Origin of the sequence: Colwellia sp. MB3u-41 (assembly GCF_014076845.1) — a bacterium.
GTDB lineage: Bacteria > Pseudomonadota > Gammaproteobacteria > Enterobacterales > Alteromonadaceae > Colwellia_A.
Genome location: NZ_JACGUT010000054.1, coordinates 1 through 57,671 on the forward strand (window position 1 = coordinate 1; position 57,671 = coordinate 57,671).

General features: G+C 35.4%; 55 protein-coding genes and 1 pseudogene (1 of these 56 running past the window's edge). 31 read left to right on the forward strand and 25 right to left on the reverse strand.

Going from position 1 to position 57,671, the window contains the following annotated elements; all coding sequences use genetic code 11:
• From rimK to H4J73_RS05105, 4 genes are all read right to left on the reverse strand, one after another.
• On the reverse strand, positions 1 to 665 hold a 665-nt coding region (gene rimK / locus H4J73_RS05090; protein ID WP_182188791.1), incomplete at its 3' end, for a 30S ribosomal protein S6--L-glutamate ligase.
• Positions 666 to 1,232: 567 nt separating this feature from the next.
• Positions 1,233 to 1,487 (reverse strand): hypothetical protein, encoded by a 255-nt coding sequence (locus H4J73_RS05095; RefSeq protein WP_182178256.1) that lies wholly within the window; start codon positions 1,485 to 1,487, stop codon positions 1,233 to 1,235.
• A 26-nt stretch (positions 1,488 to 1,513) separates the two neighbouring features.
• Entirely contained in the window at positions 1,514 to 1,732 is a 219-nt protein-coding gene (locus tag H4J73_RS05100) for a hypothetical protein (RefSeq protein ID WP_182178258.1), read from the reverse strand.
• 388 nt (positions 1,733 to 2,120) lie between these two features.
• Positions 2,121 to 3,467 (reverse strand): magnesium transporter, encoded by a 1,347-nt coding sequence (locus H4J73_RS05105; RefSeq protein WP_182223162.1) that lies wholly within the window; start codon positions 3,465 to 3,467, stop codon positions 2,121 to 2,123.
• Between the two features lie 124 nt (positions 3,468 to 3,591).
• Between H4J73_RS05105 and H4J73_RS05110 the strand changes: the two genes are divergently transcribed.
• Positions 3,592 to 4,080, forward strand: coding sequence for a DUF1353 domain-containing protein (locus H4J73_RS05110; protein WP_182178262.1), 489 nt, complete (start codon positions 3,592 to 3,594; stop codon positions 4,078 to 4,080).
• A 171-nt stretch (positions 4,081 to 4,251) separates the two neighbouring features.
• Here H4J73_RS05110 and maoP read toward each other — a convergent pair whose 3' ends face one another.
• Entirely contained in the window at positions 4,252 to 4,572 is a 321-nt protein-coding gene (maoP, locus tag H4J73_RS05115) for a DUF413 domain-containing protein (RefSeq protein WP_182178264.1), read from the reverse strand.
• 101 nt (positions 4,573 to 4,673) lie between these two features.
• On the opposite strand from maoP, the gene H4J73_RS05120 reads away from it, so the two are divergent.
• Together H4J73_RS05120 and H4J73_RS05125 are read left to right on the forward strand one after the other, a co-directional pair.
• Positions 4,674 to 5,555, forward strand: coding sequence for a LysR family transcriptional regulator (locus tag H4J73_RS05120; RefSeq protein ID WP_182178266.1), 882 nt, complete (start codon positions 4,674 to 4,676; stop codon positions 5,553 to 5,555).
• 154 nt (positions 5,556 to 5,709) lie between these two features.
• Entirely contained in the window at positions 5,710 to 5,952 is a 243-nt protein-coding gene (locus H4J73_RS05125; protein WP_182178268.1) for a PA3496 family putative envelope integrity protein, read from the forward strand.
• 105 nt (positions 5,953 to 6,057) lie between these two features.
• Here H4J73_RS05125 and H4J73_RS20395 read toward each other — a convergent pair.
• Positions 6,058 to 6,277, reverse strand: a pseudogene (locus H4J73_RS20395) (IS30 family transposase); the annotation flags it as partial.
• 168 nt (positions 6,278 to 6,445) lie between these two features.
• Here H4J73_RS20395 and H4J73_RS05130 point away from each other — a divergent pair.
• A complete protein-coding gene (locus tag H4J73_RS05130) occupies positions 6,446 to 6,961 on the forward strand; it encodes a thioesterase family protein (RefSeq protein WP_182178270.1) in 516 nt (171 codons plus the stop codon).
• 604 nt (positions 6,962 to 7,565) lie between these two features.
• Here the strand turns inward: H4J73_RS05130 and H4J73_RS05135 are convergent.
• Positions 7,566 to 8,399, reverse strand: coding sequence for a transporter substrate-binding domain-containing protein (locus H4J73_RS05135; protein WP_182223164.1), 834 nt, complete (start codon positions 8,397 to 8,399; stop codon positions 7,566 to 7,568).
• Positions 8,400 to 9,021: 622 nt separating this feature from the next.
• Here H4J73_RS05135 and H4J73_RS05140 point away from each other — a divergent pair.
• Both H4J73_RS05140 and H4J73_RS20400 read left to right on the forward strand, forming a co-directional pair.
• The gene (locus tag H4J73_RS05140) at positions 9,022 to 9,450 is read left to right on the forward strand and encodes a tetratricopeptide repeat protein (RefSeq protein WP_182178274.1); all 429 of its coding nucleotides are present in this window, start codon (positions 9,022 to 9,024) and stop codon (positions 9,448 to 9,450) included.
• A gap of 336 nt (positions 9,451 to 9,786) precedes the next feature.
• Entirely contained in the window at positions 9,787 to 10,038 is a 252-nt protein-coding gene (locus H4J73_RS20400) for a PaaI family thioesterase (protein WP_259367800.1), read from the forward strand.
• 434 nt (positions 10,039 to 10,472) lie between these two features.
• Here H4J73_RS20400 and H4J73_RS05150 read toward each other — a convergent pair whose 3' ends face one another.
• The 9 genes from H4J73_RS05150 to H4J73_RS05190 form a co-directional block, all read right to left on the reverse strand.
• On the reverse strand, positions 10,473 to 12,098 hold the full coding sequence (locus tag H4J73_RS05150) for a TniQ family protein (RefSeq protein ID WP_182223165.1): 1,626 nt from the start codon (positions 12,096 to 12,098) through the stop codon (positions 10,473 to 10,475).
• Entirely contained in the window at positions 12,095 to 13,024 is a 930-nt protein-coding gene (locus tag H4J73_RS05155) for a TniB family NTP-binding protein (RefSeq protein WP_182223166.1), read from the reverse strand. Before H4J73_RS05155 ends, H4J73_RS05150 begins: the two co-directional genes overlap by 4 nt.
• Entirely contained in the window at positions 13,011 to 15,077 is a 2,067-nt protein-coding gene (locus H4J73_RS05160; RefSeq protein WP_182223167.1) for a DDE-type integrase/transposase/recombinase, read from the reverse strand. The genes H4J73_RS05155 and H4J73_RS05160 overlap by 14 nt, the downstream gene beginning before the upstream one ends.
• Positions 15,065 to 15,295, reverse strand: a complete 231-nt coding sequence (locus H4J73_RS05165) for a hypothetical protein (protein ID WP_182223168.1) — start codon at positions 15,293 to 15,295, stop codon at positions 15,065 to 15,067. Before H4J73_RS05165 ends, H4J73_RS05160 begins: the two co-directional genes overlap by 13 nt.
• A complete protein-coding gene (locus H4J73_RS05170; RefSeq protein WP_182223169.1) occupies positions 15,292 to 15,945 on the reverse strand; it encodes a TnsA endonuclease N-terminal domain-containing protein in 654 nt (217 codons plus the stop codon). The genes H4J73_RS05165 and H4J73_RS05170 overlap by 4 nt, the downstream gene beginning before the upstream one ends.
• A gap of 995 nt (positions 15,946 to 16,940) precedes the next feature.
• Positions 16,941 to 18,551: a nicotinate phosphoribosyltransferase gene (locus H4J73_RS05175; protein WP_182223170.1), complete on the reverse strand. Its 1,611-nt coding sequence runs from the start codon at positions 18,549 to 18,551 to the stop codon at positions 16,941 to 16,943.
• Between the two features lie 10 nt (positions 18,552 to 18,561).
• The gene (gene prs / locus H4J73_RS05180; RefSeq protein ID WP_182223171.1) at positions 18,562 to 19,416 is read right to left on the reverse strand and encodes a ribose-phosphate diphosphokinase; all 855 of its coding nucleotides are present in this window, start codon (positions 19,414 to 19,416) and stop codon (positions 18,562 to 18,564) included.
• 159 nt (positions 19,417 to 19,575) lie between these two features.
• The gene (locus H4J73_RS05185; protein ID WP_182223172.1) at positions 19,576 to 20,502 is read right to left on the reverse strand and encodes a sugar kinase; all 927 of its coding nucleotides are present in this window, start codon (positions 20,500 to 20,502) and stop codon (positions 19,576 to 19,578) included.
• A gap of 11 nt (positions 20,503 to 20,513) precedes the next feature.
• Positions 20,514 to 21,521: an SPFH domain-containing protein gene (locus H4J73_RS05190; protein ID WP_182223173.1), complete on the reverse strand. Its 1,008-nt coding sequence runs from the start codon at positions 21,519 to 21,521 to the stop codon at positions 20,514 to 20,516.
• A 171-nt stretch (positions 21,522 to 21,692) separates the two neighbouring features.
• On the opposite strand from H4J73_RS05190, the gene H4J73_RS05195 reads away from it, so the two are divergent.
• The 17 genes from H4J73_RS05195 (at position 21,693) to cobD (ending at position 43,796) form a co-directional block, all read left to right on the forward strand.
• Positions 21,693 to 22,391 carry an NrtR DNA-binding winged helix domain-containing protein gene (locus H4J73_RS05195; RefSeq protein WP_182223174.1) on the forward strand — a complete coding sequence of 233 codons (699 nt, stop codon included), beginning with the start codon at positions 21,693 to 21,695 and terminating at the stop codon, positions 22,389 to 22,391.
• A 14-nt stretch (positions 22,392 to 22,405) separates the two neighbouring features.
• Entirely contained in the window at positions 22,406 to 22,855 is a 450-nt protein-coding gene (locus H4J73_RS05200; RefSeq protein WP_182223175.1) for a 5' nucleotidase, NT5C type, read from the forward strand.
• Positions 22,856 to 22,888: 33 nt separating this feature from the next.
• Complete coding sequence (locus tag H4J73_RS05205) at positions 22,889 to 24,364, forward strand: FAD-binding oxidoreductase (RefSeq protein WP_310649675.1); 1,476 nt, start codon at positions 22,889 to 22,891, stop codon at positions 24,362 to 24,364.
• Complete coding sequence (locus H4J73_RS05210; RefSeq protein WP_182223176.1) at positions 24,357 to 25,022, forward strand: phytanoyl-CoA dioxygenase family protein; 666 nt, start codon at positions 24,357 to 24,359, stop codon at positions 25,020 to 25,022. The genes H4J73_RS05205 and H4J73_RS05210 overlap by 8 nt, the downstream gene beginning before the upstream one ends.
• A gap of 13 nt (positions 25,023 to 25,035) precedes the next feature.
• Positions 25,036 to 25,731, forward strand: coding sequence for a hypothetical protein (locus tag H4J73_RS05215; RefSeq protein ID WP_182223177.1), 696 nt, complete (start codon positions 25,036 to 25,038; stop codon positions 25,729 to 25,731).
• Positions 25,731 to 26,234 carry a metal-dependent hydrolase gene (locus tag H4J73_RS05220; RefSeq protein WP_182223178.1) on the forward strand — a complete coding sequence of 168 codons (504 nt, stop codon included), beginning with the start codon at positions 25,731 to 25,733 and terminating at the stop codon, positions 26,232 to 26,234. Before H4J73_RS05215 ends, H4J73_RS05220 begins: the two co-directional genes overlap by 1 nt.
• A gap of 216 nt (positions 26,235 to 26,450) precedes the next feature.
• Complete coding sequence (locus H4J73_RS05225) at positions 26,451 to 27,173, forward strand: NYN domain-containing protein (RefSeq protein ID WP_182223179.1); 723 nt, start codon at positions 26,451 to 26,453, stop codon at positions 27,171 to 27,173.
• A gap of 89 nt (positions 27,174 to 27,262) precedes the next feature.
• Entirely contained in the window at positions 27,263 to 33,013 is a 5,751-nt protein-coding gene (locus tag H4J73_RS05230; RefSeq protein ID WP_182223180.1) for a DUF4011 domain-containing protein, read from the forward strand.
• A gap of 14 nt (positions 33,014 to 33,027) precedes the next feature.
• Entirely contained in the window at positions 33,028 to 33,816 is a 789-nt protein-coding gene (locus H4J73_RS05235; RefSeq protein WP_182223181.1) for a nuclease-related domain-containing protein, read from the forward strand.
• A gap of 259 nt (positions 33,817 to 34,075) precedes the next feature.
• Positions 34,076 to 37,405, forward strand: a complete 3,330-nt coding sequence (locus H4J73_RS05240) for a hypothetical protein (protein ID WP_182223182.1) — start codon at positions 34,076 to 34,078, stop codon at positions 37,403 to 37,405.
• A gap of 6 nt (positions 37,406 to 37,411) precedes the next feature.
• Positions 37,412 to 37,852, forward strand: a complete 441-nt coding sequence (locus tag H4J73_RS05245; RefSeq protein ID WP_182223183.1) for a response regulator — start codon at positions 37,412 to 37,414, stop codon at positions 37,850 to 37,852.
• Positions 37,853 to 39,013, forward strand: coding sequence for a hypothetical protein (locus H4J73_RS05250; protein ID WP_182223184.1), 1,161 nt, complete (start codon positions 37,853 to 37,855; stop codon positions 39,011 to 39,013).
• Positions 39,014 to 39,412: 399 nt separating this feature from the next.
• Positions 39,413 to 40,000 (forward strand): TetR/AcrR family transcriptional regulator, encoded by a 588-nt coding sequence (locus H4J73_RS05255; protein WP_182178276.1) that lies wholly within the window; start codon positions 39,413 to 39,415, stop codon positions 39,998 to 40,000.
• Positions 40,001 to 40,164: 164 nt separating this feature from the next.
• Positions 40,165 to 40,779 (forward strand): phospholipid-binding protein MlaC, encoded by a 615-nt coding sequence (locus H4J73_RS05260; protein ID WP_182178278.1) that lies wholly within the window; start codon positions 40,165 to 40,167, stop codon positions 40,777 to 40,779.
• A 289-nt stretch (positions 40,780 to 41,068) separates the two neighbouring features.
• Positions 41,069 to 41,764 carry a histidine phosphatase family protein gene (locus H4J73_RS05265; RefSeq protein ID WP_182178279.1) on the forward strand — a complete coding sequence of 232 codons (696 nt, stop codon included), beginning with the start codon at positions 41,069 to 41,071 and terminating at the stop codon, positions 41,762 to 41,764.
• Positions 41,761 to 42,711, forward strand: a complete 951-nt coding sequence (locus H4J73_RS05270) for a CobD/CbiB family cobalamin biosynthesis protein (RefSeq protein ID WP_182178281.1) — start codon at positions 41,761 to 41,763, stop codon at positions 42,709 to 42,711. The genes H4J73_RS05265 and H4J73_RS05270 overlap by 4 nt, the downstream gene beginning before the upstream one ends.
• Before the next feature lie 11 nt (positions 42,712 to 42,722).
• On the forward strand, positions 42,723 to 43,796 hold the full coding sequence (gene cobD / locus H4J73_RS05275; protein WP_182178283.1) for a threonine-phosphate decarboxylase CobD: 1,074 nt from the start codon (positions 42,723 to 42,725) through the stop codon (positions 43,794 to 43,796).
• On the opposite strand, the gene H4J73_RS05280 is transcribed toward cobD, so the two are convergent.
• Positions 43,770 to 44,297 carry an NADPH-dependent FMN reductase gene (locus H4J73_RS05280; protein ID WP_182178285.1) on the reverse strand — a complete coding sequence of 176 codons (528 nt, stop codon included), beginning with the start codon at positions 44,295 to 44,297 and terminating at the stop codon, positions 43,770 to 43,772. The two genes, cobD and H4J73_RS05280, sit on opposite strands and share 27 nt — an antisense overlap.
• Before the next feature lie 116 nt (positions 44,298 to 44,413).
• Between H4J73_RS05280 and H4J73_RS05285 the strand changes: the two genes are divergently transcribed.
• Positions 44,414 to 45,346 (forward strand): LysR family transcriptional regulator, encoded by a 933-nt coding sequence (locus H4J73_RS05285; RefSeq protein ID WP_182178287.1) that lies wholly within the window; start codon positions 44,414 to 44,416, stop codon positions 45,344 to 45,346.
• Between the two features lie 14 nt (positions 45,347 to 45,360).
• Here the strand turns inward: H4J73_RS05285 and H4J73_RS05290 are convergent, their stop codons facing one another.
• Positions 45,361 to 46,068 (reverse strand): lysoplasmalogenase, encoded by a 708-nt coding sequence (locus H4J73_RS05290; RefSeq protein WP_182178289.1) that lies wholly within the window; start codon positions 46,066 to 46,068, stop codon positions 45,361 to 45,363.
• Positions 46,069 to 46,191: 123 nt separating this feature from the next.
• Positions 46,192 to 47,448, reverse strand: coding sequence for a 3-oxoadipyl-CoA thiolase (gene pcaF, locus H4J73_RS05295; protein WP_182178291.1), 1,257 nt, complete (start codon positions 47,446 to 47,448; stop codon positions 46,192 to 46,194).
• 506 nt (positions 47,449 to 47,954) lie between these two features.
• Between pcaF and H4J73_RS20405 the strand changes: the two genes are divergently transcribed.
• Both H4J73_RS20405 and H4J73_RS20410 read left to right on the forward strand, forming a co-directional pair.
• Positions 47,955 to 48,248, forward strand: a complete 294-nt coding sequence (locus H4J73_RS20405; protein ID WP_259366628.1) for a LysR family transcriptional regulator — start codon at positions 47,955 to 47,957, stop codon at positions 48,246 to 48,248.
• Positions 48,249 to 48,263: 15 nt separating this feature from the next.
• On the forward strand, positions 48,264 to 48,797 hold the full coding sequence (locus H4J73_RS20410) for a LysR family transcriptional regulator substrate-binding protein (RefSeq protein WP_259366627.1): 534 nt from the start codon (positions 48,264 to 48,266) through the stop codon (positions 48,795 to 48,797).
• Between the two features lie 14 nt (positions 48,798 to 48,811).
• Here H4J73_RS20410 and H4J73_RS05305 read toward each other — a convergent pair whose 3' ends face one another.
• Both H4J73_RS05305 and H4J73_RS05310 read right to left on the reverse strand, forming a co-directional pair.
• The gene (locus tag H4J73_RS05305; protein ID WP_182178293.1) at positions 48,812 to 49,024 is read right to left on the reverse strand and encodes a hypothetical protein; all 213 of its coding nucleotides are present in this window, start codon (positions 49,022 to 49,024) and stop codon (positions 48,812 to 48,814) included.
• A gap of 116 nt (positions 49,025 to 49,140) precedes the next feature.
• Positions 49,141 to 49,482, reverse strand: a complete 342-nt coding sequence (locus H4J73_RS05310; RefSeq protein ID WP_182178295.1) for a ribonuclease E inhibitor RraB — start codon at positions 49,480 to 49,482, stop codon at positions 49,141 to 49,143.
• A 137-nt stretch (positions 49,483 to 49,619) separates the two neighbouring features.
• Between H4J73_RS05310 and H4J73_RS05315 the strand changes: the two genes are divergently transcribed.
• A complete protein-coding gene (locus tag H4J73_RS05315; protein ID WP_259366626.1) occupies positions 49,620 to 50,480 on the forward strand; it encodes an RluA family pseudouridine synthase in 861 nt (286 codons plus the stop codon).
• A gap of 6 nt (positions 50,481 to 50,486) precedes the next feature.
• On the opposite strand, the gene dapA is transcribed toward H4J73_RS05315, so the two are convergent.
• The 3 genes from dapA to H4J73_RS05330 all read right to left on the reverse strand — a co-directional run bounded on the left by dapA (position 50,487) and on the right by H4J73_RS05330 (position 52,743).
• Positions 50,487 to 51,395, reverse strand: a complete 909-nt coding sequence (gene dapA / locus H4J73_RS05320; protein WP_182178299.1) for a 4-hydroxy-tetrahydrodipicolinate synthase — start codon at positions 51,393 to 51,395, stop codon at positions 50,487 to 50,489.
• 61 nt (positions 51,396 to 51,456) lie between these two features.
• Positions 51,457 to 51,843, reverse strand: a complete 387-nt coding sequence (locus tag H4J73_RS05325) for a hypothetical protein (protein WP_182178301.1) — start codon at positions 51,841 to 51,843, stop codon at positions 51,457 to 51,459.
• Positions 51,844 to 51,972: 129 nt separating this feature from the next.
• Complete coding sequence (locus tag H4J73_RS05330) at positions 51,973 to 52,743, reverse strand: DUF4097 family beta strand repeat-containing protein (protein ID WP_182178304.1); 771 nt, start codon at positions 52,741 to 52,743, stop codon at positions 51,973 to 51,975.
• Between the two features lie 183 nt (positions 52,744 to 52,926).
• Between H4J73_RS05330 and H4J73_RS05335 the strand changes: the two genes are divergently transcribed.
• The 4 genes from H4J73_RS05335 to H4J73_RS05350 all read left to right on the forward strand — a co-directional run bounded on the left by H4J73_RS05335 (position 52,927) and on the right by H4J73_RS05350 (position 57,285).
• Positions 52,927 to 54,201, forward strand: a complete 1,275-nt coding sequence (locus H4J73_RS05335; protein WP_182223185.1) for a CinA family nicotinamide mononucleotide deamidase-related protein — start codon at positions 52,927 to 52,929, stop codon at positions 54,199 to 54,201.
• 202 nt (positions 54,202 to 54,403) lie between these two features.
• Positions 54,404 to 54,730 (forward strand): hypothetical protein, encoded by a 327-nt coding sequence (locus H4J73_RS05340; protein ID WP_182178308.1) that lies wholly within the window; start codon positions 54,404 to 54,406, stop codon positions 54,728 to 54,730.
• A gap of 38 nt (positions 54,731 to 54,768) precedes the next feature.
• Positions 54,769 to 56,454 carry a DUF342 domain-containing protein gene (locus tag H4J73_RS05345; RefSeq protein ID WP_182178315.1) on the forward strand — a complete coding sequence of 562 codons (1,686 nt, stop codon included), beginning with the start codon at positions 54,769 to 54,771 and terminating at the stop codon, positions 56,452 to 56,454.
• Positions 56,455 to 56,511: 57 nt separating this feature from the next.
• A complete protein-coding gene (locus H4J73_RS05350; protein WP_182178317.1) occupies positions 56,512 to 57,285 on the forward strand; it encodes a DUF2884 family protein in 774 nt (257 codons plus the stop codon).
• Between the two features lie 72 nt (positions 57,286 to 57,357).
• Here the strand turns inward: H4J73_RS05350 and H4J73_RS05355 are convergent, their stop codons facing one another.
• On the reverse strand, positions 57,358 to 57,671 hold the 3' end of the coding sequence (locus H4J73_RS05355; protein WP_182178319.1) for an electron transfer flavoprotein-ubiquinone oxidoreductase. 1,336 nt of this gene lie beyond the right edge of the window; the window shows 314 of its 1,650 coding nt (coding positions 1,337–1,650); its start codon lies beyond the right edge, outside the window; the stop codon is at positions 57,358 to 57,360.

The following is a 57,671-nucleotide window of genomic DNA, read 5'->3' on the forward strand; positions in this document are numbered from 1 at the left end:
ACTTCAGCAGAGCCACCACGGTGTAAGTTAGAGCGAAATTCACCTTCTGCGCCTTGGCGTTTCATCGCTGCCACCACTTTGCCACCAATCACTAAACAACGAATGTCTGCACCGCCCGCTTCTTTAATAAACTCTTGAACCAAAATGTTTGCATTTAAGCCCATGAACGCTTCAATAATCGCTTCTGCTGATTTAGCCGTATCGGCCAAAACCACGCCAATGCCTTGAGTGCCTTCAAGTAATTTAATAACAACAGGGGCACCCCCTACATTCTTAATCAAATCTTTTGCGTTATCAGGCTTACTCGCAAAACCCGTGCGTGGCAAACCCAAACCTTTGCGTGACAATAATTGTAATGAACGTAATTTGTCGCGTGAACGGCTAATTGCCACTGACTCGTTAATGTTGAACGTACCCATCATTTCAAATTGTCTTGCCACAGCCGTTCCATAAAAGGTCACCGAAGCGCCAATACGCGGGATTATTGCATCATATTTAGGCAGCTCTTTGCCTTTATAACGAACCGTAGAGTGCGTACTCGTAATGTCCATATAGCAATGTAGCGTGTCAATAATATCAACTTGATGCCCCATCGCTTCGCCCGCTTCTTTTAAGCGGCGTGTCGAATAAAGGTTTTTGTTTCTAGACAAAATAGCAACTTTCATAATAAGTCCTTTAGTGTTCACTTTATTTAGTATTGAAAAGTGAGTTAATAAGTAAAATCAAGTGTATAGTCAGTTTATTAAATAATAAAGCGCTATAATTTGATGCGTTCAATGAAAATAAGTGATTGGTTTATTTGTAAAATTTTTATCGTATAATATTTTAGGTCATTATTTGAATAAAGAATGGCTAAAAATATTTTTAAGTTAACACAGACGTTATATTTTATTTTGTTTTCTAGTTGAGAACAGTTTTATGATTTTATCAGTGTAAAGACCGTGCAGAAAATGATGGTAAGCTTGATTTATTGTCTAGTTATTTAACTATATTAGTAGTATTTAAAGGTAAAAAAGATAGCTATTTAATAAACCTGAGAATTGAGTCTTGTTTACACAATAAAACCAAATAAAATTTTTGATTGCAAAAGAATATGAGACCCATGTAAAGTCAGATTATTTTATTTCTAGCGAGTTGTTAAATAAAATGAGTAGCTCAAATTAAAAAACCACTAATTATATAAGGGGCTAATTAATTTGAGTTACTTAGGCAGACATATAATAAAGTTACTGTTATTCGCCTTTAGGTAGTACTTTGATTGGCTTGTAGTACCCTTCTTTTAGTTCGTCATTCACGCAATCTAATAGATACGTTTTCATATCGCCTTCAGCGACTTCATCTTCAACGGCATATTCTTTACATTGAATTAAAAGACTCGCTACATAGTCATTAGGCGCATCCATTAAAGCCATTTCAGTTTCTTCGCTGTGCGCTGATAAACTTGACATTAAGGTTAATAAGGCGACAGCTAAAATTATTTTTTTCATAAATGTTCTCATTACATTAAAATTACTTACATATCCCAATAGTCACTTAATGAATTAAGCTGACGGTCAAGAAACCTTTTTTCATTTAAGAGATCTAATTTTTCTTTAATTAAATATTTTTGTTTCGCTATGTTACTTATCTCTTTCTTGTTAGCAGAGCCATTCGATATTTCAAAACCAGTGATGCTAGTATTGAAATTCGAGTTACTACCTATGCCCGCATTCTCACATGTATCAATATTCATTTTTCACCTTCAAAAAAATCATAATTAGATTCTGACTGGATAATGTTCCACAATTTAAAATTTGAAAAGCAAAATATTTTCGTTTAACTAATCAATTTTTTTTATCAAACAATCAGGATAGACAACACTTTAAATAAATATCGAAAGGAATAAGGAGAAAACAATAAATTAAGAGCGGACAATAAAAATAAAGTATTTAAAAACATAATGATAAATATATAAGGAGCAATTTAACTTCTTATATCAAATACATCAGTCCCCCCAGCAACGGCAAAAAATTAAAATGAGAAGACAATAAGTACAAACATCATTCTTCTTAGCACCGGGGGAGTTCTCTATATTTATATCTAAAAAAGTGTAAAGATTTTTTATTAAAGCACATAACGTTTTACAGCAGTAATAACGTACCACAACCAAGAAAGGCTATGAAACCAAATATATCAGTTACTGTTGTTAAAATTACAGCGCCAGATAATGCAGGGTCGATATTAAATTTATTTAATATCCAAGGGATCCATACCCCCGATAACGAAGCAACCAGAATATTGCCTAAAATAGCGATACAAATCGTGACAGATAACATTGGATTATTAAACCAGTAAAAAGTAATGATACCTATTACAGTTGCCCATAACATACCGTTAATGGCTCCAACCTTAAGTTCTTTTTTAACAATAGCTCGTCTATTAGCATCACTGATTTGGCCTAATGCAAGTCCTCTTATTATCAGCGTTAATGTCTGACTTCCAGAAATTCCTCCCATTGATGCAACAACAGGCATAAGCACAGCAAGTGCAACTACTTGCTGTAAAGTCGCTTCAAACAACCCAATAAACCAAGAAGCTAAAAAGGCGGTAACCAAATTAATCCCTAGCCAAATTGCTCGGTTTTTACTACTTAACCAGACACTGGCAAATAAATCTTCTTCATCACTCAAGCCTGCAGATTGCATTAACTGATTATCTTTTTGCTGATCTTTGTATTTATAAGCAGAATGTAAATCTAAACGCCCTGTTAAACAGCCGTTTTCGTCAACAATAGGAAGCGCCGACTTCCCTGACAAAATAACTTCATCTATCGATTCGTCTAAGCCTTTACTGGCTTCTATACATTGAACGTCTTGATAGAGGACATCTGACAATGGCAGTTCATCATCTAAAAGTAGCAGTTTATTAATAGGGATTTCACCCAATAATTTCGCATTATGATCAACAACGTAAATAACGTCAGTTAACGGTAATAGGTTTTTTGAACACACTTTTTTCGCTGCAGCTACTTTTAATTTTTGTGAAATTCTTTTTTCATCAAAACTTTGCCAGCGCCCTACTTCATCTTCAGAATAATCTTGAGCCTTTTTTAAGTACTCTCTTTGTTTAGCTGTCATTTTTGTAACAGCGTATTCAATAAAACGGTCGCTTAAGTCTTCAGTAAGTTCTAATAAACTATTGGCATCTAATTTATCAAAGAGTGGAAAACATGCATCATCGTCCATGACATTCAAAATCATTTGACGAGATTCATTTTTCATTTCTAGAAAAATGTTTTGCTGGTAATCAGCGCTAAAAAGATCCCAAAGACTTAACCGTGGTTTAATGGGGAAAGCTTCCAGAAGAATAGCGACATGCTCTGGCATTAACGTGCTTTCAATTTCGACAGCTAATTCATTTAAGCGTTGTTCATCCGCTAATAATGCTTCAATTTTTTCAATATAAATAGGTAGTAGTTCTAGCGACATTTTATCTCCAAATAAAAACATCAACAAATTTTTTGAATTAAACCAAATAAAATTTTGCGTTTTATTTTATAGGTTACTTAACTGTAGAATCGCATTATTCTCTAATCATTAAACTAGAAAACTGATGAAAATGCCAAAATTACAGCCTTTTGCTATAAAGACGCAAAAGTTTTCATTTTATTCTAAATTGTGGCGATTACTGTTTAAAAAGCGCCAATGGCAGCTTATAGAAGATTGGCATTATAACTTACCTAACAAGAGAATCATTATTATTCCTAAGGGATTTATTTTTGATGGAAGTTCGTACCCAGCGATAGTCTGGCTATTTTTCTCACCTACAGGATTATTATTAATCCCTGTTATCTTGCACGACTTTTGCTTTGAGTATGATTATTTTTGGGCTAAGCAAGATGATAAAGTATTTAAATTTAAAGAAGGTTATGGTTTTTTAAAATGGTCGAAACTAATACGTAATGTTGGTATAGAAAGAAACGAATTACTGCTCATTGATTACTTGATATGGATTGTATGTATGGCGTTCGGTTGGATGAATTGGCTAACATTTCAGCGTAAAGATAGGCAAGTGTTATTCCCCAAAAAAAATAACCATTGATGTATTTCACTGGCTATATCAGTACTTATTTTTACTCGATAGGGGTGGGGTAAATGAAGATACTGACATTATGTTTTATGCTTTATGCATGGCGTCATGTAAGTATGAACGTAAGCATAAACCTGTAACAGATTTATGCTTACGTTCCGGTCACATTCATTAATTTATAGGCTAAATAACGGCACTTTGCACGAATATACTACCATTGACGCAGTGAAATGACTTATGTCGGGTTAATTTTATGTATTTTTTCCACAGGAGTTCAACTTTAGTTTGGCCTTCAAGCTGTGCTGTACACATTTTAACAAATTGCTTTTCTACTTGATTTTCTGGTGAACAAATAGCTTGCTCTAGTATGAATAAACGTTTACCTACCTGCGTTAATAATTCAGCTTCGGCAATATTGAAATCTCCAGATTTTCTGAAACCACGTGGAAAGTGTAAGTCGTCGTAAAAGTGTGCTGCAGCTGTAAATCCATGTATTAAAGTCATTTGAGCCTCTATTGACTGGGTCTAGGTTTTAGCGGATTATGCGGCTAAAGGACGGGGCTGTAAAACAAATTATAATTATCGTAAAGATAAGAGATTGCAGTATGGATATTGAGTTAATTAAAACATTTTTAGAGGTTAAAGATTGTCGGCACTTTGGTAAAGCGGCTGAGAATTTATACCTTACTCAAGCAGCGGTTAGTGCCCGAGTTCGTCAATTAGAAAGATACTTCAGCGTTAGTTTGTTTCACCGCACTAGAAATAATATTCAATTAACACCCGCAGGAGAAAAGCTTGTTCCATACGCTGAAAGTCTGCTCAACACCCTAAGAATGGCAAAACAAGATGTGACTTTAACCACGGAGAAAGTAGCGCATATATCTATTGCCGGATCACCAAACACTTGGGATGTTTATATACATGACGCCATTTCAAAAATATATATGAGTCAACCTCATATTAGTTTGATCGCAGAAATATTATCGCGAGAACAACTTACCCGGCAACTCCTTGAGCGCAATTTAGATGTCGCTATTTTATTTGATCCCCCCAAGGTGGATGAGTTAAAAATAGAGTTATTGCATATGTTTAATTTAGTTCCCGTAACGACTTTTAAAAATAAAATAACAACCCCCTCAGAAGTTCAACGTTATATTATGATTGACTGGGGTACGAGCTTTATTCATTGGCATGCAAAAGAAGTCTTTGGCATAACAGTGCCTGTAATTAGAACGAGTACTGCCCGCATTGCACTTGATCTCATGCTGCAATGTGGCGGCAGTGCCTACCTCCCCGATATGCTAGCAAAACCCTTTATAGAACAAGGTAAGTTATTTAACATAAACAACCTGCCAATTTTTGAGCGTGAATTATTTATCGCATTCCATAAAGAAAATGAAAATGAAGAGCGCATTATCGACATTAAAAATATGCTGAGAAAAGAGGCGCCTGAAGCGCCAGTAATCATGAAGCCTACAGTAGTATAAAAGGTTACTGTAAGCATAAAATTAACGTAGTAAATTTAAATAATAATAAGTAAAAATAATTTATCATTAACATAAAAATTTTTTACTTTTATTGGCAGTCAAAAACATAGATTATCATTTTTTCATTATTTCATTATTTTTGGGTAATATAACGATGACTATCAATACTAATTATGAATTATCTGCTTCTGATGACGTTAGTTTTGACGATGACCAGTCTTCAAATGAATTCGATAATGATATTGCTGAATTTGAGCCACATGCCAACACTAACAATGTTAAAAAATCAAAAAACAGTAAAAAATTTAATTTTATTGCAAGAAGAAAGATTGAACAGTTGCATGAGGATCGCCAACTGAGAAAACTCGATCTAAATTACTATGATGAATGGAGCTAATTTAAACAACATTATTTTCACTCACGCGTTAATATTCACGCAAATCAATCATCAATTAATTCGCGTTTAACTCCTTAATATCAATTTTGAAGTGCGATAAAGTTATTATTGGTTAAAACATTCCTCTGGTGTTTTATAGCCAAGTCGCTTTCTTGGTCTTGTATTTAATTTAATAGCGATAATATTTCATCGTTACTAAATTCCCCCCTTTCATTGATGTTCCTTTAACCAAATATTTTCTTATGAAACCGTTTCTATTTTTATTCGTTCCGCGATCCCAAGAGTGATGTGAGTTAACGAAGTAATAAGGGCAGTTCATCGTTTTTATTCAATTGGGTGTCGCATTTAGTCTATGAATTTGGCTTTAATAAAAACTTAAAGTTGACTTGGTAACCATTTATTTTAAATGGTATATATAACACGTCTTGATAAATGACAGAAAATTACTCAGTATGACTTACTGATTATTATCACTAAAGCATAAGGGATTACAATGGTTTTAAGATTTCGCTTTTTATTTTTATTGTTTACTCATTTTTTCAAAAAATTTATTGGAGTCATGGATGAGAACACTTTGGATTTTCGTGTTTTATTTAATGATGTTGATATTAAGAGGATGAGCAGTGATCGATATCTACCCATTATGGACCTTGGTCGAATTAACATTATCCTTCAAGCAGGACTCCTTAAAAAATTCATAAAAAACAAGTGGGTACCAGTGTCTAGGGTGGCAATTATACGTTACAAGTATCCTCTTAAGCTTTTTCAGCAATACACATTAAAATCAAAAATCATATATTGGGATGATGACTGGGTTTGGACTGAACATCGATTTCAAAGAAATGGAAGAACAACGACTATGGGGATAAGCAAAACCACCTTTTTGGGACCTAACGGAATAGTTCCTATATCTGAGGTTATAGAAGCCTATGGGCATCCTGTATCAAAAATTGAAATGCCAACAATTGTAGAGGAACTCATCAATGTTGAGTTAAGTATGAATGTTTAGTCAAAAAACAATGATTAACTTTTACTTTTAAAGAATAGAAGTCACCCGCTAATTATGAATTATACTGTCCTGCTTGGCCGCATTGTTGAAAGTAGCGTTTGTTTTCTAACGTCTGTTCTAAGACTTAAAGCGGTCGTTAACATTAATAGTTCCAAATCATCATATTGATATGCATTTGTATTGGCAAACACAAATCTGGTAATTAATTAAATTTAAATGATTTTTTTGTAGCTAAAAATATTATGACACTGAACGGTCAACAGTTACCGTTCATGAACCAAAATAGCCGATAATACAAGGTAGATAATTGCGTTTCGTAACTGTCAGCTTAAATGGTCCGCTTTCATATCAAAGTGCTCTGTAGAATTGATACTTTTGGTTCATAAAAGTGGTACATCTGTCTTTTCGATGTTTCCAAACAAGTCATCTTTTAAAGTAAAAAACAACTTTAAATTCCCATAAATCCTAAAATGACATATCAACTTTTATATTCTAAAAACTGACAAGAGTATTGATTTCATGTTTTATAGCAAATGGAAAGATAAAGTCATAATCATTGATAAATTTAATGCCCCTTAAAACATACTTAACACCAAACCCGTGTCTAATTAATTTTACTTTTAATCAGCGGATTTTTGAGTTCAAAACTTGTTCTGTCAGATAAATGTAGACGGCTATATAAATGACCGAAGTGTTGGTCAAACATAACCTTTAAGGTGCCATTTTTAATGATTAGCTCTAGTCCTGTATTTAGGTGTTTCGCGAGTTCAGGATTGTTGGGGTTCACATAATAAACGACAGGAAAATTATAACGGAGCATTAATGTCGGCGCTATAGTTAAATCCAATTTTTCCAAATTAGCTTGTTGATATACTTGTTCAATTTCATTGGCTCCTAGAGCTAAATAGTCAAAGTCATTATTCACTAAATATTGAAAAATAGTTTCAAAATCACCAAGCTCAATAGTGTGATATTGATTTGCTTTAAATAAAGCAACATCTGCCCAGCCAGTAGGAATACCTGAACGCATTTTTTTCATCTCATCGTTCTGCTTTATTGCACTAAAACGTGCTAAATCTGTTTTGCGGATGATCAATAGTCGCTGGCCAAGCAAGCCCTGCATTATGGGTTTAGCTATTAAAATCTTGTTTTCTGCATTGAGTTTAGGGTTGCCTTGTACCGTGGCAAAAACATCAAATAATTGCTTGCTAAAAACGCTTGCTTCTTCACTAATTGATAGCTTACGTTCATCGATATCAATACTTGTCTTTACCCCTGCAGCGCTGAGGGCAGCTTGTAGCACTTGTTTTTCGTAAAGTTGTCTTGAGGGGGTTTTATTGCCGTTCCAGAATGATATTTGAAGAGCCTGCGCCGATATGGGTAACAGGAGAGTAAGACAAATCAAGTAATGACGAGTCAAAAAAAATAATTTTTTCAAAGGTAAACCTCTTAAAAATGAATGGAACAATGAAGGACGAGTCAAAGTAGGTATGAACAATGCCCAATGCAGATTAATTTCTTACATCATAATAAATTACTTTGCTTTTTAAAGATAACATATAAGCGTTAACTTTTAATATTAGGCGAACCTGACGATTCCCACTTTAGCTTTTTCAGACGGGGAAGTTTTATCAAAAATACATGCTTAAAAATGACTAATTCCTTACCAAAGTTCTAATTTCTATTGCTCAGAAGTGTGATTACACTTAAAAACTGTCATAAAGTAGATTCAGCACTACCGTTATTTGAATTATTGAAACATAAAAGAGCTGAGGTTGTAATAGACACGTAAATAAATGAAAGAATAATTTTACAACAAGATAAATATCTTTTTTTAGAAAATTTGTTGAGTGTTTACAAGGTTTATACTATCCAGAAAAACGTCAATTTTCGATCCTAAACTAGTCTAAAGTCATAACTGGTGTTAAAATGCAGAATAGTAAGTTCAGCTTTGAACCGCGACAAATAAAGGCATTAACATCAAAAAGCATATTTCAACAAAAAAAACTGTAAATCAAATGCTAACATCTAAATTCCAGACAACTAAAGAGTACTAACCCATGAATACAAAAATATACAAACGCGTACTTATATTGGCTGGAGATTTAATGCACGCAGCTCAGCGAAAAAATCAAACTCGCTTTGATAATTTATATAGTGAATTAAAGCAAGTTTGTGATGATAATGAAAATACAGATAAAGACCATCCTGTGCAATGGGAGACTCTCGCTGATTTTACCGACGATTACACCCTAGCTATTGCTATTTACGAAAAAGCATTAGCTAAAGCTGAAGAAATTAATTCAAAGGATTTTCGTTCATCTATCGGTTTTTCAGTAGCATCACTGCAGGTCGAATTAGGTGAAGAAGAAAATGCTATTGAACATTTAGAGAAAGCTAAAGTCAGCTGTAATAAAATAGCGGATAAAGAACTAAAAGATGAAATTCATGCTTTGTTAGAAGCGTTAAAAAATGCTCAAGAACAATAAGTATAATCTTTGAGTCAGCCCTAGTAAATAAGCATTACCCGCTTTAGAAAGATAGTATCATCCATGTACCTGCCTTAGTTGCATGGATGATTATAAAGACTGTAATGCTACCCTCAATTGGATTAAGTCTTATTGGACTGACATTCAGAGAAAATCCAATAATATATTTACTTTTTTGGAGAAAAATGTCCGCAATAAAATTAAAAGTTTCATGAAAAATGAATTTCCATAGGCTAAGTGTATTGTCGAAGCCATTGGAAAAAAACTGCAATAGTAAGACATACAGTAGGGTTTGATGAATTAAGACCCGGTGGAACAATATCTAGCCCCCTTTAAATGACCGTTGCTGACTGTCCTTTATATGTCGCGATTATAGGTGAGATAGGTATAGCTTCATTGGCAGTAACAACAAGTTTGACGATAAATTTTCTGCGGAAACCTTCAGCAACTAAAGACATTATTGGTAAATTTACTTTGCTAAAAATAGGGAAATCACTCGTTGTTGGTGAAGTTTCTTTATATTCTAAAGGCGATGACAAAGCTGTTGCCTATGTCGTTGGAACATATTCAATACTCTCCCTAAAATAACGCTATTACTGTTAAATAAGAAATATGCCAACATTCATTGTAACGGCCCGTTTAAGGGCACTTCAACTTCAGTAAAAGCGATTTCATAAAATATGGGAATAATCTGTTGATCATTCCAATCTAAAGCTGGATCGGGCTTCTTAATTTTTCAAAGAGTTAGGGAGGTCGTTCTAATTTAGAAAGTTCACTTTTCTAATTAAAACCTAGATTACTGGAGGTAATTCCATTTAATAGCTAGATTTCTGTACTTGGCTATATAACACTCTATTTTTAAAGTGTTATATTTATTTTAATATATATTAAATCGTATTTTTTATACTGAAAACACAGAGAAAAGCAAAGTTTTCTCTCTGATTTATTAATAGATTAGATTAAACTCAATAAAAATCAAGTTTAATTATTGTGAGGTTTTTAGGTGTATGAATTAAAGGGAATTAATTAATTTCATTTATTGCTTTGGTGAATTTATTTGTTTTATTGAAAATATAAGCTACATCTAACTTATCTGTTTTTATGGAGAATGCGGGGAGTAAACCGTGACTTTCTTTTAGGTTGTTAACCAACTTTTTTATATTAATTTTTTCAATCCTTCCAATACGGTTAAGTATCTCAAATTTCTTAAAAAAATCATTTACAGAGCTTGAGTCTATTTTGTTGCCATCGTATTTAATAAACCCACATTTTATCATTACATCAATTTTACTTGTGGTTGTTCCAAGCATGCTTGCTAGCTTTGTATCTGAAATACCGCCAATATCTACGTTTATATTGTTGAGCAATATTTCGAATAAATCTGATTTCATAATATAAAGCTTGTCTATCAAAGTACCTTTTGGCTTATCAGATAAATAAACTGGGATATTGTTTGATGTTGCATGAATTAACAAGTCTATTTTATTAAGCCCGGAGAACTTAAGAATATTAAGCTCTTTAGAATTAAAGTTAACTAATTCTGTATTCGTGTTGATACCATCAATTAGAGGAGTCGTAATATTGCTGATACTCTCTATTAACCTACTAGCGCTAAATAAAAACTTTGAGGAGCAGCTAACACCACCTGGTTGTATAAGCCATTCTGTTCTTAATAAACTCGTAAATTCAGCCTTTTTGATCCCGAAAAAATAAGTAATATCTTTTTCAGATACAATGTTACCTATGGTGCAATCCATAAGTGAAAAATCAGGAAGGTAGTTATTATTTTTAGTCGTTTCTTCCTCATTGCAGGCAAGTTTAATTTTTCTTAATAGAGGCTCATCTAAGAAAGTCATTTTGTTAAATGGAAGGTTTACAGCTCTTTCTCCAAGAATAGTAAAATTCTGCCTATGGCTAGCCACAAACGCCTGCCATTTATCTTTAAAAGAGTCATTTATTAATATTAAGAAGCCTTCAAAGTATAAGCTAGCTAAAGTTCGTGGCTGAGTTTGTTCAATAAACTTTCTCCAGTTAAATGTATCACTATCAGAACAAAGCATTTCGATAACACTTTCTATACAAGTCAGAAGCTGAAGCTGTTCTTCTTTTGATAGTTTAGAAAGTATTGGAAGAATTGAACGGGTATCATCAGTAGCTTTTATTAGACTTTTAAAGCAACTTCCACAACTAACACCGTATTCTATTTGTATCGGTGAATTACAATGCTGACATTCTCTAATTAATTCACATTGGTGGTTTTCGCAATAGCCATTAGCAACATGCTGCCAATGCAATTTGTGAGAAGTCCCTTCACCTACACACTGAGGACAAATCCTAATGGTTCTAACTGCATGACTACCATACAATCGTTTGTTTAGCTCCAGCATTGAGTATACTTCTTTAGGGTATAGCTGCTGATTAACCTTGTTACTATCTAATTGCATAGATTTCGCCAAATTGTCAATAATACGCTCAGTTACTGGAGATAATACAAACCAGTTTATTTGATGGATGTTTGATACACCTATAACATCAAGAAAAGCCCCCAGTTTTGACCAACCATAGAAGTTAGCTACCCGTTGAACGAAACCGTATAAGCTTTCATCTTCGATTGGATGGATTTGCTTTGGAAAAATAAAATGACTCATTTAATTCCCATCCTACGCTTAATAGTGGCCCAATTATCTGTGTCAAATGGGTTAACCTTATTTACCTTTATATCATCCCATTCTTCGCTAACCACATCGTCAAATGCAGGTACAAAGTGTTCTAAAGAAATTTCTTTATCTTTGCTTAAATTGAAGTAATGTAATGCTTTATTAGTGATGTGGTTTAATATTCTTAAATCGCCTCCGCAAGCATAAGCAAAGCGATAAACGGAATCCTCACTTGCCATATCAAAATTAGTAATCCCTTTTGTCATGCTGAAATCTTCAAGAAATTCTTGAAAGTAATTGAATTCATCGTCATTTTCAGTAGACATAACCTTTAAGCGCCTTAGGCTACTAAACCTTGAGTTTATTTGTTCATTAATTAACCCTCCAATTTCCACGGTATTTATACCAGTAAAAACGAGTGAAACTCCATATTCTTCTGATATGTTCTTTAGCTCATCGAGTAATTGCCGAGCAACGACAGTGCCGCGGTATTCGATAACATGTTGGAAATCATCATATATAAATACTTTAGGATGCAGGTTTTTTATCAACGCCTCTTTCCTCTCTCTTTTCGAATTTGAAGTACCTTTTCGAGGTGCTGGGTCGCCTAATGCTTTAAGCTCACTTTCCAACATTAAGATTTCTGATGGTTTAGAGGGCGTTCGAATATATACAATGGGGGATGGTTCACCAGCAGGTAACTCATCATCCCATGTAGTTTTATAATACTTAAGAATCGATGACTTACCTGAACCAGTTGGTCCAGAAATAACTAACCCACAAGGCTCTCCGGCAACAGCTCTACCATGTACATAGTCCAATTCATTCAATATGTCTTTACAATGAGCCATCTCAATAAATTGACGCTGAGGTAATTTAGATGCAGTTATAAAGTGTTCTCTATTAGAATTGCCCACGAATGCGACTCCCTTTTTTACGAGTTTTCTGCTCTGTTACTTCAACCTCAGTATCTACCTCTACTGGTGGACATGGATCATCATGAACCTCTTTATCTTTTGGTTTATTCTGATTAGCAATGTTTTTCAATTTACCTGCTAAATTGCCTTTACCCAGTTCAACAGGTTTGGATAAGTCTTCTTTACCTTGTTTTTTGAGTTTTTCTGCTTTTTCCTTGGCCGCTAGAGCCTTTTTCTGAGCTTTTAACTTAGCCTTCTCAGCCTTAGCTTTATTTTTTCTTTCAATTGCATTGTTGATTGCACTGTTGTTATGAGCATCATAGACATTACGTATTTTCTTCTGCATTGGCCCAATCTCATTGTCTAGCATCGACTTGTATTCAAACTCACTCATGCCGTCATAAACTTTCTGGTTGGTATTGGGAGCGAATATCCATTCACCTGAAATGGGATGAAAAGCAATTATGTGGCCGATATTGAGATTGCTATAAGACACTTGTATTTCTAACCCTTTTTCCTTGAACATAGGGTTACCTTTTAACTCGCTATACCAATCTTTTAAAATAGGTGCGTTATATCGATGGGTATTAACGGTAAAGCCTCGATTTTGATGAAGTTTAGGGTGTTTTACTCTGCCTCCCCAGCTAGTGAATAAGTCATCATCCTCGGTAAATGAGACAAGACCTGGCGCATTATCTACTGACTTATTCCATACATCAAAAGGTGTTCTGTTGTTTCTTAGCCCATTGTGGCTATTCATGTGATAGTGGTCACAAATGTACTCTTCTAGTGACTCTCGAAACTCACTTACGGTTAACGTGGCTTCTTTCTTAAGATTACTTTTTTCAGTGAAAACACCTTTGAATCGAGCACTTCCTAAATACCCAGGAAGTTTGCTAAGGTGTTGAATTCTAAGGGTTCTAAAGAAGCTCTCAATAAAAGGCTTGCGGAAAGGTTTCTTTACAGCCGTTGTTAGTCTATTTATTTTAAAATGGGCTAGGTAACTCAAAAAATGATCTGAAACAAAAGCGGCACCCGCATCGCACACAGCCATCGACATTTTTCCACAAATTTTTTCCCAGTTTTTACGTTTTTTTGGCATAACAGCGTGTTGCATACATTCCACTGTTAGTTCAACCGTTTCACCACCCTGACCAACATGCATGCTATAACCCAAAATACAACGACTGAATACGTCAATAGCCATCATTACAATGACACTTCCTTTGTATTCATGAGTTTCGTCATCTAAAAGGCCGATTTGAATGTGAACAGCATCGAACTCAACCCTGGTCAGGATGTTTGAGCATTCAAAGGTTTTCATCATTTGGCGAGATTCAAAATCCCTTACAGTGCGGCCACACTGCGCTTCCACAACATCGTAATACTTAAGGTCGCTCACCCAATTGGCAAATGTCGAAGCACAAGGTAAATCTTCTTCCCCATAGCCTTCTTTTAAGGCTTCTTTTTTCAATATTTCATAAGCTTCAACACAAGTGTATGGTTCGCTACAAAGAATGGAATCCGCGATAACAGATTCCGCAAGTTCAACAATATCACTACAGAATTTACTATTTCGACCACGCCCACCTTGCGAGAGAAGAGCAATTTGAGATTTTAAATTGTCATTGAATTTTTTAATCCAACCGTTAATGGTTGAAATACCTGCTGGATACTTATCACCCGTAATTCCCATAGCTTTTGCTCTAGCTAATAATCCTGTCTTTTTAGCAGTAGGAGCAATAGGATTTGCTTCAATGGCACAATTAATATAAGTCATCTTTCGCTCAAGTTGTGCTCGTTGCACGTCTGTCATTAAAGGGATGACTTGCGTTTCAGGTTTATTTCTAACAAACTCTAATCTCTCACCAATTAATCCCTGTAGAACGCAAACAAGAAACTGTCTTCTTTCTCCATTCTCCGTCTCAGCAACAACACTCTTACTGTCGCTTAATACAATTAGATAATGTTCATACTCATCGTTATCTTCATTTTTAAAATTAAACCTTGAGCCTGGTGTAAATGAGGCATAGGTAGTTGCTAATAATTGCATGTTAATCCCCCTTGGTTTTGAGAGGTTACTAAGCGTTTGTCAAATTTGTATTCCTTATACCAACGCTTCAATCTACTCAGCGATGGGCATTTTTTATCTCCAATTTGTAAGCTAACCATGTAAGCAATATGTGCAAGCTTTACATTGCTGAATGGAGGTGTCCCAGCTTGATTTTCAATGGCGTATAGATAAGATTTCCTTCTATTTAACTCATTCATAAAGCCCCCTTATAAATTAGTAAATCTTTACGGATTGGCTCTTCAAAATTCATACTTAGTTGATGCTGAGCAAGCATGTTGAATACTATATGTGGTGGTGTTTTGGTATCGAGAAGTAATTCATCGTAGTGAGCTAATGACATGACATTCGATGACTGAGTCATGACTGTTTTTAAGTAATCAGCTCTGGTCGTATTAAACAAATAACGATGCAATGTTTGGTAGGTATCGATGTTATTTCCTACATAGATATCGTGCTCAGTTTGTACTTGGAATTCTATTCCATCATCTGCAAAAGCGGTTGCAATCTTATCGAATTTTTTTCTATTTTCTGGGGTGTTGTATTTAACCTCAGGCTTTATTTCAGTAACCATAAAGGTACCGTCTGAATTTCGTTCAACGATATCAGCGGTGTATTTACGTCTATTATTTGTATCGGTACGCCATTCTACAGAAAGTGGCTGGGTCTCGAAAAAATCAATACTTTGATTAAATTGGCGTAGATGCAATGCATCGTATTCTAGATGGCTTTCACAAGGTAAAGCCTCATTGTGTTTTGTCGTGTTGTAAGAAAGCGAAGCGTTTATCTTAGAATATCGATAAAGCGGTTTCGCTAAGTGGTCTTTTGTTCGGGCATATATATAAGCCATGGTGTGATCTCCAAAAAGTTAAAATCACTCCTAATTATATGCACATTTTTAAAGCCCGCAACATTAAAAAACTAATAAAATAGGGATTCACACTGATTTTATCGTAAAGACTACATTTTAATAACTTAATGTTGACTTTATCGGTGGTACGCAATGAGTACCATTAATTAAGTTCAAATTTATCCTTTATTTTATAGTCAATTACAACAAACACTGTTACTTTTGTACACCTCAACCAAGTTAATCACCACACCATTTAAAATAAAGCTTTAACCATGCGAGAAAGTAGGTATTTATCGAGTAAGGATTCATAAGTCCAATGAAATATCCCGCTAATAATTAAATGATATTTATTGAAGTTGCTAGTGATATTTACCATCTTAAATATTAAACGGATATGCCATATAAATACTGTTAAATTATATGGTTACAATGAAATTAAGGGAGGAAGTTAACCTTATCACGACAGATTGTGAAAGACCAATTAAGCACTAAAACCCCTTTGATTGTTCCTCGAAATTATTGGTAACATTACTAGTTAACTTATAAAATCAACTACCATTAATAATGTAGAGATAACTTTATGAATACTGTCATTCGAGATTGGTTTCTAGTATCTGTTTTTGATGCTTCAGATTTGATAGGAAATGTAATTTGGGGCTACGTAGTTGACGACTCTAGTTGTCGATTTTTAAAAGATGACTTTGTCTGTACATCTAACATTATTCATATAAATAGTTCGAATAAATTAATAACAACAAATAGTGGCAGCCTGTATCAAACTCTTGAAAAAGGTCGATGTTCAAAAATTTATTATGAGGAATTCGAGTTATTAAGAATTGGGTTTAGCCCACTTCATATTGAAGCACTTCGTATGTCACCAACTCTAAAATCACACTAAAAGTTTGGTTTTATGTTAGAAGATAAATAGATGGGGTGAATTATAAATACATAGCTAACTGATTTTGACAGTAAGCTATGTATCAACATTATGGTTAAATCTGTTCGTCTATTACTGCTCTTATTTGGCCTAAAGTAGTTTCTTTTGTAAGGTTCCCATCTTCAAAAACAACCTCTAGAAGCCCTTGAGATTCCTCTTCTTCAGTTACGTCATCAAATAAGGTTAACTCACCGTTCACCCGTTCAATTTTTAACAACCCTTTTGCAGACTTCTTTTTAGTGTCTGTTTTAGGATCTTTGAAAATAGCGACACGTTCACCGTTTTTAACAACACTGGTAGCTTTTACTGCTGAGCCATGGGTATCACGAGTAACATATTGATAGCTGTATGAGCCAATGCCTAAAACAACTTTTGAAGCGAATCCTTTATCCATCAAACGTTGTAAAATCTGACGTTGGCGTCTAAGGGTAATCGCGTCACCATAAATTGCGCCAATATGATCATCAAGTAATTTAAATCCCTTACTGGTTTTTGTTCCGCCAAAGGTATCCCATAAAGATTCAATAAGCCCTTTGACTTCACAGAACATTAATTGAATGCTTTGTTCCCCATCAATACCGTTATTTTCGAAACCATAATATTCACCATTCCAGCGATATGCTTCATACCCATTTTCTATCACATCTTTTTCTGCATCAATTTGAGTTTGGAATAACTCACTGTACTCAGAAACAGGAGAGATTTTATAACCCGTTAAGATTTTTACCGGATCTCCAGAATCAGGGCGAATTACTAATGTACCATCACGAGCCATTATTTCGTCTTTAAGCTGTGGAAGATAATCAGTTACTAATGTCCAAAAATCCCAAGTATCAGATACAACACTCAATATGCCTGTTGGAGATTGTTCTTTCATTAAATATTTGAAAAACTCTATCTCACCTTCCATTATCCAAGAGCAAGTAACAGAGTGCTCAGTAGCATCTACAGAGCAACCTACAAGCTCATTATCCACATTTGCACCATAATATTTCTCAGCAAATAATACTGCTGGTATGGTATCTGTACCTACAAGCCCTGAAGCTAAGTGGCCAAAACCACTCATAGCAGCAGCGTGCTTACCAAACATACCTCTAAAGCTAAAGTCATGTCCTTGAAAAGGTACAAAATCTAAAGGAAGTCCCGTTTTATTAGCAAATTCTTTGAATACTTTTAAGTAAGCAACCGAGGTAGTAGCACTTGTTTGAATTGGCCAGTTCTCACAACTTAGAACCGTTTCAATCATATTCGTTAACCACTGAAAACCTTCTTTAGTATTAACAATTGTCATTGGTGGAACTAAGTAAGGTACAAGCGTTCCCTCTGGCAATGCTTTTACCTTTAACGGTAGATAGCCTAAATCATGTAAATCTTCTAAGTATTTTACGTTTACAGGATAGCCCAACATTGCACTAAGAATACGTTTGTGATTTGCAACAGCAGATGCTTTATCAACTTTAAAGAATTCAGCCCACTCCTCTTGTAAGTAGCTTTTAATAAAATATTGAAGACCAACGAATGCAACTTTGTCACTATTTTCAACATTGCTTAATCTGCCACTTCTTGAGGTGAAGTTAGCGTAAACTTCGGTTACATCAGGGTGATAAGCGCGGCTGTGGAATTCTTTATAAACATCTTTTTGCATACTTGCAGCGGTAATAGTCATGGCAGTTTCCTTACATTTCAATAATTTGTAGTTTGATTTTATTGTTCGTGCTAAATTCTTCCGCGCCTCTAAATGAATCAGTTGTATAGATTGCGTCAATTAGTCCTTCAAATACCTCTAATCCTTTTGAGAAAATACCATGTGTGATAAACAGTGATACTTCCACAGCGCCTTTTTTTCTTAGTACCTTGGCTAATTCGATAAATGTTCGGCCTCCATCACAAATATCATCAGCGATAAGTACTTTCTTTCCTTCAACATCACCAAGAATTTCAGTTTTAATGATTTCGCCTGTTTTCAAATTTCTCATTTTTTGTGCTTGAATAACTTCAGGCTCACCATTAAATGTCTCAGCAATTTTAATTGTTTTTTTACTAGCGCCAGCATCGGGTGAAATTAATGTAAGCTCACCTGTAGATAAGCGCTGACTTAATTCATCGCAACGCTCAAGCAGGTTAATTTGCGGCACGTTTACGACTCTATTTAATAAAGCTGGTGATACTTCACTATGAGCATCCCAAATAGTTACTTTTGCAAAGCCTAAGTTGTTTATAAAATTTGCCATAACTGCGGCACCTAGCGCCTCACCTTCAACACATACTCTGTCTTGACGTGCATAGGGGAAATAGGGAATAACTAATTCAATAGGAGTAGCTTCATTTGAAAGTCTTTTTAGCGCATCAACTGCAACCAGTAACTGAATTAGTTTTGATGAATCGGTAAGGCGTTCAAATATTTCTATCTTTACCGTAGTTGCAAAGTCCATTGGATTAAAACGAATGTGCTCTTCTCCGCCAGAAAAAGTAAAGCTGTCAAAGTCAATAGGTGTTTTATTTCCTGTTGAGTCATGGCTAAATATTTTCATTTCTACTTCCTTTTATTGTTTGTGTCGCTAGGACACATTTAATTTAGCAAAGAGTTCATACCTGGTCAAGCTCTTTTTGTGTCGCTATGACACTAAGGTGCGTTTTTTATTGTAAATGAGTGTAGCAGCTAAAATAAGTCACTGATACAGTGAAGAAAGTTAGTGACCAACGATCAAATTTCCAACACGGGAACTTATCGATATATTGGCGATAGTCCCCGCATTAAACTCAATACAGTCTTGCTCTATGCCATCAGAAAAAATGACCCCATTCTCTGCCATTTTTGAAGACATACTGAATTTTGAACGATTTGTTATTTTGCCAAAAATCTTATCGCACTTTGTAATAGCGGACGGAAATGGCTCTCTAACCGAGTAGTAAAGAAATTCACTATCCCAAGGAAAACCGTTTTTAATTTGATAGTTAATGGGCTTTTCTATAATACCACTTGCACCAGTAATTATGCTTCGAAACCAACCAGTAGAGCCTAAGCCTGTGCTAATAATTACACCACTAGAGCTTTGCTCTTCCTGGTGATTATCGACCGTTAACAAATACCTAGCGGACGTATGACTTTTAGGGCCAATGAAAAGGTCGTTTACCGCTAAAAGAGTTTGACCAATGTTAGTGTTAACTTCAGCCATTGCAATTGATTTTGAATTGATTGATTGACTTAACGTCTGTAAAAGCACTTCTTCAAGTTCATCCCCTAAGAAGGGTAAAAGCTGGCCATCATAAAGCGATGGAATAGGATTAACCGCTATAACAGGCTGTCCATCAAGATATTTAAGCGTATTAGCCACTAAACCATCCTGACCAATGACTACTACCACATCATCTGGTGAGAATAGATAAGTTGAAAGTACACTTCTTTCTAACTGTTGAACCCTACCTACCGCTTTCAAAAAGCTAATAGCCTTGGTTACTGAATTTGAATATTGGATACTTTCTTCTTCATAGTCACTAAACGACTCACCTAAATGTTCAAGGTAAAACTTAGCCTGCCCAAGGGTGCAGTATTTTTCCTTTAACTTCTGCAATCTCGTTTTTCTTGTGACAACTACAATTTTTCTATCAGTGAGCATAACAAGCTCCTTTAGGTGTTAGTCAGTGCTGTTAGTAAATCAGGTGAAATATTCAAATTACCTATCTTGTTATCACCTTGTGTTAAGTTTTCTATTGCTTGGGCAATAAGCTGCTCTGGTGCCATGCCACTCATGCTCATTACTCTCAATTTATCAGTATCAATATTTTGATAAGCCTGCATTCGTACTTTTATTTTATATGCCTGTGCATCGCCACGAGATTTTTCATTGGCTGAATTAATTGAGACCAATTCTTCAAGTTGCTTTTCGTCTTCTATTTGGGCCGTGATATCCTCTTGGTTAATTTTAAATTGCTGGATTTTTCTTAATCTCTGCGCTTCTAAGCGTGATTCTTCAAGATCTTGTTCTTTCTTCTGAATTGCCTTTTCAGTTTCTAATTCAGACTCCTTAACGCTTTTTTCTTGCTCAATACTGGATAAACGTCTTGCATAAATAGCATTGTCAGCCTCTTTTAATAAGCTTTCTCTAATTTCAGCTTCGAGTGCTTTCCCTGTTTCAGGAGTTGGTTTAATTGATGTTAATGCAACATCAGTGATCTCTATGCCAAGACTTGCTATCGCTTCAGCACCATCTAGATCTTTTTTCAAATCGATTGTTAGTTCACGAGCACAAACTAGAGAATCTCTAAGTGATTTAGATTCAATATGATTTCGCAATAATACTTGAACAGCACGCTGAACACGCTCATCTATTTTATTAGGATCTTCTGATGTGTACTTACCTTTTGTATCAATAGTGAAGTTCAACATTTTTACTGCTTCATGAGGTTGTTCAATTCGATAAGTAACTTGTCCTTGCACTGTTAGCTCTTGAAAATCAGATGTTTGTAACCTGAAGACAAAAGGCAACTCTTTACTATTACTTGGTATAGCGACAAGTGAAGAGCTAGGAGCATAATAGAAAAAGTTTACACCGACTCCTTCTAACTTAATTTTTCCTTCTTTGAATAACATAAGGTGTGTTGAAGGATCTGCTTTTATATATTTAAATCCAAACATAATAATTTCCTTTTATAAATGTGTCACAGCGACACTATGATAAATATGTCTCAAAGACATTAAGTTGTCAAATATTATTTCTTATTTAATTTCATGACAGTTCTTGTTGATATAAAAGAAAAATTGATTTAATGTGTCACTAAGACATAAAGTTTACCTTGAATGAGTACGATGACAAACTCTTACGATATTAATGAATTTAAGAATCCCCTATTTACTGTTGATAGCGTGCTATTTACGGTAAAAGACGATGCCTTAAAAATTCTGATGGTTAAGCGAGCAAATGAGCCGTTTATCGGTAGTTGGGGTCTTCCAGGTGGTTTTGTCGATGTTGATTCAGATACCACAACAGATGTAACAGCGTTAAGAAAGTTGGAAGAAAAAACGAGTGTTGCACCTCAATATCTAGAACAGCTACAAGCCTTTTCTGGTATTGACCGTGATCCTAGGGGCTTTAGTGTAACCTTGGTTTACTTTGCCTTAATAGCAGCACAAGAAGTCTCATCACACATAGAAACCATTGATGACGTTCAATGGATCGATATTGATAAAATAAACAGTTTATCAATTGCCTTTGATCACAAGGTTATTATTGAACAAGCTAAAGAGCGTCTTCAACAAAAAGCACTTTATTCAATGGTACCCGTGTATTGTTTACCTGAGTATTTCACTGTGGGTCAGCTAAAGTCTGTTATTGAAACTATCATAGGGAAAACGATACAACGTAAAAGCTTAATTAGACGTATTGAATCGGCAGATATGTTTGAAACAATCGATGAAAAAGTCAAATCTGGTGGTCGTTTAGCTCAGCAATACAAAGTAAAACCTGGCGTTGACATCGTTAATTTTGAACGTAATCTGAGTACATAACGCAAGGAGAAAATATGATAGTTTATATCGACATGGATGATGTACTTTGTGATTATACCACTGCTTTTAATAACGCTATTGAAGAGACTCCAAGCATTGCCTTTCCGCAGTCCCAATATGGATTCTATGCTAATTTAGCTCCTATTACAGGCGCTATTGAGAGTGTAAAAAGACTCATGAAATCAGAAATATTTGATCCATATGTTCTTACTGCTCCTTCGATAAGAAACCCTTTTTCATATACTGAAAAACGGGTGTGGATAGAAAAGTATTTTGGGATAGAGTTTACGGAAAAGTTAATAATTAGCCCTAATAAGGGATTACTCAAAGGCGATATTTTAATTGATGACCTCATTTCAGGCAGAGGGCAAGAAAGCTTTGAAGGAAAAATTATTCAATTTGGCTCTGCTAATTATCCCGACTGGAAGACTGTGATTGCTCAACTTGAAAAGCATAACTATTAAAAAAATGGAATATTAATTAAAAGGAAGTACGTTGTGATTAAGTTTTTTTTTAAAATAATTGCTAGTTTTTTACTATTGCTTAGTCTACTCATTGCCTATATTTTTGTCGATTTTGATGACAATAGTCCGCAAAAACAAGAAAAATCGACAATCGTAAATGATATTACTCAGTTAAACCCCATCGAAGTTACTCGTATTATTCAACCAGAGTCCATCGAAGATATAGTTGATGCTATCCAGTCAAGTACAGGTCCTATCTCAATTGGTGGCGGGCGCTTTAGTCAAGGCGGACAAATTGCATACCCAGATAGTATTCATTTAGATATGCGAGCTTTTAATAAAGTATTAGCATTCGATGCAACTAAAAAGCAAGTAACAGTGCAAAGTGGTATTACATGGCGAGACTTACAAGAAGTTATTGATACCGAAAACCTCTCCATAAAAATAATGCAAACGTACGCAAACTTTACTGTTGGTGGCTCTTTGAGTGTAAATGTTCATGGCCGTTATATTGGAGAAGGCCCAATTATTAGGTCTGTTGAGTCGATAAAATTAATCAAAGCTAACGGTGAAATCGTCAATGCTTCCCTAACAGAGAATTCAACACTGTTTTATGGGGCAATTGGTGGGTATGGAGGTATAGCTGTTATCGCAGAAGTTACCTTAAATCTGGTAGATAACGTAAAAGTTAAACGTTATACCGAGAAGATGAGTGTGCAAAACTATAAGACATATTTCTCGGATAACATACGACAGGATCAAAATGTTATTTTCCATAACGCTGATATATACCCACCAAACTTTACCGATGTGCGTAGCGTTAGTTGGCTAAATACTAATGAATCCTTAACCGAAGAAGAAAGGCTAATCCCCAAGAATAAAGAATATACCTGGCAACCTAAAGTGGCAAAGTTTGTAGCCGACTCAAACTTTGGTAAATGGATGCGACAGCATGTCTTCGAGCCGATTCTCTATAACTTTGATGCGGTGCAATGGCGAAATTATGAAGCCAGTTATGATGTTAATGAACTTGAGCCTTCTAATCGGTCATCGAATACTTATGCCCTTAGGGAGTACTTTGTACCTGTTGAAAGCTTTGACAGCTTTGCGATTAAAATGGCGGACATTTTCAAAAAACATCAGGCCAATATTATCAACGTTTCGATTCGCCATGCTCTGCCAGATAGCGGTTCATTATTAGCTTGGGCGAAAACAGAAGTATTTGCGTTTGTTGTCTATTATCGCCAAGAAACTAGTGAGGCGGCACAACAAGAAGTGAAGCTTTGGAGCCAAGAAATAATTGATGCTGTTATTGAAGAAAATGGTGCTTATTATTTGCCATATCAACTCCATGCATCAACAGAACAATTTGTTAAAGCCTACCCTAGAGCGAGTGAATTTTTTGAATTAAAAGGAAAAGTAGACCCTGATTATCGGTTCAGAAATAAACTCTGGCAACAACACTACAAAGCAAATAATAAGCAGCATGATGGTTCAACCGATGAATAAACTGATGCATGGCTTTGAATTAGTAAAACAGTTTATTTCACCTGAAATAGTTCAAACATTTATTGATGAAATAACAACTTCGAATGAACTTAAATCTCCTCATGGTATTCGTAATGCAGAGAAGAAATTTGATTGTATTGCCAAACTTGCTAATTCAGAGAAGATTATAGCTCAAGCAAGGTCTATTTTAGGTGAAGAGCCACAGTTAGTCAGAGCAATACTTTTTGATAAAAACCCTGAAAAAAACTGGTTAGTCAGTTGGCATCAAGATAAAACAGTTTCGGTGAATAAAAAACATCACATTGATGGTTGGGGTCCTTGGAGCCTAAAAGATAATACGCATCATGTGCAACCTAATGAGTCCGTGTTAAATGACATGGTGTCTTTTCGAATTCATCTTGATGATAGCAACGCAGATAACGGGTGTTTAAAAGTTATAGCTAATAGTCATCTTCATGGTGTATTAAAGCAAGCTGACATTGATGCCTTAGTCGAAGAATCTGAATTTATTGAATGTGAGGTAAATGCTGGTGATATGTTAATTATGAGACCATTAATATTACATGCTTCAAGTAAGGCTATCAACCCAAGTCATCGAAGAGTAATTCATCTAGAGTTTAGTGGCTATCCGCTACCAGATAGTCTTAGCTGGGAATAAAAAGGTCTATATTTTGAAACTAGTATTATTACCGGGAATGGATGGAACAGGAGAGCTATTTGAGGAGTTCTTGTCATACTATGATGGTGAACATCTAGTTATTTCCTTGCCACAAAACTGTCCTCAAGATCATTTGTCTTTAGCTAAATCATTAGACAAACAATTGCCAAAAGAAGACTATATCTTGCTAGCCGAATCGTTTTCGGGTGGCATAGTTCCAGAGTTACTTAAGCAAGATCTTACTAATATGAAAGGTGTTATATTTGTAGCTAGCTTTCTAAGTTGTCCTAATAGATATCTACTACCGATAGCTAAGATTTTGCCAATAAAAGCGCTAGCTTCAGCCCCATTATCTCAAATTGGCCATAAGTTCTTATTACTTGGCCAAGGTGCATCAAAAGCACTATTGTCAAAATTTATAAAAGTAACTAAATCAATCCCAGATCATATTTTAAAAAGTAGATTAGCTGTGATGAACCTACAAAAACTGCCTTTGGCTACCTTTGATGTGCCTACCGTTTATATTCAAGCACTTTCAGATAGGCTTATATCACCTGGAAAAAGCCGAGAGCTTAGCAATGTATTTAGAAATATTGAGTACATAGAAATTGATGGGCCTCACTTTCTATTACAAGCAAAACCGAAAGAGTCCTCACAAGCAGTTGCTAAAGCCGCAGTATTAATTATGAATAATCAAGGGAGTTCATAATGCCATTCACGCCAATACACATGGGACCTGGAATCCTAATTAAATCATTACTGCAAGGCAGTTTTAGTTTAATGGTATTTGGCTGGACTCAAATTGTTATGGATATTCAACCACTCATCGTTTTGATTTCGGGCGAAGGTCACTTACATGGTTTTACCCACACTTATGTTGGCGCAATATTAATTGCCATTTTTGCAGCGTTGACTGGTAAATATTTATCAGAACTTGGCTTGAAGATGCTTAAAATTTCTAAAACTAACAATCTAATATCTATTGCTTGGTGGGTGGTGTTTTTAAGTGCTTTTATCGGCAGCTTTAGTCATGTTTTACTTGATAGTATTATGCATTCTGATGTTGAGCCATTCTTCCCTTTTACATTAGATAATAAGTTCTTAGGGTTAATTTCGGTATCGATGTTACACAAGGTATGTCTATATAGCGGTTTAGTTGGAGCAGCTATTTACTTCGGAGTAAATTGGCGATTAAAGGGAAAAGCTAAGTGAAAAAAGTTGTAGTCCTTGGTGGATATGGAAATTTTGTAAATGAATCGTTGAAAACCTTAACGTGCTGAAGATGTTAAATTTTTGTTATAAAAGCTCATAAAGTTATTCTAAAACAATAAATATCCCATACCCACATAAAAAGTATTGCTATTTCATGGGTATATGGCATATATGTACTAATAGAAATTAGTTTTTAACGTTGAAAGGAATCGCGTTTTGAGGGATAAGGAAAAAATTGCATTATTTATTGACGCTGATAATGCCCCCGCTGTAAAAATAGACATCATACTTTCTGAGCTTGCTCGATATGGCGTAGTTAATATTAGAAGAGCCTATGGTAATTGGAAAAGCCCTTGCATCAAGCCTTGGGAAGATGTCCTTCATGAATATGCAATTCAGCCCATCCAACAATTTGATTTGACCAAGGGGAAAAATGCCACTGATATTGCCCTTGTTATTGATGCCATGGATATCCTCTATACCAAAGATGTAGATACTATCTGCCTTGTTTCCTCTGATTGTGATTTTACTCCCCTTGTTACACGTGCCCTTGCTGATGGAAAGTTTGTCATTGGCTTTGGTGAACGTAAAGCGCCAAAGGCTTTCGTTAATAGCTGTTCCAAATTTTTGTTTCTTGATGATATCGAAACAGAAGAAAAACCTATCCAAAAGAAAAAACCAAGTATTAAAAGCGACACGAAGCTTATTAATATGCTTCGTCAGGCTGTCGATGCAGCCGAAGAAGGTGACGGTTGGGCGCAATTAGGTCCTATTGGAAAACATATTTCTAACCATGCCTCGTTTGACCAACGAAATTATGGTTTTAAAAAATTGAGTGATTTGTTTGCTGCAATCGATTTATTTGAAATGAAACAAACCCACGGCTCAGCAACATGGGTGAGAGATAAACGTAAGCATAAAACTCAAAATAATGATTAGTAATTCGTACAAATCTCAACATTCTAAATACAAAGGTTTAATTATAATTAAGCCATATGTTATTGGCTTTATATAAAGTAGGAAATTCAATGGAAAATTTAGGAATTAATGCAGAAATAGCTAAAGTTTACTCTTTTGCATTTCAACAAAATCAATATCCACTTATAACATCCCTTGAGTTGAATTCTTCTAAAGTAATTACACCTGAAAATCCTCACAAAAAGCATACAGATTTAAAACTTGTTTTAACTTCTGATCCTGAAGTATTTTCTCCTGAAGAATGGCACGTGGACTCACTTGTGGCAGGTCACTCACTTTTATTACAAAAACGACTTTTAAAAATATCAAATGAATATTTAGATGCATTGACTGAGCAAATTGAAATTAACTTGAATTTCACTCTATATAGTTCTGATGAAGTATTATCAAAACAATCGTATCAAACTAATTTACTGCCAAAAAACTTCTGGGGTGGCGAAGAACGAATGGCTGAACTGTTAGCCGCTTTTTCTACCCCTAACGCAAATTATATTGCGGAACTTGTAAAAAAATCGTCAGATGTAATGAAATCCGCAGGGTACGAGTCCAAATTAGATGGTTATCAATCAGAAACGAGGGAAAGACCCTACTTGATGGCGGCAGCATTATGGAATGTGATCTCAAATGAATCTATAGCCTACGTTAATCCACCAGCTAGCTTCGCTTATGAAGGGCAACGTATTAGGTTACCAAATGATATTAAAACCCTTAAAACAGGTGCATGTTTAGATTTGTCATTATTGTTTGCAGCTTGTCTGGAGCACATAGGGCTAAATTCAATAATAGCCATAACTGATGAGCATGCGTGTTGTGGCCTCTGGTTAATCAATGAATGCTTTCCTTTATTGACTAATGACGACTCAATGGACATTCGTAAACGAATAGCATCTAAAGACATAGTGCTATTTGAAACTACATTGGCTACTTCTGATTCACCTATTACTTTTGGTCAAGCAATAGAATATGCAGACCAGATAATTTCAGAGGATTCAGAAGATACATTTGTGTATGCAATAGATTTAACACAAGCAAGAAAAAGACAAATTAAACCTATTCCGACCATTGGCGATAGTAGTATTGAAGTAGAAAACAATGAAGCAGAAACTGCCATTCAAATTTTACCTGTTGCTCCAGCATTACCGCCAGTTAGAAAAGAAGAGCTTCCTGTTGCTGATACCCCTGATGGACGCGTTGAACAATGGCAAAGAAAACTACTTGATCTTACAAAACGAAATAGGCTATTAAATTTATCAAAAACGGCTGTAGCTATTAAGTTATTTTGTCCCGATATTGCGCTTTTAGAGGATGAATTAGCATCGAATCAAAGTTTTAATTTTATTACCGCTGGCGATACTCCTTATGCAAATGACGCACGAGATAAAGAACTTTTTAAATTCAAAGTTGGGAATGATTTACAAACAGAGTTTGCGAAAGAACAATTAAAAAGTAATACCTTAATTGCCAATGACTCCTCTAAAAAATTAGAGAAAAACTTACTTTCTTTATATCGAAAATCAAAAACAGACATAGAAGAAGGAGGCTCTAATACGCTTTTTCTTGCTGTTGGTATGTTGAAATGGAAAGAAACACCTGACAGCGATAGAACCTACCAAGCGCCATTAATTCTTTTGCCTGCGGAGTTAAAAAGAAGTAGTGCACGTTCAAAAATAAAAATTAAGCAACGTGATGGTGAAGACCCTATATTCAATGCTACTTTGATTGAGTTTTTACAAAATGATTATGAAGTTGATTTATCCCAATTTAACGAAGTACTGCCGACAGATGAAAGTGGTATTGATGTAGATTTAATTTGGTCTGTTGTCAGAGAAAAAATAAAAGATATTAAAGGGTTTGAGGTCGTAGAAGAACTTACTTTAAGTACATTTTCATTTGCCAAGTATTTAATGTGGAAAGACTTAAAAGACAGAGTTAACGATTTAAAATCTAATCCCTTTGTTGAGCACTTAGTCGAAAACCCTCAAAAAACATATGAACAAGATGTTCAATTTAAAGATCAAAATGACATAGATAATACGCTAAAACCTTCAGATGTTTTTGCCCCTTTAAATGCTGATAGTTCTCAGTTAGTCGCTATAGATGCATCAACAAAAGCCCAAGACTTTGTTTTAGAAGGCCCCCCAGGTACTGGCAAATCAGAAACCATAGCAAATATTATTTGCCATAATTTAGCTAAAGGTAAAAAAGTTTTATTTGTCGCAGAAAAAATGGCAGCATTGAATGTTGTATATAGCCGCCTTCATAAGATTGGTTTAGATCACTTATGCTTAGAGCTTCATAGTAATAAAGCTAATAAACGAGCAATATTAGAGCAACTGAAAAAATCATGGACCACACGAGAAACTGCTTCTAGTAGTGAATGGAATGACAATGCGGATAAACTGTTTAACATACGAAAAAGTTTAAATGCATACGTTAATGAACTTCATCAAGAATCGCCCTTAGGTATAACACCAAGGCAGGCTATATCAAGGTTTGTTCGTTATAAAGATATAACAAAAGTAGACTTAGGCTGGGGCCACTCTTTTGAAAACTCACCTGTTGACTCAAAGGAAGATTTGGATGATTTATATGAAACAGCTAAAACACTAGGTTTAGCCTTTTCAGATATAGAGGATTTAAACCTTTCAGATATATCCATTGTTCAAAACACCGACTGGTCAAATGCTTGGCAATCAGAATTAATTTCAACCATTAAAACAGTGAGAAACTCATCACAAGTAATTAGCAAACACTTTGGGGAGTTGGTTGAGTTATTACAGTTAGCAGAGTTAAATGAATACAACGAAAACTATGCAGAATTATATCATTTAGTCACCTTCCTAATTAAACAAAAAGACACTCGATTAAGCTTTATTTATAAGCCAAGTGCTAGAGATGAGTTAGAAAAGCTAGATTCATTAGCAGAATTTAAAGGCGTAATAGATGAACAAGTGAGAAGTTCGAAATTAACATTCTCACTAGACACAATATCTAGTCATCCTACCTCAGATTGGCTTAAATCATTTCAAATAGCACAACAAAAAATTTGGCCATTGAAATGGTTTGCCAAAAGAAAAGTCATAAAAACGTTAAGTGCTGTTGGTGTGTACGGTGAAATAACACTTGAAGAATTATCGTTATTAGATGAAATCAATCGTATCGCTAAAAAAGTTACTGAGAATATTAGTGACTTCGAACAAGATAAAATATGGCAAGGTTGGGATACTTCTAGTGAGCAATTAACTTCTAAATATCAGCAAGCTAAGGGATTGTTTGATATCACCAGGAAGGTAGCCGGAAGACTATCTAACCCATCTGCACTTATTAATAACTTGAATGAAAAAGTTGTAGATAACTTCGAATTCTACCAGTCATCCGCTTTAGCTGTAGCCTGTGATAATTATTCAAAAAGCTATTCTGAATTTAAAAATGATATTGATACTTTCATTACTCAAGGAGGGGATGTTCCAGCGGACAAAACGATAGGTGAATTTATTCACTCTTGTGATGAAGTTATTGCCTTAGAGCCAAAAATAAATGCTTGGTGTAACTGGCTTGAAGCTAAGAAGGTGGCAAGTAATAAAGGTCTCCATAATGTTATTACATGTTTGGAAGGTCGAGAAATCAAAGGCGAAGATACAGTACACCAAACAACTAATGCAGTATGTGCTTGGTTAGCGCCTATTCTTATTGACCGCTCTGATGCTTTAAGGACTTTTAGAACATCACAGCATGAAAATTTGATTGAAGAATTCAGAGATCTTGATGAGTTAGTCGCAAAAACAACAGCGGAATATATTTCGTCAATAGTAGCTTCAGGTACGCCAGATCCAAATTCACCTCAATCTCCTGCTGAGTATGGGGTTCTTTCCAGAGAGTTTAATAAAAAAAGTAATCATAAACCTATCAGGCAACTGATTAACGAAATGGGTGAAAACCTACTTCACCTTACACCATGTTTTATGATGTCACCGCTTTCTGTTTCTCAGTTTTTACCTGCACACTTTAATGCTTTTGATTTAGTAGTCTTTGATGAAGCCTCACAGATAACGGTTTGGGACGCTGTTGGAACAATTGCCAGAGGTAAAAATGTTATTATTGTTGGTGATCCTAAGCAGATGCCACCAACCAACTTCTTCTCAAAAAGCAGCACAGACGATTTAACTGATGAAGCAGATCTAGAAAGTATTTTAGATCAGGCATTATCAGCACGATTACCGCACCATCGTTTAACTGGTCATTATCGAAGCCGCCATGAAAGCTTGATTGCCTTTTCAAACAGTCACTATTATGAAAATTCTTTAGTAACATTCCCTTGTGCGGAAACTAAAGAAAGTGCTGTTAGCTTGCACAAAATAGATGGGCTGTATGCAAAAGGAAAAGAGCGAAATAATATTAAAGAAGCTAATGCTGTTGCTGATTATATTGTTGAAAGATTATCGGATAAACGTAAGAAATACACTATTGGTGTTGTTACGTTAAATTCAGAGCAGCAACGGTGCATAGAAGATTGTTTAGATGATCGTAGACGCAAGCATCCGCATCTAGAACCATTCTTCCAAGGTAATAAAAATTATGATCCTATTTTTATTAAAAACCTTGAGTCTGTTCAAGGTGATGAACGAGATATCATTATTATAAGTCTAGGGTATGGGCCTGTAGAGCCTTTAGCCAAGACAATGAGTATGAATTTTGGACCTCTTAATAAACAAGGAGGAGAAAGACGTCTAAATGTTGCAATTACTAGGGCGACCACTGAAATACATGTATTCGCTAGCTTTGATTATACAATGATCGATTTAAGCAGAACTAGTGCTCTTGCAGTGAAGCACCTTAAGTACTTTTTGGAATATGCAGAGAAAGGGCCTATTGCACTGCCGGAAACCGCAGAGGCAAATTATGGAGTTGACCAATTTGATAGTTACTTTGAGGAAAGTGTTGCCTTCGCCTTAAGAGAAAAGGGTTGGATAGTACAAACTCAAATAGGGGTCAGTAAATTTAGGATTGACCTCGGTGTGATCCATCCTGATAAACCAGGTCAATTTTTAGCTGGGATAGAGTGTGATGGCGCAACCTATCATGGTTCGCCTGCCGCAAGGGATAGAGATCGTGTCAGGCATTTAATATTAGAAAATCTTGGTTGGAAATTATTGCGAATATGGTCAACCGATTACTTTATTGATGAAAATTCAATTATAGAAAAAATCCATGACCAACTAAATGAACTCTTAGCTTTAGATTTAGCTCAAGAAGAAGAGGAAGATGAGTTAGAAGATATAACTCTAATTGAGCCTGAAGAGGTCGAAGAAGAAAGTAGTGTGACAAATATTAATCCTGATAAGTATTTTCATGATAGTTACAAAATAGCCTTAGAAGGTATGGCTAAAGAAATCTTACATGAGAAAAGTGCAATATCTCTGCATGAGTTGGCATCTGATATTGGTTGGAAACACAATTTAGCAAGAACAACTAAAAAGCAACTCGACCACATTGAGTCAATTATTAGTCCATGGGCTGGAATTGCTAAACATGACTCAGGAGAAGTAACCGTATGGAAATCTACAGAAGATATTGAAGGTTTAGTGCAGTGGCGTGGTATGAATGCTTTTGGTATCCCTAGGGAGTGGAATACCATCGCTTACCCTGAAAGGCTTGGTTTAGTTCAAGATGCACTAGAAAAGTCGCCTAATGACCCCGTTGATCATATTTTTAATGAGTTCAGTTTAAACAGGCGGACAAAGAGCACTACAAATAAGTTTGAGTCTTGGGTTCAGGAATATCAATCATCGATAGTTGAATAGTTAGGATTTAGTAAATGGATTTATCAATTTATCTCAACATGATATTCAATGCCGCGTGGTATTTGATACCAATATTCATATTTGCTGTCATTATAAAGTCAGCATGGTTTAAAGGTGTACTCGGTGAATGGCAAGTAAACTTACTCATCAAGTTTTTCTTAGATAAAAATGAATATCATCTTATAAAAAACGTAACACTGCCTACAGACGATGGAACTACTCAGATAGACCACATCATCGTATCAAAATACGGAATTTTTGTTGTTGAAACAAAGAACATGAAAGGTTGGATTTTTGGTAGTGCTAATCAGAAGCAATGGACGCAGAAAATATTCAAACACACCTCTAAATTTCAAAACCCTTTGCATCAAAACTATAAACATGTCAAAACGTTAGAAGATCTTCTCTTAACAGGATGTAAAGCAAAGAATGATTGTATTTTTTCCGTCATTATCTTTATTGGTGATAGTATTTTTAAAACCAAAATGCCTCATAACGTAAGGTTTGCGAGAGGCGGTATTGAATATATTAAGAGTAAACGTGACATTCTCTTTAGTGAAGATGAAGTAGTAGACATTATTAAACAAATCGAAAGTGATCGGTTACAAAGAAGTTTTAAAACTAACCGTCAACACGTTGAACATGTCAAAGAAATAGTAAAGGAGAAGTCTGATACTAAATCTTGCTCAAGATGCAACTCGGATATGGTATTGCGAAAAGCCACTAAAGGTAAAAACGTAGGCAATGAGTTTTGGGGATGCACTGCGTTTCCAAAATGCAGAAATGTGATTGAACAAAGTTAGACTTTAATATGTAAGTATTTATGAACCCTGTGAAGTTTATAGGGTTGTATAGCAAGTAAGTATTTTTAGAGGTTACAAAATATTATTTTTCATAGATAGAGTTAGGTAGTCATAAATTTAATGTATGAATCTACTTTCTTTACCCTCTAATAGGAATATATTTTTTGTTCATAAGTACTTGAAATAAAGTGTTTTTATTGCATTTTATTTTAGAGTTGTTTAAAATAAAGTAAGTTCACAGATAGTCGAGTCTTTGTAAATGGTAAAAGCTAAAAGAGCTGTAAAAAGGACAAAAGGTAGAAACCAAGCTAAGGCTACAAGGAATAACTTAAAAGTTAGCTTTGTAGAAGAAATTAATGGTTTGAAAAAAATAAAAAGTTTAGAAGGCTTCAAATCAGCTCTAGATAAAAAATTGTTAAACCCTATTTTTCAAGCTAATTTCTTTTACACTCCAGAGTTGTTTAGAGAGAACTTTAGGAAAGAGTCTTACGTTCTTAAAAGCTCCGATTTACTTAAAGAGCTTCATATATCAATAGTAAAAATAAATAAAAGCAAGAATATAATAAATCAATTTTCCAAAATTAAATTAGATTTTGAGCGTTTTGTTTTAAGTGGCCAAATCGAACAAGCTTCTGAATGTTTGGAATCAGTAAGAGATTTTTATGGCTTATCATATTGGTATATCGAAAATAAATTAGCGATATTAGTTAGGCAAGGTAGTAAATCGTTAATTACAGACTTTTATGATGAAGTGTCAACCGAAAAATTACGGCCTGTAGAAAAAAGGGACTTTGATCTTCTTTTTGACAAATCTTTAGAGACTATTCCGTCAGATAGAATCGACTTTTCACTTGATTCAATAATTGAAGGTTTATCACCTGAGTGCACTGATTATTCTACAATCGATTTCTTATTTCGTTTTAATCCAGCCAAAGTAAGTGATTTTGAAGCAATACTTAGATATTACGGACCATGTAATATTATAGATATATATTTAACCACAACGAGAATATTTTATACGTATTATGCAAATAAATTAATAAATGATGAAATATTGGATTCAATTTATAGCGTGATAGGTATTGAAGATGGTAAATGGCTAAATTTTATTTCCTTGTTAAAAGAAGATTTTAAAATTACAGATAGAGAAGAATCCTTTCTAGAAATTTGTGATGAATATATAAAAGGTAATTTTACAAAGGTTATAACATTAAGTGAATTAACTCTCAGGAAGTGGCCTGAAATGGTTACGATATATGAGTTTTATGCTAATTCACTTTATAATACTGGGGCTGAGTGTCAACTTAATCCTAGTGGTCTTTTATTTCAAATTATTGATACAGCTTTAATTTATATTGCGGCTCGTGGTGACTTGGATATAAACACACTTAATAAAACGTTTTATCAATATACGACTATAGATGCTAGTCAGTTCATAAACTTAATTAAATCTAAAAGTAATATTCTCACACAAAAGAAAACCTCTGAAACTATCTATAGATTTATGGATATTAGCTCTACTTCTGTTAATCCCTTCCGACAGTATTCTTTTAATGATGGATCTTTTTGTCATAAGCTATTGACCAATGAAAACTCCGATGAAGTAATCGAGTCATTACCTGAATATAGGGCTTTAAAAAGAAAGGCTGATCAGTTTTTTGAACAGAGAGATTATAAAAATGCGAATTTATTATATGAAAAGGTTACAACTCCTCCTCTACACTTTAAAGACGAGTTAATAATCAAGAAAATACTCTGTTCTCTTAAGTCTGGCAATATTGAAAGGGCTACCATAGAGCTTTGTGAAAAGTATTTTTCTAAAGATATCAATATGAGGAGGTTTCCCTGTAAAGAGTTTTTGCAGGAGCTGGAAAACTTCCCTGAAGAATTACCATGTCTAATTCAAATTACAATAGCAATTTATATATTAACTAAAGCCACTAATGGGGATATGCATACAGTAGCTTTGTACTTCGATGATTACATGGACGATAAATCAATAAGTTTTCCAAGTGAAATAATCCCTGATACAGCAGAAAAACGATTCCTACTTGAATTTGCTTTAAATACTGATGTCTTGGAAGGCATTCATATATGTCGAAAAATTTATGATGGTTCGAGTCACTTGATGTTCGACCGTGTACTTATTTTATCTAGCTTGCTTGACTCTGAACACGATGAGCAAAAAAAAGAGTTATTTAAAAATGAAATTAGCTTTCTAGGACACCAGTATGCGAAGAACTTTAGCTTGAAAGATTTAAGCCCCGGAAAGATTGAAGTTGACCGCGCAGTTTTGACAAGTATGGCACTAGAGAGCAATAAGGATTTATTTTCTAGTATATTGGTTTCTTTAGAGTCGGAACCACCTTTACCTGATTTTGATGAAACTGGAACATTTAAAGGCAATGAGAAAACCTCGCATAGAGGTTCGTTTACTTTTGCATATCAGTTGCTTCTTGATATTAGGGATTTATACACGTTGGATGGGTATTATGGTCTTGATTATTCTTTAAATACTGATATTAGGCATAATGGAATTGTCCCTGTTATAAGGTCTGTATTTGAGAAGCATAATTTAATTTCAAATAAAGTAGATGGAGAATATACTGATAATATCGAATTTGAGAGCCGATATAAAAGAGGTTTATCACCTTATTTTTATGAACAGTTTCAAGATGAACTTAAAGAATTCTCTGCATTTATAGATCTAAGAATCAATAATTTAAAAACACGTGCTATCAAGATAATTACAAATGATAATGATGATAAAGAACGTATTTTTAAATTTATAATTATAGAAGAAGATGTTAGTAAACTTCTTTCTCTTATTAGTGCTGGTAGTAGTTACGAAGATTGTATCAAATGGTGCTTTGATCATTTAGAAAACTTAACCGAAAAATCTATGGAGGTAGGTCGAGCACTTATTTTGAACGGTTTAGATTCCGAGTTCACTGGTAAATTGACTAAATTAAGTCAATCTTTAAATCGTATTGGTCGGGGCAACAAAGATTTCCTGGAAAGGATTACTTTAGTAAAAAATGATCTAAAAAATACATTAACGGAAGTTTCAGATTGGTTAGCCTTTTCTAAAAAAACAGGAGAAGACTTTACTCTAGAGTTCCCTATATATGAAGCTCAGTTGTTTGTTGAAAAGATATTTCCTAAAGTGAAAATCAATATTTCTATAAATAATGATGATGCTTCAGCCCTATATGATGGAAGAAGTTTAAAAAGCTTTATTAAAGCATTTATTATGCTAATTGAGAATGCAGCCAAAAGAAGACTTCATGATAGCAGGATTAATATAGCTATAGATATACTCCAAGAAGGTCAAAGTGTTGTTATAAATACTTCAAACTCAACAAAAAAAATTGATAAAGAAATTATCGAGAATATTAATCAAAATATTAATGGGTTAGATATAACTTCTGAAGCAAATAGAGAGAAAGGAAGTGGTTTATATAAGGTTAAAAAGATTTTTGATATTGATTTAAAAATAGAAAATAAAATTAAAATAATTACTCAGGCGAAAAAGTTTACAGTTTCCATTAAATATTTAAATAACTCACTTCTAGTGACACAAGGTTGAATATAAATGAAGGTTCTTATAGCGGAAGACAATGAGCTTAAACTAAAAAGTATTTTAGGGTTCCTTGAACGAGATCATTTTATTGTTGACTCGGATATCACTGTAGTGATGACACCAGATGACGCAATATTTGAAATAAAGAAAAGGTCGTTTGATTTTTTTATTTTAGATATGAGTCTTCCTGCTTTTGAGCAAGACATGAAAAAAATAAGGTCACTATCGGGTAAAAAGGTATTGATGACTATGAAGCATAAACGTCTAAAAACTAAGACTGTTGTTCTTACTCAATGGGATGTTTTTGGGCACCATGATGGTAGAGTTTCATTAAGTAATTTGAAGTCTGAATTACTAGATTCTTATTCATCGTTTTTATTAGATATTATTTTTTGGGAACCATCTTCAAATGAATGGAAAGAAAAAATAAGTCAGTATATCAAAGAGCTGTAGATGATAGATTTTTTAGTAATTGAAGACAACAATCCTAAATTTGAACAAATAGATAGTTTACTGAAAAGCAAAGTGAAAAGTGTATTTGTTAAGCGGGTTAAGTCCGTTGATTTAGGTATAGAACAACTTAAAACTAGACAATATGGTTTTGTCATTGTGGATTTGAACTTACCGCTAATGGAAGGTGGAAAGGCTGTAACTAATGGAGGGATTAACCTATTAAAGTGGATAAAGAAGAATCAAAAAAAAGGGAAATGCAAAGTACCTAGCAACATTATAGGCTTAACTGAGTTTCCTGACTTAATTGAAAAGTTCTCATCCGAATTAAATTTATGTAGAGTGTTTGCATATGAATATAAACTAAATGATGAAGATTGGAAAAATCAATTAATAGAGTGCATAGAAGAGTATTCTCTAAAACTTGACCAAGAAATGGTTAAAGTTGCTACAAAGAAAATTATTTATTCTGTACATGGAATAGAAACTAATGGTGAATGGCAAAAAGAGTTATCTAAAAATCTCAACCTAGACAGTGATGAATATATACACATATCACATGAATATAATTTTTTTCCTGTACTTTCATTTCTAATTCCTCCTTTGAGATGGCTTGAAGTTAGAAGGTTTAAAAAAGAGTTGGAATTTATGGCGGAAAAACATCCAGGTTGTTGTATATCTCTAATAGGTCATAGTTTCGGAACATACTTGATAGCTAAGTCTCTTAATAATATTTCACAAAGCTCAACTCCATATTTTGACCGTATAATTTTATGCGGTAGTGTTTTAAAAGCTAGTTATGATTGGGATGAAATAATTCGTAGACATAATATTAAAAGCATTTTAAATGATTGCGCACTTAATGATGGACCGTTAGTTATGAGCCAAGCAGTTGCAGTTGGTTTAGGGATGGCTGGCAGGGTAGGTTTTAAAAGAAAACATGGACAATTAATCGAAAATAGATTTTTTACTGGAGGGCATAGTGATTTTTTTAATCCTCAAGTATTTGGTCACTGGGAAAGATTTATCAAGAAAGGGGACGTTGTAAAAGTTAATGAAAAGCAACCTGTTACAATTATTGATAGTTTATGCGAGGCAATAATCTTATACAGTCCTTGGATTATTCTCATAATTTTAAGTTTATCGATTTATTATTACTTTTAATACCCAATGTTTTATATATTGGTTTATTAGTTAATCAATATATAAAACAAGTAACAATGAATATGAAAAACGAACTGCCTATCAATAATAAATAGAAAAAACTAGGTTAAATTATTAGAGTATGGGGTTTTGACGAAAAGATAAATTACTCAAATTAGTGCAGGCAAGTAGTTAATACAGATGGCCTTTTTAAAATTAATAAGCTGATTTTCCTCACATCAGGCAGCAGTAAAGACTTTCAGCCTCATGAACTCCCCAAAAACCGATCCAGCTTCATTAGAAACGTTCTAGTTCTATATTGGAATGATCACTGTAATGGTCTGCCCCCTAAAAGCTTAGTTTACAACCTACCCACCGGTCGGTTAGAATGAATAACACCTAATAATTAAAAGCATTAATATGAGAGACGCCGAACTAACTCGTCAGAAAATACTTGAGATAAGTGCTGATGAAATTCATAAAAAGGGTTTCATCGCAACCAGCTTGTCTTGTATTTTAGTACGCTGTGAGGTTTCAAAAGGTGCTTTATACCATCATTTTAAAAATAAAATGGAGTTGGGTTACGCTGTTTTTGAAGAAATTTATACCCCCATGTTTTTAGAGTTATGGCAACCATCCGTAGAAGTAGATGACCCTATTGAAGGGTTGTGTGCCTTTTTTACCGCTATGTATAAAGAGTCGAGCTGCGACGAAATCGTTTGTGGTTGCCCTTTAAACAACCTTTGCCAAGAAATGTCTGCTGTAGATGAAGGGTTTCGTTTACGTATTTTAAATATGCAACAACAACTTAATCAGCTTATTGCGATTAACTTACAGCGTGTCGCTAGCCAGCTTCGTGACGATATCGATTTTAGCCAAGTCGCTTATTTCATTGTTTCAACTTTTCATGGTTCTTCTAGCTTAAGTAAAAGTTCCAAAAATAAAGATCTCTTTGAGAAAGTGATAAAAGAACTCTGCAGCTATATCAAAAACCTTCGCAAACACTAAGTTACTTATTTCATTTTTTTATGACTACTTTCTATAGATATAGCAAATAGTCATAAAAAATATCAATTGATTATTTACATACCGCATGGTCGGTATGTATAATACCAACATAAATAAAGAATGACCTCAGCAATGACTAAACACTCTCTTAAACGGACAGAAAAATGAAACACATATTTGTATTTATCACTATATTATTTACTACTTTGCTAATGAGCTTTTCTAGCAATGCATACAGTATTGAAAACTCCCCATACACCGTCATTGCTGAAACAGGACAACGATTATTTTCACGTATTGAGAAAGATCAAGAGTCGCTTAAAAAATTTCCTGAACTCATGCGTAATATTGTTGAAGAAGAATTAATGCCATCAATAGACTACAAATACGCAGCCTTTAAAGTTTTAGGAAAAAATTTAAGAAAGATGACAAGTGATCAGCGTGAAAAATTTGTCGTTTCTATGCGCAGTTATTTAGTAAGAACTTATGCTATAGCGTTGAAACAATATAAAGATCAGGACGTTTCTTTCGAGTCACATAAACCAACAAATGGGGCGAGAATTGTCGGCGTGAATTCAATTATTAGCGATACTAATGCGCCTGAAATTAACATTACTTTCCAAATGCGCCAAGATAGGAACACCAGCCAATGGAAAGCATATGACATGATCATCGAAGGTATTTCGCTGCTAAGCAGTAAGGAAGCTGAAATTAGTCAACGAATCCAGAAGAGCGGAATAGACCAAGTGACTTTAGAGCTTGCTTCTTTTAATCATTAACTAAAGTTTCTTATTCTGTCATCAAGCGATGCTAAAACATTCAATATTATTATCGATGTATATACCCATTCAACTTGAAGATAATAGTTATTCTATTGTCGAAATCAATAACGTGGTATAAAGCGTTTGTAAACCAGCCCCTTGGGGGGGAACTGAACAAAACATACTCGTCGTTACATTTTGTTAAGGGAATAACCCTTAACAAAAAAGTGAGTCTTGATTATGATTCGCTCAATTTCCCTTAAACGAGGATCATCGAGTGGAACGGGTACAAGTAATTTTAGTATAAATGACGGTCATAAATTTTTTTCTTACGCGCCACGGCGAAACACAGTGGAATAAAGTAGGTAAGTTTCAAGGACAATTTGATAGCCCATTAACAGAAAAAGGCTATCGGCAAGCGCGTGCTATAGCTGCACAACTCAATACTCATAATGTAGGACATATTGTCAGCTCTTCATTGCCAAGAGCAGAGAAAACCGCTGAAATTTGTCAAGCCATACTGAACACATCACTTACCCGAACATCCGCATTAATAGAGCGTAACTTTGGTGATTGGCAAGGCAAGCATATTAGCGAAGTAAAACCAGACAAAAATTTCCAAGCTATCTTTCATCAAGTAAACACTGTTGCGCCCCCTAATGGTGAATCAGGTATCGACTGCGCGAGACGATTTCAGCAGGCTTTAATTGATATTTCAAATACGGTTCAAGCTGACAATAATTTTCAAAAAATTGGAATGAAAAATCTCGCTAGCACAGCTATTGATAATATTTTAATCGTTAGCCATGGTGATATATTACGTTGTTTTTTATCCTTAATGGTTGATGATTTTTCTGATGAACACGCGATAAACACACATAAAAAAGCGTTTGATAACGGTTGTATTTTTCAGATAACTTACCAGAGTAAAAAGCAAGTTTTTACACTTGTTTCTACACTCGATATTACTCAACTCCCCGCCGTAGCGATACCCACTACATGATGACTTCACTCATCATGATAACCGCTTACTTGCTTGATTATTGGCTCGGTGAAGTTAAGCGCTTTCATCCATTAGTTGGCTTTGGCTGGTTAACCTCAACAATAGAAAAAAAGGTTAATTCTTATCAAAACACTGATAAAAAAGTAAAACAGTGGTTACCTCGAATACTGGGTATATTCTCTTGGTTAATACTCTGTTTACCCTTACCTATTATTTATTATTATTTTCATCAGAGCAATGTGTGGTTCTGGTGTTTAGATGCCATAGTGCTTTATTTTGCTATCGGTTTAAAAAGCCTAAGATTGCATGCTTTACAAATACGTAAACCTCTAGAGAAAGATGACTTAGCAACTGCTCGACATTTCTGTGGTTATTTAGTTAGTCGTAATACTGACCATTTATCAGCGCAAGAGATTTCACGTGCCACTGTAGAATCTGTACTTGAAAATGGTCATGACGCCGCAGTCGCCAGCTTCTTTTGGTTTATAGTCGGCGGTATTCCACTTGTTGTACTGCACCGACTTGCCAATACATTGGATGCAATGTGGGGCTATAAAAATCCACAATTCATTAATTTTGGATGGTGTGCTGCACGTATGGACGATTTACTTGGCTGGCCTAGTGCCAAGATTACCGCCCTGCTTTATGCTTGCCAAACGAAGCTCTCTTTCTCAAAAACGATTAATGCCCTAAAAAATGGTTATCAGCAAAGTCAGCATTACAAAAGCTTGAATGGTGGCTGGGTAATGGCGACAGGTGCCAGTGTACTTAATTTCACCCTGGGCGGTTCGGCGATATATCATGGTAAAGCTGTGACTTCTGTTCGATTAGGTTGCGGTAAGCTTGTCACCCAAAGTGATATTCTTCGTAGCATAAACCTTGTGAACAACTCGGTGGTTATTTTTATCTTTACTTGTTTTTTCTATGAATTTTTTTATGATTTATAGAAGGGGAACTTATGATGAGTCAGCATGATAATAAAAACACGACAGCACTCGTTCACGGTGGGCAGCTCAACAAAATGGTTGAGCGCTACAAAATCCCTTTAGAACAGTGGCTAGACTTATCCACGGGCATCAGCCCGAACAGTTACCCTATTCCTGCTATTCCTCAATATATTTGGCAGCAATTACCGCAAAAAAGTGAAGGGTTACTCGCTGCAGCTAAACATTATTATGGTACGCAAAGTATAAGTACAACCAGTGGTAGCCAGGCAGTTATTGCACGTTTACCCGCGCTATATCTCAATCATATAAAAAAGCCATCAAGCCATATAGAGGTGTGGTTACCTGAAGTTGGTTATAAAGAGCACGAAAGAGCTTGGCATGATGCTGGTTTTACTGTTAAACATTATCAGCATTTACCAACGTATGAAGACTTAGCATTAAACGCGATTGTTGTGGTAATTAACCCTAATAATCCAACAGGTGAATTACAGCAACAGCAAAAATTAACAGCACTGTTAACAACCCTTGAATCACTCTCGGGTTGGTTAATTATTGACGAGGCTTTTATGGATGTTATTGCACCGAGTCAATCGCTTATTCACTTAACGCTAAATAAACATCTTTTTGTATTGCGTTCAGTCGGTAAATTTTTTGGCTTAGCGGGTATTAGAATAGGTTTTTTAAGTGCTCATCCATTTTGGATAAATAAACTTAACCAGTTATCTTCACCATGGGAAGTTAATGGCCCAGCCCAATTTATTGCTGAGCAGGCGTTAAACGATCATGCTTGGCAATTGGCACAGCGACAAAAATTAACCGACTTATCCATAAAACTCGAACAACTATTAACAAAAACGTTTTTACATCACCCTACTAAAAGCGATGGCCCAAGCATAACGATTAAGGGGTGTGGTTTATTTAAAACAATCGTTTATCCTCAAGCAACAGAACTTTATCAAAAACTCTGTCGCCAAGGGCTCTACGTGCGTTTGTGCGACGAAAATAATGCTTTACGTTTTGGTATACCTGATCAAGCACAATACCTGAGATTAGAAAGGTTACTGGCTGAGCATTGCCATAGCTAAAGCGAGCTTTTCAGCTAACTCGGCATTAGTTAACTGTCCTTTTTCGACATCAAAATTATCATAAAAGCTTGGAATTGATAAATGAGCTTTTACCTCGCCATCAAAAAAAGGGGCCGAGCCTACAGCTGCGGCAAGTACGGTTGCGGCTCCACCTGGGCCTGGTGATGTTGCCAGTAAAACAAGCGGCTTATGCTGATACACTTTTTGTAAAGCACGAGAACTCCAATCAAATAAGTTTTTATAAGCAGCCGTATAAGAGCCATTGTGCTCAGCAAAACCAATAACCAAAGCGTCTGCACCGGCTATTTTATCGAGAAAGTCTTGTGCTAATTGTGGTTTACCCAGCTCTGCTTCTCTATCAGCACTATATAAGGGCATTTCATAATCGTTAATATCAAGTACTTCAACTTGAGCGTTTTCAACAAGGCTAGCGGCATAGCTCACTAACTGTTTATTAATTGATTGACGGCTACTACTGGCGGCAAAAGCGATAATTTTCATATAAACTCCAAAGTTATAACGATAAGTATGAGGTAACAATAGGTATTGCAATGAAAATAGTGTAATTTATTTCCTATGTAAGATTAATAACCTAATTACAGATACATTATTTCCATATGAAAGCTAATACACTATTTTCTTCTTCACAAAGTAAAAGTAACTTACTTGATGGTATCGCTGTTTTTGTACAAGTGGTGCAAAGTAAAAGTTTTGTCAATGCTGCTGAAAAAATGAAGCACTCTACCTCTTATATCAGCAAAGAAGTCAGTAAGCTAGAAACTCGTTTAGGGGTCCGCTTATTGCACCGAACGACCCGAACCTTAAGCTTAACATCCGAAGGCGAAGTCTATTATCAACAATGCCAACAGATCATTGAAGATGCTTTACACGTTGAAAATAGCCTTTTGGGACGCCAGCAAATACCACAAGGTCGTTTAAAGTTGAGCTGTCCTATTGGTATAGGTGTTTCTCGTATTAGGCCCATACTCGCTGAATTTATGGCTAAGTATCCGAAAATCACTTTAGACATCGAATTAAACGATCATAAAGTAGATTTAATTTCCGATGGCTTTGATATTGTCATCAGAGCAGCGGCTCAGCTTGAAGACTCAAGCCTAATTAGCCGACGTTTTATGAACTCGACCAGTTTAACGCTCGCGTCTCCCCAATACTTACAAGAGTATGGTATACCTAAACATCCCGATGAATTGATTGATCATCAGATGATCAGTTACCGTAATCTAAAAACCCCTGAAACTTGGTATTACACCGCTAAAAATGGGCAAAAAACTCAAACACATGTTATCAGTCGAGTATCATGCAATAATTCAGAAATGATGGTTTCGTTATGCTTAGCCGGACAAGGTATTATACGTATGCCGTTATTTAATTTGCGGGATGAAGTGACTACGGGGAAGTTAGTGCCACTGTTTGAAGATTTTATACCAATAAGTATTGGTGTTTACCTGGTTTATCCTAGCCGAAAAAACATGCCGGCGAAGGTAAAGTGCTTTATCGACTTTATTGTCGATAAGCTAGGTGATAGTTAGATGAAGGTTGACCACTACGCCAGCTTATTGTCTTGGGTAAACATACCTTTCACTAATGCCAGTTGAGCGAAATAATAGCTACTCATGATCCAAACACTTTCATAAGGTATTGGATGATAAAACTGATTAAGCCCTATTAATGAGTCTGAAAGAATAAAGCTGAGCCCGCCAATAATTAACCAAGCATTCACTTTTTGTGAAAGTAAGGTAGTTATCCCCATTAACAGTAATATTGTCATATAAACCAATACAGGTATAAATAACTCACCTAAGCCGGCATATATTAACGAAAACATGCCAACGCCATAGCCAAAATAGAGCGTAATAATCGGTAAACGTTTGCTGACGATTTTTTTGGGTACGAGTGGTTTTAGACTAAAAATGTAAAATAGATGAGCGACTAAGAAAGCCCCTAAACCGAATACAAACCAATTAACCCTGTCATAATCTAAAAAGAAATCGCCAAAAGCTGAGAAAACTAAGCCGATCATAAATAACTTATGCGCGCGTTCTTTAGTTTCAAAGCTTCTTTGCCAAGAAAAATGCAGTAAAACGAATATTGGTAAAATTTTTATTGCCCAGCTCAGCGGATAGGGCTTAAAAAAAAGACTGACCATAAAGCCACAAACACAGAGTAAAAATAAAAGTAAATGGGATCGGGTCATTGCTGTCATCTCTTTGCTGTAAGCCTTAGCACAAGGTACTAATCTACTGAATAACAAGTTAAAAGTCACCCTATAGGTTTACAATATACAGAGTCAATTGAGTGTTCGCTATTTACCATTAAGCATAAGAAAGGGAGTAACACATCACTCACTCTCTTACTTATCCGGTTTTAAAATGCCTTAAACTCTTTCAATAATTAAAGCTATTCCCTGCCCAACACCAATGCACATAGTACACAACGCATAACGCTTGTTGGTACGTTGCAATTGGCGAGCTGCTGACGTTATTAAGCGCGCACCACTCATTCCCAAAGGATGTCCTAATGCGATAGCGCCACCTTGCGGGTTAATACGAAGATCGTCATCTTGCAAACCTAACTCGCGAATACAAGCTAAAGCTTGTGCAGCAAAAGCTTCGTTCAGTTCAATAATGTCGATATCTTCAAGTGATAAATTCAAACGTTTTAGCAATTTTTTTGTTGCTGGAACCGGACCAATCCCCATAATACGTGGTGGTACACCAGCAACTGCCGTACCTAGCACCTTGGCAATAGGTGCTAAGTTGTTTTTTTGCACCGATTGACTTGACGCCAATAATATTGCCGCAGCGCCATCATTAATTCCCGAGGCATTACCGGCGGTAATAGTACCTTTGGCATGAACAAAAGGCTTGAGTGCCATCATTTTATCTAAACTTGTTAAACGAATATGCTCATCTTGAGAGAAAATAATAGGGTCGTTTTTACCTTGTGAAATACTAACGGGTAGTATTTCTTCTGCAAAAAATCCTGCTTGTTGGGCTTTAGCTGCTTTTTGCTGGCTAGCAAAAGCAAACTTGTCTTGGTCTGCCCGGCTAATGTTAAACTCTTGTGCAAGATTTTCTGCTGTTTGTGGCATGCTTTCAGTGCCGTACGCACTATCGAGTGCTTTGTTAATAAAGCGCCAGCCCGTCGTTGTATCGAAAATTTCTTGAGTACGCGAAAAATTACTTTCTGCTTTGCCCATCACAAAAGGTGCGCGAGTCATGCTTTCAACACCGCCAGCAATAATCATTTCAGCTTCACCTGACTTAATCGCCTGCATCGCAATACCGACAGCATTTAAGCCAGAGCCACATAAACGGTTCAAGGTTGTTGCAGGGACTTGATAAGGTAAGCCCGCTAATAACGTGGCTACACGAGCAATATTACGGTTATCTTCTCCTGCTTGGTTAGCACAACCTAAAATAACATCGTCTACTTGGCTAAAATCGAGTGTTGGGTTTCGTGCCATTAGTGCTGCTAAGGGTAATGCGGCTAGGTCATCAGCACGAATGGTCGCTAGCGAGCCAGCATAACGGCCAATAGGTGTTCTAATGGCATCACAAATGAAAACTTCATTTTGTTCAAGACTTCTATTTTGTCCGGTACTTTCAGTTTTAGTTGAAAAAGCACTCATGCATATATTCTCTTTTGAGTTTGTTTGAACTTAGCGTTAACTTCGTTTTAGTCAGGGATATTACTCAATAACTGTTTCAAAACCTGAGTTAAATGCGTTACTAAAATCATATTTTTTTTCTGTTATCACCGATGATAACATTATCAAACAAATATTGATCATCATCAGTCCTTGTTCAAATAAATGTCTCAGTAATACCTTCTGTTCCATTTTCGTTAGCATACACTTGGCGATAATTTTTCGGTGCATGTTATGAGACTAAAACACAGTTTTTGGCTCATAACAAAGCTCTGTACCTATATTCACCTAGAGAAATTCAGCATGACGATTTCAAGTGCTTGTTCATTATTTAAAGAACAACCCACCTTACGGGTGCCTATAAACTTGAAAAATATCATTTTTTATCAAAGGTATAGATAAAAACTATAATTAATTCTGCTAATCATTATTAAAGGTTATAGTAATGGGAACAAACTTCATTTTATCAACAACGATTGGAAATAACGATGGAACTTCGATCACTAAAGTATTTTCAATCTGTCTATGAGCAAGGCAGTATTAGTGGCGCTGCTCGCGTTTGCTTTGTTTCTCAGCCTTCAATCACCACGGCGATTCAGCAGCTAGAATCAGATTTAAATATCACTTTGTTTTTTCGTCATGCACGCGGTGTATTGCCCACAGATGCGGCAGATAAACTCTACCCTAAAGCAAAAGAAATGACTGACAATGCAAAGTCTATCAGTCATCTTTTTTCTGAAAACCCAAAACCCGTGTTACTCAGGCTAGGTATTATGCGCTGATTGGGAGCGCAACGAATGAGTCACTTATTGAAGAAAATAACAGAAAAAATTGATCATATAGAATTAACGTTAGTTGACCCTCAAGAACCTTGCGATGCGCGCGTTGTGTCTGCTAACTCTGTTGCCTATAACGAAAGCTTTATTCCTATTTGGCAAGACAACTATCAAATAGCGGTGCCAAAAAGCTGGCCTATTGCTCAACAGTCGTCTATTAACATTATTCAATTGCAAGATATGCCTTTTATCAATAGAGCACCTTGTGACGCCCTCGACACCTTAAAAGTGGTCATGGCTGATGCTTCTATTAGGTTTCAACCCCGCGCTAATATTAAAACCATCGAATATGCTTGGCAATTAGTCTGCGCAGGGATTGGCGCGGCTTTACTGCCTGATTGGCAAGAAATTCTAGCGGCTGAAGCGTTAGTATTAATGCCAGTCGAAGATAATAGGTTAATAAAAGACATTGGATTGGCATTTAACCGTAATAAAGAGAATTCATTCATTATTAGCGCGGTAAAAGAAGTTTGTCGCTCAGTCCGTGTCAGTTAAATCACTGTTGATGTTTACGTAAAATCTAAACAAATATCGGTACAGCCTTTACCGCAATAAACACCGGGTGTGCTTTTGTCTTCTGGTACAACTAAGCGCAGAATAGTGCCACAAGTTTCACAGTTTATTTGACGACCAGCCATTACTTTTTTAATCAAGGCTTTTTGATCATTAAATGACTTGGCACTGGTTTTTTTTAACTGGTCAAATTGGCTTATATCAAGCATAAAACTCTCTTAATGATGCTGAAATACTTCAGCATAAGAATAATAGTAAAGGTTAGCCATCATATGTTATTTACATTATAGATGAACCTAACCCCTTTATAAGTATTAGAATATACTTAAACTGCAGCGCAATAAAACCCATCATACTGTCCACCTAGTGGCTCTGCGCTTGAAATCAATAAATTTTGATACGAACTAATGTTTTCATAACTGGCACCAACAAAGGGATAAGCCGTAATTTCCCAAGGAAAGTCATCATTACCCTCATAAGGACAAAATGATAATTTTTGGTTGTTTTCTAAAAGTAACTGACCAAACTTCAAAGCAGCTTCTTCGTTAGGAAAAATGACTGAAAACTCAATTTCACGGGCTTGACTTAAATCATCGCCATCAATCATCATTTGCCACAAAGCGTTGCCAACATTATCTTCTGGAAATAGGGCTAAATCACGGTTCATTATTATTCATCTTATTGTTAACTAAATTATTTCGCTATTTTATCTGATGAAAAACAGAATACCAATTTTGTTCGGCATTATTTTTGGTAAACTAACGTCATTAATGACAACAACGGTCTTTAACCTTGAGTATAGCCTTGAATAAATTTGAGCTTCACCTTGATATCAATACAGAAAACAGCACCATTATCACAGAGCTTAACAAGCAGTGCGCATTAAGTAATGCGCAATTAAAACAAGCTATTCAGCAAGGAGCGTTATGGTTAACGCGCGGAAAAAGCACACAACGCTTGCGACGGATTAAAAAACCATTAAAAATAACCGATACCTTGCACTTTTATTATGACGAAAAAGTATTAAACCAGCAGCCTAATGAAGCCTTGTTAGTGGCTGATTGTGTTGATTACAGTGTTTGGTATAAGCCTTACGGCATGTTATCTCAAGGTTCGAAGTGGAGTGATCATTGTACTATCGCTCGTTGGGCACAAACACACCTAAAACCTGAACGCGCAGTATTCATCGTTCATCGCTTAGATAGAGCTGCAACGGGGTTGATTTTAATTGCGCATAGCAAAAAAGCAGTTCAAGCATTAAGTGCTATGTTTGAAAAGCATAATTTAGAAAAAATATATCATATTATCATTCATGGTGATCATCGTTTGCGCCCGCAACCTGATACCTTAACAAATGATGTTGACGGTAAAAAAGCGAGTAGTCATTTTACTCATCTTGCGTACGATGAAAAAAATAATACATCCTTAGTACAAGTAAAAATAGATACCGGTAGAAAACATCAAATAAGAAGCCATGCAGCAAGTATTAATATGCCCGTGGTTGGCGATAGGTTACACGGGAAAGTTGTTGAGGGTACTAATGAAGAAAGTATTAACTTACAACTTTGCGCCGTTGCACTTAATTTTATTTGCCCGCTTAGCGACGAGCAAAGATCATTTAAACTACCAGAGCATTTAATGCCATCATTAAATGCTCTGGCGTGAACGCATTTATGAGCAGTAATTAAAGTCGCTATCTTTAAGAAGTGCTAATTTGTCACCAACAAGTTCTGCCGTTTCAATTTTCGCTAAAAGGTCAAAACCGACCTGACGTTGCTCTAGTGTCAATGCTAGATAAGGCAATCTAAAGTTAGCTTCAACGGCACCTGTCATCATCAAGGTCGTATTTACTGCAATAGGGTTTGGCTCACAAAACAACCATTTCATGAGGCCTTGTAAGCGTTCATTTAGCTCGCTGTCTCGAGTATCCATTAAGGTTCTCATTAAGCCTGGAATAACATTTGATGTTACTGAAATAACACCATGAGAGCCAAATTGATGGCGACCGACATAACTTTCATCGTCGTTGCCTGACCAACAAGCAATCCCTTGTTTTTCATAATACGCGATACGCTCGTTACCACCACATTCTTTCACACCAATAAAGTTTTTATGCTTTGACAACGGCTCGATCAAATCAGGGGTAAGATCCTGACCCGTTCGACCCGGCACGTTATAAATAAACGCAGGTCCAATATCTAATACTTTATTAAAATGTGCCGCAACACCCGCCATTGACGTTCTACCGTAATAAGGATTAATTTGCAATGCTGCATCCATTCCCATAGCAAAACCATTTTGTGTCGCTTTAATCGCTTCACGGGTATTATTACTACCGGTATTACCAACAATAATAAGTTTGTCGCTATATTGATGAACGGTATGGGCGATTAACATTAAGTGCTCTTCCCAACTTAATAAGTGTCCTTCACCGGTAGTTCCACCGACAACAATACCGTCAACGCCAGCAGCAATTTGCTTTGCAACAAGTTGGTCATAAGTAACAAGGTCAATTTCACCCTGTGCGTTATAAGGGGTTTTTATCGCAGTAATTAAACTTGCTGCATTTATATTTTTCATTTTTTCTCTACTACTTATTAAGTAAATGGGGAATTTTATTATTTGTGAAGAATAACTTAATTTAACAGTGTCCGATTTTATCAACAACTCGGCGCAGGATAAACACTTCATTACTCACAATATGCTGGTATTTAAACACTTGGCTGTCTAATGCTAAAATTTTGTAGGCCTGATAGTTATTTTCATTATGTAAATCTGCACAATAATGCTCATTGTCTACAACTTCTTCTTGCGTAATAGTAAAGTGTATATCACCCACTAATCCCCAATCGCCTAGCTCAACATTTTGGCTAATAATTTCGCCTTGAGAGGTTTGTTCGACAAAAGAAAACTCAAAGCTACCATCAAGGCAAAGCTCAGCATACTCAACAAGTTGGTGACCTGTGTTATTCATTTCCATACGATACCAACGCCCCGCTAATAATGCTCGGTTATATTGCTCACTCACTTAAAATACGCCTTAATAACTCTGTCAAATATATGCGCTATTGTGCCTTATTTTTACCAACAACCAAATAAAAAAAACCACAACAGAAATGTTGTAGTAAAGTATATTTTTGTAAACCATTGTTACAAATTAATTTTTCATCACAGTGATGCTGCCATTAACACTTTCTAAATTAATATTAATATCACCGCTGCCAACAGTTCCAGATAAATGACGACCGCTAAACATTTTTTTATCACTTGAAAGTCCAAACTCAGTAGCAATACTGCCATGCATGGTTTCAGCATTAATTACAGCACTCAAATCACTTGGCATATAAAGTTTAATGCTACCATTTACGGTTGTTAATTCGATATTATCTACGTTTTTATCTATGCGCTGGTATGACGCTTTAATACTGCCATTGACACAATTTAGCTCAAGATCATCAGCTGAGTCTTGCACATTAATAGACCCATTTACTGTGTTAGCTTTTATTTCACCTTTTACTTGCTCAATAACCAAAGAACCGTTAACTAACTCAATATTGGTTAACGCAGCGCCAAAGGGTACCATTACGCTATAGTCAACTTTTCCTGAGTTGCTATTGCGCCCCCAAGATGCTTGTTTGGTGTACTGTGTTTCAACACTCACGTCACTTGAGCGTTCAGAAAACTCAATATTAATACGCTCTCTATCTTCTTGATTATCTGCAGTGATCATTGCCGTTATTTTTATTTCACTTTTATCCCAGCCTTTAATCTCAACGCCACCATTAACATTAGCTAAACGTAAAGTTGCTGATGAACTAACAGAAAATGATTTTTCAATAGTCTCTTTAACTTCAGCGTATACTGATGTGATCATTGATAGTGATAAAATAGTGGCTAACGTAAGTTGTTTTTTTAATGCATTTTTCATAAATGTTCCTTTAAAATTTTATTAATAGTTTTTGTTTTAATAATCATTAGTCACTCATCTTATAAAAAAGGTTTAAATTTATTTGATTGGTATAAATTTTTTATTTACTGATACTTACTAACAATAATTCGACTTATAAAGTAATCTAACGCTATTATTTTATTTGGTTTTTGAGTTGCAAAAATGACTATCGCTAAAGTACACCTTCTCCTTACTGGTAATGAGTTAATGACTGGAGATATTGTTGACAGTAACTCCGCAATGATCGCCCAACAATGCAAAACCATTGGCATAAAAATTAGCCGTAAAGTCACTTTAGCTGACGACCTAAAGTTACTTTACAAGGAAATAATAACGTTAACAAAAGACGCTGACGTATTAATTATCAATGGGGGGCTTGGACCAACAACCGACGATTTAACCGCACAAGCGTTAGCAAATGCCAGTAACCTTCCTTTAGAGCAACACCCTATTGCGTTGGCACATTTACAAGCATGGTGTGAACAACGTAATGCGCACTTAGGCGCCGCAAATTTAAAACAAGCGATATTGCCAAAAGATTGCAATATTATTATCAACCGAGTGGGCAGCGCTGTTGGGTTTTCAATGAGATTAAATGACTGCCAAGTTTTCTGCACTCCGGGTGTCCCCAGTGAACTAAAAATAATGCTTAATGAAGAAATTATTCCGGTACTAGCGTTACAATCAAAATTCACCGCGGAAATGGACATTACCCGTTTACAATTATTTGGTATTGGCGAGTCATCATTACAATCAATGCTAATTAAAGAGTTTCCTTATTGGCCTAAAGAAGTTGAATTAGGTTTTCGCGCGAGCTCTCCATTAATAGAATTAAAATTAACCGTTGAAAAAAATGAATATTTACCCGTAAAAATTAATCTCATTGAGAAAATAAAAACGTTATTAAATGATCACATTATTGAGGAAATTAAAGAAAACCCTCATACCTTAGCAGAATTAGTCTTGCAATTATGCCAACAAAAAAATCTTAAGATAACTACAGCAGAATCTTGTACTGGGGGGTTAATCGCGAGTGAGTTAACAAAAGTATCAGGATCATCGGCTTCATTTGAAGCAGGCTTTGTAACTTATTCAAATGGTATGAAAAGCAAATTACTTAATGTTAATGAAAATATAATAAAGCAACACGGCGCAGTGAGTGAGGAAACGGTGAGAGCGATGGCTAAAGGAGCATTGGCTATTGCAGATGCAGATTTAGTTATTGCTGTTTCAGGCATCGCTGGTCCTGATGGTGGCACAAAAGAGAAACCAGTGGGCTCAGTTTGGGTTGCCTGGGGGAATAAAGACAAAATAGACAGTAAATATTTTTGTATAAGAGCAAATAGGGTCTACTTTCAGCAAATGGTAGCCTCACGATCGCTTGATATGATCCGACGTTTATTAATTGAAAGCACTCAAACACCACTTTATTTCTAATATATAGCTTTAAAATGTTGTATGCATGTTAACGTAGCGTATTAACTTTAATAATATTAAAAGAAACGTCATTTTTATTGCGCCATAAATCAAAACTTTATATATTTACAGGGATAATAAACTAGAATAATAGTATTGTAGGGTATTAGTCATTAATGTGATTAATATCACTGTACATATTAGTAAAATATAGGAGCATGTTTTGATAGAAAAAAACTTCATCACGAGTGGTCGCAATACCATTATTCATAAGATGAGAAAATTTGATTTATTGATTATCAATGGCGGTCACCCTGTTGTTATTGTAAGTAACCGTGGAATAGGTATTTACAAAGGTGAAGTGCCCAGTAAAAAGGCTGATGCTAAAAAAGCATATCAAGATGTAGTTGATGTAAGTGCTACCGATGTATTTGGTGAATCTAAAACACTGATATTTATACAGGCACTTGATAATAAAGAATATAAAATAGATTACTCGAAAATAAACACCAGTTCTTTCATTAAAATTCATCAAGAAAACTACATTTAATATTTTATTTTAAGTGGTAATAGTGGAGTAAATCTCGCGTGACTCAAGCAAGTTTAGTAGCAAATAAAAAAAACAATATTGACCTTGTTTTGCAACCGTTTAAAGATGACTCGCAAATCACAGAAGCGAGTATTCATGAAATTATTGAGAATTCTGAATATAAAGGCTTATATGTTGATAACGGCAATATTAAAAATGCGATTGCCGAACTCAATAGTGTTCTAAAACCCCTTCAGGCTAATAAATCTGGCCGAGAAATAAGTTATCAAGTACTTGAGCGTCGAGATGCGACTATTTCAATTTCTATTGATAAAGATGAAATGTCTGCAAGCGCAGAAATTTCAACGGCACTTGGTGGCAAACATTTAACTGCTAAAGCTATTTTAAATTCGGCGCAACAATCGGGTGTTACCAAAGGTTTTACCAAAGAGCAGTTGTTAAAACTTGCTCATCAAGCGGCTAAAGAACCTGCTGGTTCTATTGTTAATGGTGAAATTGCTCATGGTAAAGAAGCCATTAATGGTAAAGATTCAAAAATAAAATGGTTAGTACAGAGCGCTCAAGACAGAATTTTACGTCCTAAAGCACGCGAAGATGGTAGTGTCGACATGCGTGATTTAGGCGATATAATTTGTGTAAAAGTCGGTGACCCACTCGCAAAAAAAATTATGCTAACCGAAGGTGTTAAGGGCTTTACAGTCAACGGTTCTCCTTTAGAACCGGTTCCAGGAGAAGATATTACGCTGCAAGCAGGTGAAGGTACAACAATCAGTCCTAAAAATGATCAAATATTAATTTCAACACTGATAGGCTTGCCAAGGATCATTGATAACGGCATGGAAGTTGACAGTGTCTATCGTATAAAGAATGTTGATATTAGTACTGGCCACATTAAATTTGAAGGTAGTGTTATTATCGATGGTGATATTTGTGAAGGCATGAAAGTAACGGCTACAGGTGATATAACAATTGGTGGCTTTGTTGAGTCTGCAAGTCTAGAAGCTGGTGGAGACATAACTATTGGTAGTGGTATTATTGGCAGAAAACAAGATACTGAAGAACTTTCTCTTGATGACATAAAAATGAGTGTTTGTATTCGTGCTAAAGGTAAAGTATTTGCAAAGTACTGTCAATATGCTGAAATATCATGTCATTCCTTACGTATTGAAAATCAAATGATGCACAGTATTATTGATGTTGAAGAAATTCTGTGGCTGGGCTCAGATGAAAAAGCTAACGGTAAACTTATTGCGGGTTACATAAAAGCAGGGAAATCTGTTCATGCTGGAATAGTAGGTGCTACCGCAGGAAGTACAACAATAATTAACTTTTCTAAAAAAGTTAATTTAATTAAAGAACACTTGGAAGATATTGAAGCTAGATTAAAAATTGATTCTGATAAGTCTACTGAATTACAAGTAGCAGTTAATAAATTGAAAAAATTACCAACCGATAAAGTAAATCCTGAAATGCTTAGCAAACTGATATCTACTTACAAATATCACACTCATCGTATGGGTGAAATTCTAAATGAGAAAGAGGTGTTTGAAGAGAAGCTTCAAGCATATATGACGAGTGTTTTTGTTGAAGCAACAGAAAAATTATACCATAGTGTACAAGTAATTGTTGGCGATTTCCAAGACAAAACGCGCCGTGAATATGGCCCAACGAAGGTGAATTATAAAGAAAGAAAAGTTCATTTTAACCCTATCGTTAATACCTAGTGAATTGCTGTGTAGTTCACTATCACTAAACACCCTTTTCGTTACCTTGGATAAGCGATGAACTCTTTTACTCTTCCTTTACTTGCTATAGGTATGCTTATTAGCAGTGCCTCAGCTCAGCAATGCGATATTAATTTTAACCACGGCGTGGTAATCAATCCTTCTCATGTGCGTATTTTAAAAGAAAGCCAAACCTATGTACAAATCAATAACGACCAACAGTTATTTATTCGTGGACGAGAAATCAACCTTAATGAAGAGCAAAGGCAATTATTAACGCAATACAGCCAAGGTATTCGTAAGCAAATCCCTGAAATAGTTGCCATAGCAATTGAAGGGGTTGATATAGATTTAAAAGCGGTAAATAAAGTTATCGCAGGCTTAACAGGCGAAAATAGCGCTTCACATCAGAAGATACAAGAGCGCTTTGATGAAATGCAATATCGTTTAAGAGAGCGTTTTAACCACAGCGATACTAACTATTATATTGCGTCACAAGATTTTGCTGATTTTGATGAAATTTTTGCTGGTGCCTTTGAACAAGAAATTGAAAGTATTGTTACTGAATCAATTGGTACTATTTTGATGGCTGTTGATGAAGCAATGGCAACCAATGAGGAAAGTAGTAGTGAACAACGGGTAGAAACATTTGACCAGCGTATAAAAGGTATGGAAAAAGATCTACAGCTTGAAATTGAACCTCGTGCCCAAGAAGTGCAATTAAAAGCGGCCCAGTTTTGTAAAAGCTTAAAGAAGTTAGACCAACTTGAGGCTAAGTTACAGCAAAGTATTACAGCACTGGGTGAATTTGATTTAATTCAAACAAAATAATCACTGTACCCTTCATCCTGAACATAAAAAACCTGCATCAGCAGGTTTTTTTATAATCAAACAAACCGTGAATTACATATTAGGGTAATTCGGTCCACCCGTACCTTCAGGTGTCACCCAAGTAATATTCTGACTTGGGTCTTTAATATCACAGGTTTTGCAATGAATACAGTTTTGCGCATTAATCACTAATTTATCACCTTGCTCTGTCGATTCTATTTCGTAAACACCTGCGGGACAATAACGCTGAGCGGGTTCAGCGTATTTAGCTAAGTTAACCGAAATAGGAATGCCTACATCTGCAAGTTTCAAGTGACAAGGTTGCTCTTCTTCATGATTAGTATTAGACAAAAACACTGAAGTTAACTTATCAAAACTTAACTTAT

What these genes read in the sequence shown, in the direction of transcription:
- H4J73_RS05195 (WP_182223174.1), top strand. Translation starts at nt 21,693, where the DNA reads ATGACAAACTCTTACGATATTAATGAATTTAAGAATCCCCTATTTACT.
- H4J73_RS05235 (WP_182223181.1), top strand. Translation starts at nt 33,028, where the DNA reads ATGGATTTATCAATTTATCTCAACATGATATTCAATGCCGCGTGGTAT.
- H4J73_RS05250 (WP_182223184.1), top strand. Translation starts at nt 37,853, where the DNA reads ATGATAGATTTTTTAGTAATTGAAGACAACAATCCTAAATTTGAACAA.
- H4J73_RS05330 (WP_182178304.1), bottom strand. Translation starts at nt 52,743, where the DNA reads ATGAAAAATGCATTAAAAAAACAACTTACGTTAGCCACTATTTTATCA.
- H4J73_RS05255 (WP_182178276.1), top strand. Translation starts at nt 39,413, where the DNA reads ATGAGAGACGCCGAACTAACTCGTCAGAAAATACTTGAGATAAGTGCT.
- H4J73_RS05105 (WP_182223162.1), bottom strand. Translation starts at nt 3,467, where the DNA reads ATGTCGCTAGAACTACTACCTATTTATATTGAAAAAATTGAAGCATTA.
- H4J73_RS05160 (WP_182223167.1), bottom strand. Translation starts at nt 15,077, where the DNA reads ATGCAATTATTAGCAACTACCTATGCCTCATTTACACCAGGCTCAAGG.
- H4J73_RS05120 (WP_182178266.1), top strand. Translation starts at nt 4,674, where the DNA reads ATGGATATTGAGTTAATTAAAACATTTTTAGAGGTTAAAGATTGTCGG.
- H4J73_RS05210 (WP_182223176.1), top strand. Translation starts at nt 24,357, where the DNA reads ATGAATAAACTGATGCATGGCTTTGAATTAGTAAAACAGTTTATTTCA.
- H4J73_RS05125 (WP_182178268.1), top strand. Translation starts at nt 5,710, where the DNA reads ATGACTATCAATACTAATTATGAATTATCTGCTTCTGATGACGTTAGT.
- H4J73_RS05150 (WP_182223165.1), bottom strand. Translation starts at nt 12,098, where the DNA reads ATGAGTCATTTTATTTTTCCAAAGCAAATCCATCCAATCGAAGATGAA.
- H4J73_RS05175 (WP_182223170.1), bottom strand. Translation starts at nt 18,551, where the DNA reads ATGACTATTACCGCTGCAAGTATGCAAAAAGATGTTTATAAAGAATTC.
- H4J73_RS05305 (WP_182178293.1), bottom strand. Translation starts at nt 49,024, where the DNA reads ATGCTTGATATAAGCCAATTTGACCAGTTAAAAAAAACCAGTGCCAAG.
- cobD (WP_182178283.1), top strand. Translation starts at nt 42,723, where the DNA reads ATGATGAGTCAGCATGATAATAAAAACACGACAGCACTCGTTCACGGT.
- H4J73_RS20400 (WP_259367800.1), top strand. Translation starts at nt 9,787, where the DNA reads ATGACCGTTGCTGACTGTCCTTTATATGTCGCGATTATAGGTGAGATA.
- H4J73_RS05285 (WP_182178287.1), top strand. Translation starts at nt 44,414, where the DNA reads ATGAAAGCTAATACACTATTTTCTTCTTCACAAAGTAAAAGTAACTTA.
- H4J73_RS05140 (WP_182178274.1), top strand. Translation starts at nt 9,022, where the DNA reads ATGAATACAAAAATATACAAACGCGTACTTATATTGGCTGGAGATTTA.
- H4J73_RS20405 (WP_259366628.1), top strand. Translation starts at nt 47,955, where the DNA reads ATGGAACTTCGATCACTAAAGTATTTTCAATCTGTCTATGAGCAAGGC.
- H4J73_RS05185 (WP_182223172.1), bottom strand. Translation starts at nt 20,502, where the DNA reads ATGCTCACTGATAGAAAAATTGTAGTTGTCACAAGAAAAACGAGATTG.
- H4J73_RS05335 (WP_182223185.1), top strand. Translation starts at nt 52,927, where the DNA reads ATGACTATCGCTAAAGTACACCTTCTCCTTACTGGTAATGAGTTAATG.
- H4J73_RS05310 (WP_182178295.1), bottom strand. Translation starts at nt 49,482, where the DNA reads ATGAACCGTGATTTAGCCCTATTTCCAGAAGATAATGTTGGCAACGCT.
- H4J73_RS20410 (WP_259366627.1), top strand. Translation starts at nt 48,264, where the DNA reads ATGAGTCACTTATTGAAGAAAATAACAGAAAAAATTGATCATATAGAA.
- H4J73_RS05165 (WP_182223168.1), bottom strand. Translation starts at nt 15,295, where the DNA reads ATGAATGAGTTAAATAGAAGGAAATCTTATCTATACGCCATTGAAAAT.
- H4J73_RS05095 (WP_182178256.1), bottom strand. Translation starts at nt 1,487, where the DNA reads ATGAAAAAAATAATTTTAGCTGTCGCCTTATTAACCTTAATGTCAAGT.
- H4J73_RS05170 (WP_182223169.1), bottom strand. Translation starts at nt 15,945, where the DNA reads ATGGCTTATATATATGCCCGAACAAAAGACCACTTAGCGAAACCGCTT.
- H4J73_RS05190 (WP_182223173.1), bottom strand. Translation starts at nt 21,521, where the DNA reads ATGTTTGGATTTAAATATATAAAAGCAGATCCTTCAACACACCTTATG.
- maoP (WP_182178264.1), bottom strand. Translation starts at nt 4,572, where the DNA reads ATGACTTTAATACATGGATTTACAGCTGCAGCACACTTTTACGACGAC.
- dapA (WP_182178299.1), bottom strand. Translation starts at nt 51,395, where the DNA reads ATGAAAAATATAAATGCAGCAAGTTTAATTACTGCGATAAAAACCCCT.
- H4J73_RS05240 (WP_182223182.1), top strand. Translation starts at nt 34,076, where the DNA reads ATGGTAAAAGCTAAAAGAGCTGTAAAAAGGACAAAAGGTAGAAACCAA.
- H4J73_RS05350 (WP_182178317.1), top strand. Translation starts at nt 56,512, where the DNA reads ATGAACTCTTTTACTCTTCCTTTACTTGCTATAGGTATGCTTATTAGC.
- H4J73_RS05200 (WP_182223175.1), top strand. Translation starts at nt 22,406, where the DNA reads ATGATAGTTTATATCGACATGGATGATGTACTTTGTGATTATACCACT.
- H4J73_RS05230 (WP_182223180.1), top strand. Translation starts at nt 27,263, where the DNA reads ATGGAAAATTTAGGAATTAATGCAGAAATAGCTAAAGTTTACTCTTTT.
- H4J73_RS05260 (WP_182178278.1), top strand. Translation starts at nt 40,165, where the DNA reads ATGAAACACATATTTGTATTTATCACTATATTATTTACTACTTTGCTA.
- H4J73_RS05130 (WP_182178270.1), top strand. Translation starts at nt 6,446, where the DNA reads ATGGTTTTAAGATTTCGCTTTTTATTTTTATTGTTTACTCATTTTTTC.
- pcaF (WP_182178291.1), bottom strand. Translation starts at nt 47,448, where the DNA reads ATGAGTGCTTTTTCAACTAAAACTGAAAGTACCGGACAAAATAGAAGT.
- H4J73_RS05270 (WP_182178281.1), top strand. Translation starts at nt 41,761, where the DNA reads ATGATGACTTCACTCATCATGATAACCGCTTACTTGCTTGATTATTGG.
- H4J73_RS05265 (WP_182178279.1), top strand. Translation starts at nt 41,069, where the DNA reads ATGACGGTCATAAATTTTTTTCTTACGCGCCACGGCGAAACACAGTGG.
- H4J73_RS05220 (WP_182223178.1), top strand. Translation starts at nt 25,731, where the DNA reads ATGCCATTCACGCCAATACACATGGGACCTGGAATCCTAATTAAATCA.
- H4J73_RS05280 (WP_182178285.1), bottom strand. Translation starts at nt 44,297, where the DNA reads ATGAAAATTATCGCTTTTGCCGCCAGTAGTAGCCGTCAATCAATTAAT.
- H4J73_RS05100 (WP_182178258.1), bottom strand. Translation starts at nt 1,732, where the DNA reads ATGAATATTGATACATGTGAGAATGCGGGCATAGGTAGTAACTCGAAT.
- H4J73_RS05245 (WP_182223183.1), top strand. Translation starts at nt 37,412, where the DNA reads ATGAAGGTTCTTATAGCGGAAGACAATGAGCTTAAACTAAAAAGTATT.
- prs (WP_182223171.1), bottom strand. Translation starts at nt 19,416, where the DNA reads ATGAAAATATTTAGCCATGACTCAACAGGAAATAAAACACCTATTGAC.
- H4J73_RS05110 (WP_182178262.1), top strand. Translation starts at nt 3,592, where the DNA reads ATGAAAATGCCAAAATTACAGCCTTTTGCTATAAAGACGCAAAAGTTT.